Source organism: Ramlibacter sp. MMS24-I3-19 (genome assembly GCF_050320135.1).
Lineage (GTDB): Bacteria > Pseudomonadota > Gammaproteobacteria > Burkholderiales > Burkholderiaceae_C > Ramlibacter.
The window spans coordinates 4,117,798-4,172,135 of sequence record NZ_CP190017.1; the positions used below are offsets into that span (position 1 = coordinate 4,117,798).

Annotated in this window: 54 protein-coding genes and 2 pseudogenes (2 of these 56 only partly in view); 23 read left to right on the forward strand and 33 right to left on the reverse strand. The window is 69.1% G+C overall.

What is annotated here, in order from left to right; translation table 11 throughout:
- Together ACPWT1_RS20460 and ACPWT1_RS20465 are read right to left on the reverse strand one after the other, a co-directional pair.
- Positions 1-966, reverse strand: the 5' portion of a protein-coding gene (locus tag ACPWT1_RS20460) for an ABC transporter substrate-binding protein (protein ID WP_427912965.1). The gene continues 162 nt to the left of window position 1, outside the view; the window shows 966 of its 1,128 coding nt (coding positions 1-966); its start codon is at positions 964-966; its stop codon lies off the left edge, out of view.
- Between the two features lie 532 nt (positions 967-1,498).
- Positions 1,499-2,362: a LysR family transcriptional regulator gene (locus tag ACPWT1_RS20465; RefSeq protein WP_427912966.1), complete on the reverse strand. Its 864-nt coding sequence runs from the start codon at positions 2,360-2,362 to the stop codon at positions 1,499-1,501.
- 99 nt (positions 2,363-2,461) lie between these two features.
- On the opposite strand from ACPWT1_RS20465, the gene ACPWT1_RS20470 reads away from it, so the two are divergent.
- The 4 genes from ACPWT1_RS20470 (at position 2,462) to ACPWT1_RS20485 (ending at position 6,087) form a co-directional block, all read left to right on the forward strand.
- Positions 2,462-3,457, forward strand: a complete 996-nt coding sequence (locus tag ACPWT1_RS20470) for a Bug family tripartite tricarboxylate transporter substrate binding protein (protein ID WP_427912967.1) — start codon at positions 2,462-2,464, stop codon at positions 3,455-3,457.
- A complete protein-coding gene (locus ACPWT1_RS20475) occupies positions 3,415-4,692 on the forward strand; it encodes an alpha-hydroxy acid oxidase (RefSeq protein WP_427912968.1) in 1,278 nt (425 codons plus the stop codon). The genes ACPWT1_RS20470 and ACPWT1_RS20475 overlap by 43 nt, the downstream gene beginning before the upstream one ends.
- Before the next feature lie 61 nt (positions 4,693-4,753).
- Positions 4,754-5,617 carry a dihydrodipicolinate synthase family protein gene (locus ACPWT1_RS20480; RefSeq protein ID WP_427912969.1) on the forward strand — a complete coding sequence of 288 codons (864 nt, stop codon included), beginning with the start codon at positions 4,754-4,756 and terminating at the stop codon, positions 5,615-5,617.
- Positions 5,618-5,649: 32 nt separating this feature from the next.
- The gene (locus tag ACPWT1_RS20485; RefSeq protein WP_427912970.1) at positions 5,650-6,087 is read left to right on the forward strand and encodes a VOC family protein; all 438 of its coding nucleotides are present in this window, start codon (positions 5,650-5,652) and stop codon (positions 6,085-6,087) included.
- Between the two features lies 1 nt (position 6,088).
- Here the strand turns inward: ACPWT1_RS20485 and ACPWT1_RS20490 are convergent, their stop codons facing one another.
- From ACPWT1_RS20490 to ACPWT1_RS20515, 6 genes are read right to left on the reverse strand one after another with little or no spacing between them, the layout of a single operon-like run.
- A complete protein-coding gene (locus ACPWT1_RS20490; RefSeq protein ID WP_427912971.1) occupies positions 6,089-6,883 on the reverse strand; it encodes an enoyl-CoA hydratase in 795 nt (264 codons plus the stop codon).
- Positions 6,883-8,085: a CaiB/BaiF CoA transferase family protein gene (locus ACPWT1_RS20495; protein ID WP_427912972.1), complete on the reverse strand. Its 1,203-nt coding sequence runs from the start codon at positions 8,083-8,085 to the stop codon at positions 6,883-6,885. Before ACPWT1_RS20495 ends, ACPWT1_RS20490 begins: the two co-directional genes overlap by 1 nt.
- An 8-nt stretch (positions 8,086-8,093) precedes the next feature.
- Positions 8,094-8,600, reverse strand: a complete 507-nt coding sequence (locus ACPWT1_RS20500) for a TOBE domain-containing protein (RefSeq protein ID WP_427912973.1) — start codon at positions 8,598-8,600, stop codon at positions 8,094-8,096.
- Entirely contained in the window at positions 8,597-9,163 is a 567-nt protein-coding gene (locus tag ACPWT1_RS20505; protein ID WP_427912974.1) for an ABC transporter ATP-binding protein, read from the reverse strand. Before ACPWT1_RS20505 ends, ACPWT1_RS20500 begins: the two co-directional genes overlap by 4 nt.
- Positions 9,160-10,902 carry an ABC transporter permease gene (locus ACPWT1_RS20510; protein ID WP_427912975.1) on the reverse strand — a complete coding sequence of 581 codons (1,743 nt, stop codon included), beginning with the start codon at positions 10,900-10,902 and terminating at the stop codon, positions 9,160-9,162. The genes ACPWT1_RS20505 and ACPWT1_RS20510 overlap by 4 nt, the downstream gene beginning before the upstream one ends.
- Before the next feature lie 15 nt (positions 10,903-10,917).
- A complete protein-coding gene (locus tag ACPWT1_RS20515; RefSeq protein ID WP_427912976.1) occupies positions 10,918-11,955 on the reverse strand; it encodes an ABC transporter substrate-binding protein in 1,038 nt (345 codons plus the stop codon).
- A gap of 328 nt (positions 11,956-12,283) precedes the next feature.
- On the opposite strand from ACPWT1_RS20515, the gene ACPWT1_RS20520 reads away from it, so the two are divergent.
- A complete protein-coding gene (locus tag ACPWT1_RS20520; RefSeq protein WP_427912977.1) occupies positions 12,284-12,517 on the forward strand; it encodes a hypothetical protein in 234 nt (77 codons plus the stop codon).
- A 90-nt stretch (positions 12,518-12,607) separates the two neighbouring features.
- Here the strand turns inward: ACPWT1_RS20520 and ACPWT1_RS20525 are convergent, their stop codons facing one another.
- The 3 genes from ACPWT1_RS20525 to ACPWT1_RS20535 form a co-directional block, all read right to left on the reverse strand.
- Positions 12,608-13,675 (reverse strand): isocitrate/isopropylmalate dehydrogenase family protein, encoded by a 1,068-nt coding sequence (locus ACPWT1_RS20525; RefSeq protein ID WP_427912978.1) that lies wholly within the window; start codon positions 13,673-13,675, stop codon positions 12,608-12,610.
- Between the two features lie 152 nt (positions 13,676-13,827).
- Positions 13,828-15,198 (reverse strand): MmgE/PrpD family protein, encoded by a 1,371-nt coding sequence (locus ACPWT1_RS20530; RefSeq protein WP_427912979.1) that lies wholly within the window; start codon positions 15,196-15,198, stop codon positions 13,828-13,830.
- Positions 15,199-15,348: 150 nt separating this feature from the next.
- Complete coding sequence (locus ACPWT1_RS20535; RefSeq protein ID WP_427912980.1) at positions 15,349-16,317, reverse strand: Bug family tripartite tricarboxylate transporter substrate binding protein; 969 nt, start codon at positions 16,315-16,317, stop codon at positions 15,349-15,351.
- 115 nt (positions 16,318-16,432) lie between these two features.
- Between ACPWT1_RS20535 and ACPWT1_RS20540 the strand changes: the two genes are divergently transcribed.
- Positions 16,433-17,356: a LysR family transcriptional regulator gene (locus ACPWT1_RS20540; protein WP_427912981.1), complete on the forward strand. Its 924-nt coding sequence runs from the start codon at positions 16,433-16,435 to the stop codon at positions 17,354-17,356.
- 57 nt (positions 17,357-17,413) lie between these two features.
- Here ACPWT1_RS20540 and ACPWT1_RS20545 read toward each other — a convergent pair whose 3' ends face one another.
- From ACPWT1_RS20545 to ACPWT1_RS20570, 6 genes and pseudogenes are all read right to left on the reverse strand, one after another.
- Entirely contained in the window at positions 17,414-17,986 is a 573-nt protein-coding gene (locus ACPWT1_RS20545; RefSeq protein ID WP_427912982.1) for a hypothetical protein, read from the reverse strand.
- A 281-nt stretch (positions 17,987-18,267) separates the two neighbouring features.
- Complete coding sequence (locus ACPWT1_RS20550; protein WP_427912983.1) at positions 18,268-19,236, reverse strand: Bug family tripartite tricarboxylate transporter substrate binding protein; 969 nt, start codon at positions 19,234-19,236, stop codon at positions 18,268-18,270.
- A gap of 32 nt (positions 19,237-19,268) precedes the next feature.
- Positions 19,269-20,252 (reverse strand): zinc-binding dehydrogenase, encoded by a 984-nt coding sequence (locus tag ACPWT1_RS20555; RefSeq protein WP_427912984.1) that lies wholly within the window; start codon positions 20,250-20,252, stop codon positions 19,269-19,271.
- A gap of 12 nt (positions 20,253-20,264) precedes the next feature.
- Positions 20,265-21,074 (reverse strand): enoyl-CoA hydratase, encoded by an 810-nt coding sequence (locus ACPWT1_RS20560; protein WP_427912985.1) that lies wholly within the window; start codon positions 21,072-21,074, stop codon positions 20,265-20,267.
- Positions 21,074-22,264: a CaiB/BaiF CoA transferase family protein gene (locus ACPWT1_RS20565; RefSeq protein ID WP_427912986.1), complete on the reverse strand. Its 1,191-nt coding sequence runs from the start codon at positions 22,262-22,264 to the stop codon at positions 21,074-21,076. The genes ACPWT1_RS20560 and ACPWT1_RS20565 overlap by 1 nt, the downstream gene beginning before the upstream one ends.
- A 314-nt stretch (positions 22,265-22,578) precedes the next feature.
- Positions 22,579-22,755, reverse strand: a pseudogene (locus ACPWT1_RS20570) (DUF2917 domain-containing protein); the annotation flags it as partial.
- A 69-nt stretch (positions 22,756-22,824) separates the two neighbouring features.
- Between ACPWT1_RS20570 and ACPWT1_RS20575 the strand changes: the two are divergent.
- From ACPWT1_RS20575 to ACPWT1_RS20585, 3 genes are all read left to right on the forward strand, one after another.
- Positions 22,825-23,835 carry a LysR substrate-binding domain-containing protein gene (locus ACPWT1_RS20575; RefSeq protein WP_427912987.1) on the forward strand — a complete coding sequence of 337 codons (1,011 nt, stop codon included), beginning with the start codon at positions 22,825-22,827 and terminating at the stop codon, positions 23,833-23,835.
- Complete coding sequence (locus ACPWT1_RS20580; RefSeq protein WP_427912988.1) at positions 23,835-24,236, forward strand: SRPBCC family protein; 402 nt, start codon at positions 23,835-23,837, stop codon at positions 24,234-24,236. The genes ACPWT1_RS20575 and ACPWT1_RS20580 overlap by 1 nt, the downstream gene beginning before the upstream one ends.
- A 159-nt stretch (positions 24,237-24,395) precedes the next feature.
- On the forward strand, positions 24,396-25,421 hold the full coding sequence (locus ACPWT1_RS20585) for a hypothetical protein (RefSeq protein WP_427912989.1): 1,026 nt from the start codon (positions 24,396-24,398) through the stop codon (positions 25,419-25,421).
- Positions 25,422-25,561: 140 nt separating this feature from the next.
- On the opposite strand, the gene ACPWT1_RS20590 is transcribed toward ACPWT1_RS20585, so the two are convergent.
- Positions 25,562-26,536, reverse strand: a complete 975-nt coding sequence (locus tag ACPWT1_RS20590; RefSeq protein WP_427912990.1) for a Bug family tripartite tricarboxylate transporter substrate binding protein — start codon at positions 26,534-26,536, stop codon at positions 25,562-25,564.
- A gap of 154 nt (positions 26,537-26,690) precedes the next feature.
- Between ACPWT1_RS20590 and ACPWT1_RS20595 the strand changes: the two genes are divergently transcribed.
- The 4 genes from ACPWT1_RS20595 (at position 26,691) to ACPWT1_RS20610 (ending at position 32,827) form a co-directional block, all read left to right on the forward strand.
- A complete protein-coding gene (locus tag ACPWT1_RS20595; protein ID WP_427912991.1) occupies positions 26,691-28,436 on the forward strand; it encodes a carboxylesterase/lipase family protein in 1,746 nt (581 codons plus the stop codon).
- A 235-nt stretch (positions 28,437-28,671) separates the two neighbouring features.
- Positions 28,672-29,055 carry a hypothetical protein gene (locus tag ACPWT1_RS20600; protein WP_427912992.1) on the forward strand — a complete coding sequence of 128 codons (384 nt, stop codon included), beginning with the start codon at positions 28,672-28,674 and terminating at the stop codon, positions 29,053-29,055.
- 72 nt (positions 29,056-29,127) lie between these two features.
- Complete coding sequence (locus ACPWT1_RS20605; protein WP_427912993.1) at positions 29,128-31,986, forward strand: PAS domain-containing hybrid sensor histidine kinase/response regulator; 2,859 nt, start codon at positions 29,128-29,130, stop codon at positions 31,984-31,986.
- A 121-nt stretch (positions 31,987-32,107) separates the two neighbouring features.
- Positions 32,108-32,827 (forward strand): response regulator, encoded by a 720-nt coding sequence (locus ACPWT1_RS20610; protein WP_427912994.1) that lies wholly within the window; start codon positions 32,108-32,110, stop codon positions 32,825-32,827.
- Here ACPWT1_RS20610 and ACPWT1_RS20615 read toward each other — a convergent pair.
- Positions 32,820-33,623 carry a fumarylacetoacetate hydrolase family protein gene (locus tag ACPWT1_RS20615; RefSeq protein ID WP_427912995.1) on the reverse strand — a complete coding sequence of 268 codons (804 nt, stop codon included), beginning with the start codon at positions 33,621-33,623 and terminating at the stop codon, positions 32,820-32,822. The genes ACPWT1_RS20610 and ACPWT1_RS20615 overlap by 8 nt on opposite strands.
- Positions 33,620-34,267 carry a fumarylacetoacetate hydrolase family protein gene (locus ACPWT1_RS20620; protein WP_427912996.1) on the reverse strand — a complete coding sequence of 216 codons (648 nt, stop codon included), beginning with the start codon at positions 34,265-34,267 and terminating at the stop codon, positions 33,620-33,622. Before ACPWT1_RS20620 ends, ACPWT1_RS20615 begins: the two co-directional genes overlap by 4 nt.
- A 119-nt stretch (positions 34,268-34,386) precedes the next feature.
- On the opposite strand from ACPWT1_RS20620, the gene ACPWT1_RS20625 reads away from it, so the two are divergent.
- On the forward strand, positions 34,387-35,232 hold the full coding sequence (locus ACPWT1_RS20625; RefSeq protein WP_427912997.1) for an endonuclease/exonuclease/phosphatase family protein: 846 nt from the start codon (positions 34,387-34,389) through the stop codon (positions 35,230-35,232).
- 3 nt (positions 35,233-35,235) lie between these two features.
- Here ACPWT1_RS20625 and ACPWT1_RS20630 read toward each other — a convergent pair whose 3' ends face one another.
- Together ACPWT1_RS20630 and ACPWT1_RS20635 are read right to left on the reverse strand one after the other, a co-directional pair.
- Entirely contained in the window at positions 35,236-36,261 is a 1,026-nt protein-coding gene (locus ACPWT1_RS20630) for a pirin family protein (RefSeq protein ID WP_427912998.1), read from the reverse strand.
- A 186-nt stretch (positions 36,262-36,447) separates the two neighbouring features.
- Positions 36,448-36,762 (reverse strand): BON domain-containing protein, encoded by a 315-nt coding sequence (locus tag ACPWT1_RS20635; protein WP_427912999.1) that lies wholly within the window; start codon positions 36,760-36,762, stop codon positions 36,448-36,450.
- 174 nt (positions 36,763-36,936) lie between these two features.
- Here ACPWT1_RS20635 and ltnD point away from each other — a divergent pair, with 174 nt between their 5' ends.
- The 5 genes from ltnD (at position 36,937) to ACPWT1_RS20660 (ending at position 41,029) form a co-directional block, all read left to right on the forward strand.
- Positions 36,937-37,827 carry an L-threonate dehydrogenase gene (gene ltnD / locus ACPWT1_RS20640; RefSeq protein ID WP_427913000.1) on the forward strand — a complete coding sequence of 297 codons (891 nt, stop codon included), beginning with the start codon at positions 36,937-36,939 and terminating at the stop codon, positions 37,825-37,827.
- On the forward strand, positions 37,827-39,119 hold the full coding sequence (gene otnK, locus ACPWT1_RS20645) for a 3-oxo-tetronate kinase (RefSeq protein ID WP_427913001.1): 1,293 nt from the start codon (positions 37,827-37,829) through the stop codon (positions 39,117-39,119). Before ltnD ends, otnK begins: the two co-directional genes overlap by 1 nt.
- Complete coding sequence (locus ACPWT1_RS20650) at positions 39,120-39,782, forward strand: aldolase (RefSeq protein WP_427913002.1); 663 nt, start codon at positions 39,120-39,122, stop codon at positions 39,780-39,782.
- A gap of 22 nt (positions 39,783-39,804) precedes the next feature.
- Positions 39,805-40,608, forward strand: coding sequence for a 2-oxo-tetronate isomerase (gene otnI / locus ACPWT1_RS20655; RefSeq protein WP_427913003.1), 804 nt, complete (start codon positions 39,805-39,807; stop codon positions 40,606-40,608).
- A gap of 85 nt (positions 40,609-40,693) precedes the next feature.
- Positions 40,694-41,029 (forward strand): hypothetical protein, encoded by a 336-nt coding sequence (locus ACPWT1_RS20660; RefSeq protein WP_427913004.1) that lies wholly within the window; start codon positions 40,694-40,696, stop codon positions 41,027-41,029.
- Between the two features lie 12 nt (positions 41,030-41,041).
- On the opposite strand, the gene ACPWT1_RS20665 is transcribed toward ACPWT1_RS20660, so the two are convergent.
- Positions 41,042-41,959, reverse strand: a complete 918-nt coding sequence (locus ACPWT1_RS20665) for a diacylglycerol/lipid kinase family protein (RefSeq protein ID WP_427913005.1) — start codon at positions 41,957-41,959, stop codon at positions 41,042-41,044.
- On the reverse strand, positions 41,956-42,639 hold the full coding sequence (locus ACPWT1_RS20670) for a phosphatase PAP2 family protein (protein ID WP_427913006.1): 684 nt from the start codon (positions 42,637-42,639) through the stop codon (positions 41,956-41,958). The genes ACPWT1_RS20665 and ACPWT1_RS20670 overlap by 4 nt, the downstream gene beginning before the upstream one ends.
- A 102-nt stretch (positions 42,640-42,741) precedes the next feature.
- Here ACPWT1_RS20670 and xth point away from each other — a divergent pair, with 102 nt between their 5' ends.
- The gene (gene xth / locus ACPWT1_RS20675; protein ID WP_427913007.1) at positions 42,742-43,515 is read left to right on the forward strand and encodes an exodeoxyribonuclease III; all 774 of its coding nucleotides are present in this window, start codon (positions 42,742-42,744) and stop codon (positions 43,513-43,515) included.
- 326 nt (positions 43,516-43,841) lie between these two features.
- Here xth and paaZ read toward each other — a convergent pair whose 3' ends face one another.
- The 7 genes and pseudogenes from paaZ to paaA all read right to left on the reverse strand — a co-directional run bounded on the left by paaZ (position 43,842) and on the right by paaA (position 50,645).
- Positions 43,842-45,893, reverse strand: a complete 2,052-nt coding sequence (gene paaZ, locus ACPWT1_RS20680) for a phenylacetic acid degradation bifunctional protein PaaZ (protein WP_427913008.1) — start codon at positions 45,891-45,893, stop codon at positions 43,842-43,844.
- Positions 45,890-46,531: a TetR/AcrR family transcriptional regulator gene (locus ACPWT1_RS20685; RefSeq protein ID WP_427913009.1), complete on the reverse strand. Its 642-nt coding sequence runs from the start codon at positions 46,529-46,531 to the stop codon at positions 45,890-45,892. The genes paaZ and ACPWT1_RS20685 overlap by 4 nt, the downstream gene beginning before the upstream one ends.
- A 150-nt stretch (positions 46,532-46,681) precedes the next feature.
- Positions 46,682-47,770, reverse strand: coding sequence for a 1,2-phenylacetyl-CoA epoxidase subunit PaaE (paaE, locus tag ACPWT1_RS20690; protein WP_427913010.1), 1,089 nt, complete (start codon positions 47,768-47,770; stop codon positions 46,682-46,684).
- 145 nt (positions 47,771-47,915) lie between these two features.
- Complete coding sequence (paaD, locus tag ACPWT1_RS20695; protein WP_427913011.1) at positions 47,916-48,413, reverse strand: 1,2-phenylacetyl-CoA epoxidase subunit PaaD; 498 nt, start codon at positions 48,411-48,413, stop codon at positions 47,916-47,918.
- Positions 48,414-48,418: 5 nt separating this feature from the next.
- Positions 48,419-49,194 (reverse strand): annotated as a pseudogene (gene paaC, locus ACPWT1_RS20700) (1,2-phenylacetyl-CoA epoxidase subunit PaaC).
- A gap of 8 nt (positions 49,195-49,202) precedes the next feature.
- Complete coding sequence (gene paaB, locus ACPWT1_RS20705; protein ID WP_427913012.1) at positions 49,203-49,496, reverse strand: 1,2-phenylacetyl-CoA epoxidase subunit PaaB; 294 nt, start codon at positions 49,494-49,496, stop codon at positions 49,203-49,205.
- 144 nt (positions 49,497-49,640) lie between these two features.
- Entirely contained in the window at positions 49,641-50,645 is a 1,005-nt protein-coding gene (paaA, locus tag ACPWT1_RS20710) for a 1,2-phenylacetyl-CoA epoxidase subunit PaaA (protein WP_427913013.1), read from the reverse strand.
- A 133-nt stretch (positions 50,646-50,778) separates the two neighbouring features.
- Here paaA and ACPWT1_RS20715 point away from each other — a divergent pair, with 133 nt between their 5' ends.
- The gene (locus ACPWT1_RS20715) at positions 50,779-51,300 is read left to right on the forward strand and encodes a GNAT family N-acetyltransferase (protein WP_427915607.1); all 522 of its coding nucleotides are present in this window, start codon (positions 50,779-50,781) and stop codon (positions 51,298-51,300) included.
- Positions 51,301-51,450: 150 nt separating this feature from the next.
- Here the strand turns inward: ACPWT1_RS20715 and ACPWT1_RS20720 are convergent, their stop codons facing one another.
- Together ACPWT1_RS20720 and ACPWT1_RS20725 are read right to left on the reverse strand one after the other, a co-directional pair.
- Positions 51,451-52,182: an anti-sigma factor gene (locus ACPWT1_RS20720; RefSeq protein ID WP_427913014.1), complete on the reverse strand. Its 732-nt coding sequence runs from the start codon at positions 52,180-52,182 to the stop codon at positions 51,451-51,453.
- Positions 52,183-52,192: 10 nt separating this feature from the next.
- Complete coding sequence (locus ACPWT1_RS20725) at positions 52,193-52,792, reverse strand: RNA polymerase sigma factor (protein ID WP_427913015.1); 600 nt, start codon at positions 52,790-52,792, stop codon at positions 52,193-52,195.
- Between the two features lie 249 nt (positions 52,793-53,041).
- Between ACPWT1_RS20725 and ACPWT1_RS20730 the strand changes: the two genes are divergently transcribed.
- Both ACPWT1_RS20730 and ACPWT1_RS20735 read left to right on the forward strand, forming a co-directional pair.
- Positions 53,042-53,560: a fasciclin domain-containing protein gene (locus tag ACPWT1_RS20730; protein ID WP_427915608.1), complete on the forward strand. Its 519-nt coding sequence runs from the start codon at positions 53,042-53,044 to the stop codon at positions 53,558-53,560.
- A gap of 137 nt (positions 53,561-53,697) precedes the next feature.
- Positions 53,698-54,338, forward strand: partial view of a DUF4886 domain-containing protein gene (locus ACPWT1_RS20735; protein WP_427913016.1) — the 5' portion only. Its footprint extends 175 nt past the window's final position; only the first 641 of its 816 coding nucleotides appear in the window; the start codon lies at positions 53,698-53,700; its stop codon lies off the right edge, out of view.

Genomic DNA, 54,338 nt, shown 5'->3' on the forward strand with positions numbered 1-54,338 from the left:
TCGCCGCACGGCCTCGACGATCACCTTGCCGGCGATGAAGCCCTCCATCATGGCGTAGCTGATCGGGACTTCCAGGTTGCTGTCCTTGGCGTTGGCGAGGTCGGTGAACTCCTTCACCAGCCGGCTCGAGATCCTGTAGGGATTGGGAGTCACCTGCGCGATGGCCACGCCCTGCATCTGTTCCTCGGAGAGGCGCTTGGCCAGTTGCTCCAGGTCGGCGCCCGAGTCCGCGAAGAGCTGCGCCGTTCCGCCGGCGCTGCGGTACTGCTCGATGAAGCCTGCCGCGGCGCCGCCGGTCGCCACCATCATGATGGCTTGCGGCTGCTCCTTCAGGAAGCTGGCGACAGCGGTACTGACGCGAGCGGTGCCGGCGGGATACGAAGCCTTCAGGACGAGATTGACCCTGGCCTTGGCCGAAATCTCGTCGGCGGCTTTCACGAGGGCATCGGCGCCGGGGCCGTCCTCGTAGAACAGCCCCATGCGGGTGATTCCGATGATGGACAGGTGCTCGCAGACCTTCTGCAGCTCGTCGGCCAGCGAGGCGCGCACGTTGTACAGCAGGGGGGCTTCGATGCGCACCTGCTTCGTGCGATAGCCCACCAGCGCGATCTTCTCCTGCTGCAGCAGGCCGCTGGCCAACAGGTCGGCGACGTTCCGGTTGCCGAGGAATCCGGCCAGCAGCATGGGCTTGTCTTCCGCGAGCAAGGCCTTGGTGGCGGCCAGCGTCTTTTCGGGGCGGCCCTCGTCATCCCGCGTCACGAGGCGGAAGGTATGGCCGTTGGCGCTCCCCGCGCGATTGGCGGCATTGAAGGCGAGTTGCAGGCCCGCGGCATACGCCCGGCCCTGGTTGGCGTCGAAGCCACTGAGCGGCGCGACCTCGCCGACCACGATTGGCGCGGCCAGGGCATCGTGCGAAGACGCGAAAGCCACGCCCAGCATTCCGATCACCACGGCGATCTGCCGCAACGTGCGCCCGGCCCCTCCTGCAACATGCCGTGCACGAAGGTGAGTCGAATGGGGCCTGGAATTCAAAAACGCCCTGAACACGCGTCGGTCTCCTTTTGATGATTGTCTGGAATCGCGAGCAGCTCTCGCAGGCGCCGCAGCGCAGTCGACGATCAGATCGGGCTGCGCCTCGCTCTCGGAGCAGTGCTCCCGGCCGCAACGGTCAGCAGTTGCCCTTCTTCGCCTGCCCAGGCGGGCAGAAGCCGCCGCCGCGTTGCTGCGAAGCAGAACGGGCGCCCGGGTCGACGACCACCGCGCCCTGGGGCGTGTACACGGCGCAGGCGGTCTACATGGCAAGCAGGGCAACGCTGCACACGATGCGTGGGATTCTTTTCAAGACTGGCTCTCTCACGGATCTGCCGCTGGACGGCGAAGAGCGGATTGTGGAAGTCGCGCGCGGGGACTTCGAATCGGTGGAGAGATCACGACGCGCGGCGCCCCGCCGCGCCCGAACGGCGGCATCCCCGACAGGTCCTGTTGCCGGATTGCCGCGCTATGTCGAAGGCAGTTCGCTCGCGAGCAGGTCGACGAAGGTGGTGTGGGCCGACCCGGCTGGCCACGCAAAGCCGACCGCGCGCTTCGGTGCGTCACCCGGAAGCTGCAGGGCGACCAGGTTCTCGGGCAGTGGCGAGGCGCGCGCCCAGTCGGGCACGAGGGACACGCCCATTCCCAGGCCGACCAGCAGCTCCAGCGCCTGCAGCTCGTCCAGTTCGACGCGCTCGCGCGGCTGGATGCGCTGCGCCTGCAGGTACTGGTCCGCGAGCGAGCCGCCCCAGTTCTGCCGGTCGTAGCGGATCAGGGGTTCGGTCGCCAGCAGCTCGAGCGGCCTGGCGTTCGCGAAACGCCTGTGCGCCAGCACGATCAGGCGCTCCTCGCGCACCGTGCGCCAGTTCAGCGACTTCGGCAGCTCGAACGGCGGCGCGACGATCAGGGCGACGTCCAGCCGGTCATGCAGCAGCGCGTGATACAGGTCGCGCGAGACGCCCGCCTCGATGTGGATGTCCACGTCGGGATGGCGGCTCACCATCGCCTCGAGCCGGCGCGGCAGCCAGCCCGCCAGGGCGGTGCTGATCGAGCCGAGCCGCAATTCGACCGGCACGTCGTTGCCGAGGACGCTGCCGCGCAGTTCGCGCACCGCCCGCTGCAGATTCCGCGCGCCGCCCGCCAGGCGCAGCCCGCCTTCGGTCGGACGCACCGTGCGCCCGGAGCGCACGACCAGCGCACAGCCGAACTCGGCCTCGAGCGCCGCGATGCGTTGCGCCAGAGCGGTCGGCGTGATGTTCAGGCGTCGTGCTGCCTCGGCCACCGAACCGCATTCCACGACGGTGACGAAACTGTCGATGAAGTCTGTCTGCAAGGAGAAACCAGTTTTGGTTCAGTTTAAAGGAAGCGGTGGCAGGGAAATGTCGACGTCCAACCCGACAGAATCGCCGCGGGATTTTCCACAGGAGACACCGTGAACGAATTTCGAGTCACGCGCCGCGCGGGGATGCGCGTCGCCCTCGCCGGGGCCACTGCCCTCATGACCGGCCTTCCCGCGTGGGCCGCCGAGACCTGGCCCAGCAAGCCGATCAAGCTGGAAGTGGGCTTCACCGCCGGCGGTGCCGTCGACAACGTCGCGCGCCAGGTGGGCCAGGCGATGGGATCCCGCCTCGGGCAGTCGATCGTGGTCGACAACAAGGCCGGCGCGACCGGCACGCTCGCCGCCGACTACGTCGCCAAGGCCGCGCCGGACGGCTACACGCTGCTGCTCGGGACGCAGTCCACGATGCTGGTGGCGCCTGCCGTGTACCCGAATCTCCCGTTCAAGCCGCTCGAGGACCTGGTGCCGGTGTCGCTGATCGCGTCGGTGCCCCTCATCCTCGCCGTGCATCCCTCGCTGCCGGTGCACAACGTCAAGGAGCTGATCGCGCTGGCGAAGTCCGAGAAGGGACAGCTCGCGTACGCCTCCTCGGGCCAGGGCGGCCCGCAGCACGTCGCCACCGAACTGCTCAAGCAGATGGCCGGCGTGGACATGGTGCACGTGCCCTACAAGGGCGAGTCGATGGCGATCAACGACGCGATGGGCGGCCAGGTGAAGGTGCTGTTCGGCAACCTGCCGACGATGCTGCCGGTCGTGAAGAGCGGCAAGCTGCGCGCCATCGCGGTCAGCAGCCTGCAGCGCGCCGAAGCCGCGCCCGACATCCCGACCATCGCCGAGTCCGGCCTCCCTGGTTTCGAGGCGCTGACGTGGTTCGGCATCTTCGCGCCCAAGGGCACGCCCGCCCCCATCGTCACGCGCCTGTTCAACGAAGCGCGTGCCAGCCTGAAGGACGGCGCGACCGCCGAGCGCCTGAAGGGACAGGGGCTGACGCTGGTGGGCAGCGACCCCGAGCAGTTCCGCAAATACATGAAGGTCGAGAGCGCGAAATGGGCCAAGCTCGTGCAGACGGCCAAGATCAAGCCGGAGTGACCTCGCGCTTCGTGAACGTGGCGCCGACGACGGCGCTGCGCCAGCCACTGCCGCGGCAACTGCGCGCGGTGCGCACGCTCGAGGATTTCGAGGCCGCGGCCCGACGGCACCTGCCCGCGCCGCTGTTCGGCTACATCCATGCGGCCGCGGACGGCATGGCGGCGGCCCGCCGCAACCGCGAAGCGTTCGACGAGCACGAGTGGCTGCCCTCCTACCTGCAGGACGTCTCGAAGCGAACCATGGACGTGCAGCTGCTCGGGCAGGACTGGGCGCTGCCGTTCGGGGTCGCGCCCATGGGGCTCAATGCCATGTCGGCCTACCGTGGCGACCTCGTGCTCGCCCAGGCGGCCGCTGCTGCGGGCATCCCGATGGTCATGAGCGGTTCGTCGCTCATGCGGCTGGAAGACATCGCCGCGGCGAACCCGCGCGCCTGGTTCCAGGCCTACGTGACCGGCGACATGAAGCGCACCTCGGCCCTCGTGGACCGTGTCGCCCGCGCCGGCTACGGCACGCTGGTCGTCACCATCGACGTGCAGGCGCCGCCCAACATCGTCGATGCGTACCGCGCCGGTTTCACGGCGCCACTGCGGCCCAGCATCGGCCTGGCGTGGCAAGGCGTGTCCCACCCGCGCTGGCTGCTGGGCACTTTCGCGCGCACGCTCCTGAAGTACGGCATGCCGCACTTCGAGAACAACGACGCGCACCGTGGCGCACCGGTCCTCTCGCGCTCCGTCCTGCGTGATTTCTCCGACCGCGGCACGTTCACCACCGACCATCTGCGCGCCATCCGCCGGCAATGGACGGGACAGCTCGTCGTCAAGGGCGTGCTCACTGCGCAGGATGCGCGCCGAGTCGCCGATTGCGGGGCCGACGCGATCATCGTGTCCAACCATGGCGGCCGCCAGCTCGCGGGCGCGCGCGCCACGCTGCGTGCATTGCCCGACGTCGTCGCGGCCTGTCCGAACCTGCCCGTCATGCTGGACAGCGGCGTGCGCCGCGGCACCGACGTGCTGCAGGCGCTGGCGCTGGGCGCCCGCATGGTGTTCGTCGGCCGTCCCTTCATCCAGGCGGCAGCCGTCGCGGGCGCGCCTGGCGTGCGGCATGCCATCGAGCTGCTCGCCGGCGAGGTCTCGCGCGGCATGGGCATGCTCGGCGTGACCCGCACCACCCAACTGCATCCCGGCCTGCTTGTGCGCCGGCACTCGACTTCCCATCCAACGATCACTGCACCATGAGCGCTCCTGACCGCCTGAAGGGCATCTTTTCCCCGTCCTCACGCCTTTCGGCCGCGACCGCATGCCCGACGCCGACCGCTTCGTGCGCCACTGCCGCTGGCTGCTCGAGCAGGACGTCGGCCTCGCGGTGTTCGGCACCAACTCGGAGGCGGCGTCGCTGGCGATGAAGGAGAAGCGCTCGCTGCTGGATGCGCTGCTCGACGCCGGGCTGCCGGCCAACCGCATGATGCCGGGCACCGGCGCCTGCGCGCTGCCGGAGGCCATCGAGCTCACGCGCCACGCGGTGCAGGCCGGTTGCGGCGGCGTGTTGATGCTGCCGCCCTTCTACTACAAGGGCGTGAGCGACGAAGGCGTGTACCGCGCGTTCGCCACCGTGATCGATGCCGTCGCCGACGAGCGCCTGCGCGTCTACCTGTACCACATCCCGCCGGTGTCGCAGGTGCCCATCAGCCTGCCCGTGATCGACCGCCTCCTGAAGGCCTATCCCGGCGTGGTCGCGGGCGTGAAGGACAGCTCGGGCGACTGGAAGAACACCGCGGCGATGATCGAGCAGTTCACGCCGCGCGGCTTCGACGTGTTCGCCGGCAGCGAGACCTTCCTGCTGGCCAACATGCGCGCCGGGGGCGCCGGCTGCATCACGGCCACCGGCAACGTGAACCCGGGCGCGATGGTCGACCTGTACCGCACGTGGCGCGAAGAAGGCGCCGATGCCAAGCAGGCGAAGCTGGACGCCACGCGCGCCGTGTTCGCGAAGTTCCCGATGATCCCCGCCATGAAGGCGGCCATCGCGTGGAAGACCGGTCGCGAGGACTGGACGTTCGTGCGCCCGCCGCTGGTGGAACTGGACCAGGTCCAGCGCGACGCGCTCCAGCAAGGCCTCACGACCGTCGGCTTCCAGATGCCCAACGCCGCGAAGCTGGCCTGAGCACTCGCCCTCTCCACCGCGACAATCCACCCATGACCGCCATGCAACCCGCAGCCATGCCCCCGTTCCACCTCGCCTTCCCGGTGCGCGACCTCGCCGAGGCGCGCCGCTTCTATGGCGAGCTCCTGGGCTGCCCCGAAGGGCGCAGCTCGCCCGAGTGGATCGACTTCAACTTCTACGGCCACCAGATCGTGGCCCACCTCGCGCCCGAGGAATGCAATTTCAGCGCCGTGAGCGCGGTGGACGGGCATGGCGTGCCCGTGCGCCACTTCGGTGTCGTGCTGTCGATGGCCCAGTGGCAGGACATGGCCGACAAGCTGCGCGCCGCCGGCACCGAGTTCGTGATCGAGCCCTACGTGCGCTTCAAGGGCCAGGTCGGCGAGCAGGCCACGATGTTCTTCCGCGACCCGTCGAGCAACGCGATCGAGATCAAGGCGTTCGCGAACCTCGATTCGCTGTTCGCCAAGTAACCTACCGCCCCGTGAAGCGGGGCGCGCGCTTCTGCATGAAGGCCGCGCGTCCCTCGCGGTAATCCTCGCTGGCGAAACAGCGGTCCACGACGTCCTGGCACAGGCGCGCATCCCGCTCGGATTCGTCCTTGAGCGCCTGCGCAACGAGCGTCTTGATGGATGCGACGGTCAGCGGCGCGTTCGCTGCGATCCTGGCTGCCTCGTCCTGCACATAGGCCTCCAGCCGGTCCAAAGGCAGCACGCGATTGACGAGGCCCATGGACAGCGCCTGCTGCGCATCGAACCGGCGGGCCGTGTAGAAGATCTCGCGCGCGTAGGCGGGCCCGACGAGGTCGACGAGCTTGCGGACCCCCTCGAATTCGTACCCCAGGCCCAGCTTCGCGGCCGGGATGGCGAAGCTCGCGTCGTCGCTTGCCATCCGCATGTCGCACGACAGGGCCAGCGACACGCCACCTCCGACACAGTAGCCGCGGATCATGGCGATCGTCGGCTTGGCCAGGTCGCGCAGTGCCACGCTCGCCCGCTGCGAAATGTCGTGGTAGGCGCGCACCGTGTCGGGCGTCGAGCGCTTCTCCTCGAACTCGGAGATGTCGGCCCCGGACACGAATGCCTTCCCGCCGGCGCCCCGCAGCACCACGACACGGATGGCGTCGTCACCGGCGTAGTCCTCGACGATCTCGTGCAGCGCCTCCCACATCGCCAGCGACACCGCGTTGTGCCGCGCCGGGTTGTTGAAGGTGATCCAGCCGATCGCGCCATCCTTGTGCGCGGTCATCTTCTCGGTCTTGAGTTGCATCATCCGACCCTCGTTTCACGCACCACGCCCGCTTGGATGAGACCGTCCGCATCGCCCTCGGAGTAGCCGAGGTCAAGCAGGATCTCGCGCGAATGCTGTCCGAGCAGTGGCGCGGGCTTGCGGATGCTGGTCAGTTCGCCGCTGGACTTCAGCGGCAGGCCCAGGGTCTTCATCGCGCCGATCACCGGATGCTCCAGCTCGTGCACCATCTTGCGATGCCGCACCTGCGGGTCGTCCAGGGCCTGGTCGTAGGTGTAGACGGGACCGCCCGGAACGCCGGCCGCATCGAGCTTCTCGACCCAGTCGGCGGTGGGCCGCGTGGCCAGCACGTGTTCGACCAGTTCCTGCAGAGCCTCGGCATTGCGCACGCGGAGCGGGTTCGTCGCGAAGCGCGGATCGTCCAGCCATTGCGGCTGCTCCATGACCCGGGTGACGAAGGCCCGCCACAGCTTCTCTCCGTTCGCACCGACGGTGACGTAGCCGTCGCGCGTCCTGAATGCCTGGTACGGTGCCGAACGGCGGTGGCGCGTGCCGGTCGCCGCCGGCAGTTCCCCGCCGCCCATGTAGGCGCTGAATTCCCAGATGGTCCAGGCCAGCCCCGCCTCCAGCAGCGAGGTCTCGAGGAACTGGCCCTGGCCGTGGCGCAGCTTGCCGATATACGCGCCGAGCAGCCCGTACAAGGTGGTCACGCCACACGCGACGTCGTGCATGGCAATGCCCACCTTCGCCGGTCGCCCACCGGGATAGCCCGTCATCATCATCAGGCCCGACATCCCCTGCGCAACGATGTCGAGCCCACCTTTGCGTCCGTACGGGCCGGTCTGGCCGAAGCCCGACATCGAGGCGTAGATGATCGACGGATTCACCTGCCTCACGCTGTCGTAGTCCAGCCCGAGCTTCTTCACGACGCCCGGGCGGAAGTTCTCCAGCATGATGTCGCTGCGCGCGGCCAGCCGAAGCAGGATCTCCTTGCCGCGCGGGTCCCTCGCATCCGCCGAGATGCTCTTCTTGTTGCGGTTCAGGACCGCGAAACAATACGACTCGTCGTTGACCTTGGGTTCGAGCTTGCGCGTGCTGTCGCCCTCCGGGCTTTCGAGCTTGATGACTTCCGCCCCGAGATCGCCGAGCACCATGCTGCAGTAGGGGCCGGCCATCACGTTGGTGAGGTCGAGAACGCGGACGCCTTCGAGCGGTAGCGGCATGGCGGCTCCTACTGGACCAGCGTGACCTGCGACGCATCGATCTCGGCGTGGACCCGCTGCCCCACTTCGAAGACCTCGCACGGACGGGCGCTTACGCGCACCGACTCCGGCATGGAGCCGAGGCTGACGTGGTAATCCCAGGATTCGCCCAGGTACGAGCGGCGCTCGATCGTGGCATCCAGGCTCACGTGCTGGTCACGCTGCGGCGGCCTCTCTCTCGACAGCTGGATGGATTGCGGGCGGATCGAGACATGCACTTCGGCCGGCAATTCGCCCGCCGCGGCAAGCGCATGCAGCGGCAACCGGAAGGGTCCGAAGTCCAGGTCGGGGCCGCGCAGGCACCCCGTGAGCAGGTTGGTGCGGCCTATGAAGCCCGCGACGAACCGCGTCCTGGGCCGCCGGTACAGCTCGTACGGCACGTCGATCTGTTCGACCCGGCCCTTGTTCATGACGGCGATGCGGTCCGAGGTCACCATCGCCTCCGACTGGTCGTGCGTCACATAGACCATCGTCATTCCGAACTCGTCGTGCAGCCGCCGGATCTCGAAGCGCATCTCCTCGCGCAGGTTCGCGTCGAGGTTGGACAGGGGTTCGTCCAGCAGCAGGACCGAGGGATTGACGACGATGGCCGCGCCAGCGCCACCCGCTGCTGCTGGCCTCCGCTGAGCTCGGACGGGAAGCGGTCCGCGAGCGCGCGCAGCCTGACGACGTCCAGGATCTGGTCGACCCGGCGCTTCACCTCCGGTGCGGGCAACTTCTGGAGCTTCAGGCCGAAGGCGACGTTCTCCTGCACCGTCATGTTCGGCCAGATCGCGTAGCTCTGGAAGATCATGGACATCTTCCGCTTCTCGGGCGGCAGGCTGGACCCCGGCGAAGAGATCACCTGGCCGTTGACTTCGATCGTGCCCGCCGTGGGGGCGATGAATCCCGCGATCATGCGCAGCGTCGTGGTCTTGCCGCAGCCCGATGGCCCGAGCAGGGAGACCAGTTCGCCTTCGCGCAGCGTCATGTTCAGGCCATCGACGGCCGTGAACCCGCCGAAGGTTCGCGAGACGTTCCTCAAGACCAGCTGGCTCATCCCACGGTCCTCCTCAACATGAAGTCGCGCCCCATCAGGCGGAAGCCGGCCAGGATGATCGTGACCGTGATCACGACGAGCACGAGGCCGATGGAGGCGAGCACCTCGAAGTTGCCTTCGTCGCTCTTGTCGAACAGCAGCACCGAGAGCACCTGCGTGTTGATGGAGTAGAGGAAGATCGCCGTGCTCAGCTCGCGCGTGGCGGGGATGAATACCAGGATGAAGGCGCCCGCCAGGCTGCGCTTCAGGACGGGCAGCACCACGGCACGGATCGCGGTGAGCCGCGTGCCACCGAGCGTGCGCACCGCTTCCTCCAGTTCCGGGTTGATGCTGCGGATGGCGGCGCTGCTGTTCACGTACGCGATCGGCAGGAACCGCGTCGTGAACGCCAGGACCAGGATCCAGGCCGTTCCGTAGAGGACCAGCGGCGGCCGCGTGTAGGCCGCATAGAAGCCGATCGCCAGCACGATGCCCGGCACGACGAAGGGGGCCATGGTGAGGAAGGCCAGCGCGCTGCCCACCTTCGGGCGCACCAGCTCCCGGTTGATCACATAGGCGATGCACACGGCCAGCGCCACCGCCAGCAGCGAAGCGGCGCCCGCATACAGGAAGGTGTGCAGGGCCGCCGCGCGTGTCAGCGCGTTCTCGAACACGATGGCGCGGACGTTGCCCAGCGTGAAGTTGTCCGCGGAGAAGCCGCGCCCCCAGGCTTTCGAGAAAGCGGCCTGGCAGATCACGACGAGGGGCATGAAGAAGGAGAGCGTCGTCACCAGCAGGCAGTACGCCAGCGCCACCCACTTCCATGCGCCGAGGGCGGCGGGGCGCCGCTCGCCCCCCTTCCCTGTCAGCGAGACGTAGCCCTTGCGGCTGATAAGGCGGCGCTGCAGCCAGAAGAGGATCACCGTGATCGCCAGCAGCGGCATCGCGTAAGCGGAGGCGACACCCACCCGCGGCGGAAACTCGAACATCTGCCAGAGCTCCGTGGTGACGACCTGGAACCGGCCCGGGATCGCCAGCAGCGCCGGCGATCCGAACAGCGCGATCGCCTCGAGGAACACCAGGATGAAGGCACCGGCGATGGCCGGAAGGACGAGGGGCAGCGTGATGCTCAGCGTCGTCCGCAGGGTGCCGGCTCCCAGGATGTTCGCCGCGTCCTCCATCTCCGAGGACACCAGGTCGAGAGCCGACTTCGTGAGGACAACGACATAGGGAAAGCTGTAGCACGCCACCACCAGCACGAGGCCGGGCATCGAATAGATGTTGAACGGGTTGCCCGAAGCGCCCAGCGCAACGGCGACCCTGTTGAGCCAGCCTGCATTGGGCCCGGCCAGCAGGATCCACCCGACGGCGCCCAGGTAGGGCGGGATGATGAACGTGCCGAGGATCGCGATCCAGATCAACGTCTTGCCGGGCATGTCGGTGCGCGACAGAGCCCAGGCGAGCGGAACGCCGAACACCAGGCACAGGCAGCCCGAGGAGACGCCGAGCAGGAGCGAATTGGCCAGGGCCTGCAGCTGCCGCATGCGTCCGTACGCAGCGGCGTAATTGGCGAGCGTGAACGCGCCGTTGTCGTCCTGGAAGCTCACCACGAGCAGGCGCAGCAGCGGATTGAGCACCAGCACGAGCAGTGCGACGATCGCCAGCAACCACACCAGGGAAGCCGGATCCCAATGGCGCCAGCGCTGCGCCGGCGCTGCGGCCTCGCCGGTCCCGGCGGGAAGCGTTGTCTGCACGGACATGGAGGCCGGTGCCGCTCAGACGCCGAAGGTATCCCGGAACTGCTCCTTCACCTCCGGAATGCCCTTGGTGATCTCCTCCTCCGTCGGGCGGACGACCTTGATCGATTCCAACGGCTTCGCCCCCGGCGCCGGCGCGACTCCCTTGACCACGGAGATGTTGTGCGACTTCACCTGGACCTCCGCCGCCTCCTTGCTCAGCAGGAACTCCATGTACAGCTTGCCCGCGTTGGGCGACGGTGCATCCTTCGGGATCGCGCTGGGCGACACCATCAGCAGCGAGCCGTCGGTGGGATACACCACCGCGAGCGGATTGCCCTTGTCGCGCGACAGCAGTGTCGTGCCCTCGGGACCGGCAGCCACCACGCGCTCCTTGGAGTTGAGCATCGTCACGGTGTCGTTGACGCTTCGCCCGATCTGCGGCTGGTTCTTCTCCAGCCTGGTGAAGTAGTCCCAGCCATAGAGCTTGCGCATGAGGACCACCCACGTGCCCACATAGCCGCTGTAGGCGGGATGGCCGATCGCGACCTTCCCTTTCCACCTGGGATCGAGCAGGTCGGTCCAGTTCTTCGGCGCCTCGGCTTCCTTGACCTGGCTGCTGTTGTACGTGATGAGCATCAACGCCGCCGCGGTGACCCAGTAATCGCCGTCCTTGTCGTTGTACTGCTTGAGCGAGTCGACCATGCTGGCGGCGTTGTGCGGCGTGTAGCGCATCAGCAGCCCCTTGCCCTTGAGGGCCGGGTAATGACTGACGTCGGTGCTGCTGAACACCGACGCGACCGGCGCGTTGGCCTGCATGTCCTGCTGCAGGCGCTGGTACGCGACCTGGGCCGTGGTGCGCACGAAGTTGCACTTCAGGTTGGCGTACTTCTTCTCGAAGGCCGCACACAGCGCCGCGGCATCGTCGGTGTTGTAGTGCGCCGTGTAGACCGTGAGGGGCTTTTCCTTGAGCGCCGCGTCGTAGAGCGTCTTCTCCCACGGCGCCATCTCGGCGTGCACGGGGGACGCGGCGAATGCGGCGAAGGCGGTCAGCACGAACAGAGGACGCTTCGTCAACCAACGAGACAACATGCCGTTCTCCCTGGGTTTTGCCGTGACAGGATGGCCCACTCTAGGAGCCATGCATCCGCCGCTGCATCAGCACTTTCCTGCATCCCGCTCCAGGCGGAAAGTTCTATCGCACGCCGATGGAAGAGCTGGCATCCCGCGATGTCATTCGGTCCCTGGTCGCTTCTCCTCCACCGATTCCTGTTTGCCGCCCCTGGCGCGTGAGACGAGTACTTTCGCGGCGTGTTGACACTGCGCTGCGGCCGGTCTTACCCTGCCGCGCACACGAACGAGAACAAGCGCGCGAGACGGAAGTTCAGCACTCGGGAGTTCGTTCATGGAAGGTTTCGTGACGCAGGAGGAAGCGCACCTGGTTCGCCGCCTCAGGGCGCTGCTGGCCGAGAGGGATCGTCATGCGAAGGCTGGCCGGCGCGGTGTTCCGGCAAGTTCCGAGACACACGAGAACCGCAGGATGGTCCATGACTGCATCAACAAGCTGCGGCTGGCGCGAGCCGGCGTCCCTTCCGCCTTCATCGGGTTCGGGCAACGGGAAGCGCGGCGCTCGGGCTAGCGCGGTGCGACAAGCATTCCCTGCCAGCGCGAGAGGAGCGGGAGCGCGGCCCCGCTGCCGCCTTGCCGAGACGCCCTTGCGTACCTCCGCTCACCCCAGTGCGCGCAGGATCGCCTCGGTCATCGATGCCGTGTTGCCCTTGCCCTTAATGTCGCCGGTGCGCGCCTTCGCGTCGCGCAGCGCCTGCGTCATCGCCTGCGACATGCTGGCTGCGGCCGCCACGGCCTCGGGCTTCCGGCGACTGTGGCCCAGCCAGTCCAGCAGCATGCGGGTCGATTCGATCATCGCGTAGGGATTGGCGACGCCCTTGCCCGCGATGTCGGGCGCCGAGCCGTGCGTGGCCTGCGCCATCGCGATGTCGCCCTCGCCGATGCACAGGCCGGGTGCCATGCCCAGCCCGCCCACCAGGCCCGCGGCCTCGTCGGACAGGATGTCGCCGAACATGTTGGTGGTGACCACCACGTCGAAGGACTGCGGGTCACGCACCAGCCGCATCGCCATGGTGTCGACGATCACGTCGTCGACGCGCACGTCCGGGTACTCCAGCGCGACCTTCCTGCACTCCTCGACGAACATGCCGCAGCCGAGCTTGAAGACCGTGTCCTTGTGGACATAGGTGAGGTGCTTCTTGCGGTGCCGTGCGAGTTCGAACGCGGCCTTGGCTACGCGGCGGCTGCCGGTGCGCGAGATCACGCGCATCGACAGCGTGACTTCGTCGTTCGGGCGGAACTCGGCGTTACCCACGAGCATGTTGCGATCCGGCTGGAAGCCTTCGTTGTTCTCGCGCACGATCACCAGGTCGATGTCGTCGTACAGGCAACCAATGTCGGGGTACGACCGCGTGGGCCGCACGTTGGCGAACAGGGCGAACTGCTTGCGCAGGATCGGATGCGGGTTGATCGCGTTCGGCCCCTTGGGATACGCACGGTGCCCGATGGGACCCAGGATCCAGCCATCGAGCTTGTGCAGCGCCTCGAGCGTCGACGGCGGCAGCGTGTGGCCGTGCGTGTCGAGCGCGGTGCGGCCGATGGGCAGCGGCTGCCAGTCGATGGCGAGGCCGTGCTTCTCGGCCGCCGCCTTGGCCACCGTGACCGAGGCGGGAACGATCTCGTGCCCGATGTCGTCGCCGTCGAGGATGCCGATCTTGAGAGCTGTCATGGGATGCGGGGAATGGATGCGGGGAGAGAGGAACGCGAAAGACGCGAAATCAACGCAAAAAACGCAAAAACATGCAGAGTCGAAAAATCATGTGGACTTTCCTTTTGCGTCATTCGCGCGCTTTCGCGTCTGTCGCGTTCGGCTGTCCGCCTTCAGGCGGCGCAGAGCTTCACGAGCGCACGCACGTCCGGCGCGGTGCCCAGCTTCCAGCACGCCTGCCCGATCGCCTTCGCGCGTTCGGCGCCGAGCACGGGCTCGACCAGTTGCGTGAACTTGCCATCGAGCTGGGCGTCCGACAGCGGGCGCTGCAGCGAGCCGATGGCGTGGTCCACGCGCACGTGGACGCGGCGGCCGTCGGTGAGGATCGCGGTGACGTCGGCGGCGGCTTCGTCGATGCTGTCGTCCACCGTGGCCTGCACCTTGCGGCGCAACGCCACGACGTCTGGGCGCGTCACGATGGCGTCTTCGAACTCGTCTTCGCCGGCGCGGCCGAACAGGAGGCCCGCCGCGCAGCCGTGGTACACGCTGAACTTGCCCTGCAGGCCGTCCTGCGGCTCCTTCTTGCCGGTGAGTTCCAGCACCAGCGAGTGCACGCGCAGCTCGATGCGCTCGACCTGCTCGGCGCGGATGCCCTGCTCGCGCAGCTGCACGCAGGCATCGATGCTGGGATGGATCACAATGCCGCAGGCGAACGGCTTGTAGGTGTTGAACGAGATCTCGAAGCGCTCGCCGAGTTCGTCCGTCACCTCGTTCCAGGCCCGCTTGTCCGAGACCACCTGCACGAAGCCGCGTGGCGCCTCCAATGCGCGCGGGCTGGACGTGAAGCCGTGCATGGCCAGCAGCGCCGAGGTGAGCCCCGCCCGCGCCGCGCCGCCCGGATGGAACGGCTTGGTCATGGTGCCGAACTGCTCGCGCAGGCCAACCGGCTGCGACGCCGCGATGCCCAGTGCCATCTGCGTCTTCTTCTCGTCCAGCTTCAGCAGCCGCGCGCAGGCGGCGGCCGCGCCCAGCATGCCGGTCGAGCCCGTGATGTGCCAGCCGCGGTCGTAGTGGTCGGGGTACATCGTGTTGCCGATGCGGCAGGCCACGTCGATGCCCAGGACGAGCGCATCGAGCACGTCACGACCCGACGACCCTCGCGTTTCCGCGAGGGCGAGCACGGCCGATGCCACCGGCCCGGCCGGATGGATGATGGTCTTGAGGTGGGTGTCGTCGAAGTCGAACGTGTGCGAGGTGATGCCGTTCACCAGCGCGGCGCTGGCCATGTCCACGCGTTCCTTGCGGCCCAGCACGGTGGCCTGCGGCGCCGGCTGCAGCATTGCGACCGCGGCGAGCGCGGCATCCGCCGCCTCGTGCCGCGCGGCGCCGATGGCGCAGCCCAGCCAGTTGTAGAAGGTGCGATGCGCCTCGTGGTCCACCGCATCGCTCCACCCGCGCGATGGATGGTTGGCGACGAAGCGCGCGAGGATCTGGGTGATGGCAGGCGCCGAGGTGTCGGCGGCCACATGGGTGTTGCGGGCCATGGGATCAGTTGGGAAGTGAAATCAGGAATTCGGACAGCCGAACGCGAAAGGCGCGAAAGAGGGCGAAAGACGCAAATGGAAATTCATGAGGGAGTTCTTTTGCGTCTTTCGCGATGATTTCGCGTCTTTCGCGTTCCTCTCCTGCCTTGACTATTCGTCCAGGTGGATGTTCCGCGCCTGGACCACCTTGGTCCAGCGCGCGATCTCGGACTTGATGTAGTCGCCGAACTCCGTCGGCGTCATCGGCCAGGGCTCCACGGCCTCGCTGGCCAGCTTCTCGCGCAGGTCGGGCGCCTTCAGCACCGCGACCTGCGTTTCGTTCAGGCGCTTGACCACGTCGGCCGGCAGTCCCGCGGGCCCGACCGAGCCATACCACTGCATTGCATCGAAGCCCTTCAGGCCGGCTTCGTCCAGCGTGGGCACGTCCTTGATCTGCGGATTGCGCTGCTTGCCGGTGACGGCCAGCGCGCGCATGCGGCCCGAGCGCAGGTGCGGCAGCGCCGCGGCCAGGCCGGGGAACATCGCCTGCGTCTGCCCGCCCAGCACGTCGTTGATCGCCGGCGCGATGCCGCGGTAGGGCACGTGCGTCATCTCCGTGCCGGTCTCGATCTTGAACAGCTCCATGGTCAGGTGCGTGAGCGAGCCCTGCCCCGCCGAGCCGTAGTTGACCTTGCCAGGGTTCTTCTTCACGTAGTCGACGAACTCGGCCACGGTCTTCACGGGCAGCGAACTGGTGACGGCCAGCACGTTGGGCGTGGCGCCGATCATGCCGATCGGCGTGAAGTCCTTGACCGCGTCGTACGGCACCTTGCGCGTGGCCGGGTTGGTGCCGTGCGTGGCGACGTAGCCCTGCATCAGCGTGTAGCCATCCGGTGCGGAATGGGCCGTGGTCTGGCTGGCCAGCACCCCGCCGCCGCCGCCGAGGTTCTCGATCACGAACGGCTGGCCAAGCGCCGAGCCCCATCGCTCGCCGACGACGCGCGCAATCATGTCGTTGCCGCCGCCCGCCGCGACGGGAACGATGTAGCGGATCGGCTTGGTGGGGAACGACTGCGCGAAGGCGAGTCGCGGCAGGACGATGGCGGCCGAGGCGGCCTGCAGGAGGTGGCGGCGTTGCATGGCTTGTCTCCGGTGTGTTCTTGGCTGGCGAGCGCATCGTGCGCGCGGGGCCGCCTGCTGTAAATTGCAACTTTCTGAGGTTTTGTTGCATGCCCTGCATCAGTGGTCCCCTGCCGTGCTGAAGCCCTCCCTGGCCGACCTGCGCGCCTTCGTCACCGTCGGCGAACTCCAGAGCTTCGCTGGCGCCGCGAAGGCCCTGCACCTGTCGCAACCCGCGTTGTCGCGGCGCATTTCGCACCTCGAGGAGCTGCTGGGCGTGCGTCTCTTCGACCGCACCACGCGCAGCGTCGAGCTCACGCTGCTGGGCCGCCGCTTCCTGGCGCAGGTGCAGGGCCTGGTCGACGATCTCGACCGCTCGGTGCTGAGCCTGCGCGATGCGGCGCTGCTGGAAGCCGGCGACGTCACCATCGGCTGCGTGTTCTCGGCCGTGCACCACTTCCTGCCGCCGGTGATCCGCTCGTTCCGCCAGCAGCATCCGCACGTGCTGGTGCGCATCATCGAGGAAGGGGCCGACGAGGTGCTGGCCAGCGTGAAGGAAGGCGAGGCCGACTTCGCGCTCAACTACATCGGCATGCAGGACACCGACGTGGAGTTCGCGCCGCTGCTGAAGGAACCGTACGTGCTCGCGTGCGCCGCCGACCATCCGCTCGCGCGGCGTCGCTCGGTGCGGTGGGCGGAACTGGCCGCGCATCCGCTGGCGCGCGTCTCCCATGCGAGCCGCAACCGCCTGTTCATCGACCAGGCGCTGATCGACCTGCCGCCCCTGCCCCGCCCCGTGTGCGAGGTGCGCCATGTGTCGACGCTGATCGGCATGGTGGAGAACGGCCTGGGCCTGGCGGTCGTGCCGCAGCTCACGCTGCCGCGTGACACCTCCAGCGTGGTGGGCGTGCGACTGGACGACCCGCCGGTGACGCGCACGATCGGCCTGATCCGACGCACGGGCCGCAGCCTTTCGCCTGCGGCCGAAGCCTTCGTCGCATTGCTGATGCGGGCCAGCCAGGACAGCGCCGCTCCGGCGCGACGCAAGCGGCGCGCGTGAGGCGTCGCCGCGCGGTGAGCGCAGCTTCGGCGGTTCAGTCCCCGATCCGCAGGTCCATCACGTCAGGCCCAGGCCCGCAAACGAGCTGAGGTGCCCGCTGCCCTTGAGAGGTGGCGGGGTGACTGCAATGGCGGCGATGTCGTCTCCTTCATACTCGGTCTGCAGCATGCAGGCAGCGAGGATCCGGGAGACGCCGCCCAATGCCTGGAAGGTCGACGGTGACATGCGGAAGGTTCCGGCGGGGGCCAGGTCGCACGCGGAGATCGCCTGTTCGACGACGTCGCCGGCGAGGATGTTCATCATGCGGCCGGAGCACTGGACACGGGCCATCGCGCACGCTCCCGTCGCCATTCCCACGTGCAGGCGAACGCCAGCGGAGAGTTCCCGCAATTCCATGGCGAGCATGAACGCGTCATCGGGTTCGTGGACGAGGACGAGAACCTCGGTGGCTGGGCAGACATCGACATGCCCGCCCAGCGAGCGAGCCAGGAAAGTCACGTCGGCCTGCAGATTCGGGTACTGGCCCCAGGACGGACACTGGATGCACAGCGCCGTGCCCTCGAGCCTCTCCACGTGAGGAGGCTCGTTGCAGGCTTGCGCCATGATCTCCCGCCAGTCCGACATCGTCATGTGACGGAGGACTCGTGCGGAGAGGAGCTCCAGGAGCTCGGCTTGGGGGTGCCCGTGGAATCCGGTGTCTTGCATGCTCACATCCGTCTTGTGGCCTGGTTGCCGGACTTTAGAAGCTCGGCAATCGTCAGGACAGATGCTCTTGCGTGTAGACCGGTGCGGGCGTCTTCTTAATCGCGGACGGAATGCCTTAAGCCATTGGACTGACTACTGCAACCTCGGTCGTCATTCCCGCGAAGGCGGGAATCCAGGCTTCCGCTTTCACCGCCCCTCCTGGCCCCTCACTCCACCTTCACCTTCGCGGACTTCACCAGGTTCACCCAGAACTTGCCGTCCTCGACCAGGAATTCGGCGAACTTCTCCGGCGACGCCGACAGCGACACCTCGGTGCCTTCGCGCGCCAGCGCCGCCTTCACGTTCGGTGACTGCATCGCCGCCGTCGCGGCCTCGAACAGCTTCTTCACGATCCCGGGCGGCGTGCCCGCCGGCACGAACACGCCGTACCAGAACTCCAGGTTGTAGTCGGGCACGCCGGCCTCGCGCATGCCGGGCACGTCGGGCACCAGCGGCGAGCGCTCGCGCGTGCTCACGGCCAGCACGCGCAGGCGGCCGCCGTTGGCCATCGGCAGCACCGTCGGCGAGGTGCCGAACGTCACCTGCGTGTCGCCGGCCATCACGGACTGGATCGCCAGCGAGCCGCCCTTGTACGGCACGTGCGTCATCTGCGCGCCGGTCAGCTGCGTGAACAGCGCCGCGCCCAGGTGCGGCGCCGAGCCGTTGCCCGAGGTCGAGTAGTTCAGCTTCTCCGGGTCCTTCTTCGCCGCCGCGATCAGCTCCTTCACCGACGTGATGCCGGTGTTGGGATTGACCGCCAGCACCAGCGGCGACGTCGTGATCTTCGTGACGGGCAGCAGGTCCCTGGGCGAATAGCCGATCTTCGGGTTCAGTGCCGGGTTGACCGAGATGCTGCTCGGGCTGGCGATCAGCACCGTGTAGCCGTCCGGCGCCGCCTTGGCGACGATGTCGGCCGCGATGCTGGAGCCGTTGCCCGGCTTGTTGTCGACGACCACCGGCTGGCCGAGCGCCTTGCCGAACGGCTCGCTCATGGCGCGAGCCACGGAATCGGCGGCCCCGCCAGGCGCGAAGCCGATCACCAGCCGGATCGGCTTGCTCGGGTAGGCCTGCGCGGCGGCGAGGCTGCAAGTGCCAGCCAACATGGCCGCGAGGGCGAAGTGCGCGATCGTCTTCATGCGTTGTCTCCTTGTGGGTCGTCGGTCCGCTCTCAGGCGGACTGCGGGATGCGCAGGATGATCTTGCCGACATGGCTGCCGGCCTCCATGCGGGCCTTGGCCTGCGGCAACTCGGCGAGCTCCATCACGCGGTCGACCTGCGTGCGGATGCGGCCCGCCGCGATGTGCGGCATGACCTCGGCGACGAACCGCGGCACCGCGGCCGAGCGTTGCTGCTTCGTGCGCAGCTTGTTCGACACGCCGAACAGCGTCAGCCGCCTGGCATGCTGCGTCTCGAGGTCCAGGTCCGCATGCAGCACGCCGTCGACATAGCCGACCGTGGCCATGCGGCCCTCGAACGCCATGCAGCGGATGTTCTCGGCGAACACGGAGCCGCCGACGGCGTTGATCACCAGGTCGGCGCCTTTGCCGCCAGTGGCTTCCAGCACGCGTGCCGCAAAATCCGGCTCGCGCGTCGCGATGCCGACATCCAGCCCGAGCGGCTTCAATGCATCGAGCTTCTCCTGCGACCCCGAGGTGCCGATCACCTTCGCGCCCAGCGCCTTGCCCAGCTGCAGCGCGGCCACGCCGACGCCGGAGGAGACCGCATTCACCAGCAGCCACTCGCCGGCCTTCAGCCGCCCCTGCAGCACCAGCATGTCGAAGCCGACCAGGAAGGTCATCGGGATGCCGGCCGCCTCTTCCCAGGCAAGTCCATCCGGGACGTGCATCGATTCGGCCTGGTCGACGAGTGCGTATTGCGAGAACGCGCCGGGGCAGCGCCCCATCACGCGATCACCGGCCTTGAAGCCCGACACGTCCGGCCATGCGGCCTCGACGATCCCAGCGCCTTCACCACCGGCGGCCTTCCACGCGCCGGCCTTGGTCAGGCCATGGCCCGGGACGAACTCCCCGCGATTCAAGGCCGCTGCCTGCATCCGCACCAGCAGCTGCCCGGGACCGGGCGCCGGCACCGGCACATCGCGCAGCTCCAGCGTGGTGCCGGCGTCGTCCATGCGCATGAACCAGGACTGCATCGCCCTCCCCTTTCAGCGGCCCGTGAACACGGGCTTGCGCTTCTGCATGAAGGCCGTGCGGCCCTCGGTGTAGTCGGCGCTCTCGAAGCAGCCGCGGATCAGGCGCTGGCACAGGTCGCGATCGAGATCCGGCGACGGCTTGAGGATCTCGCGCGTGATCGCCTTGCCGGTCTGGATGGTCAGCGGCGCGTTGTCGGCCATGGCGGCCGTGTATTCGCCCAGCAGCGCCTGCAGCCCTTCGGGCGGAGCGAAGCGCGAGATCAGGCCGATGGCCTTGGCTTCGGCGGCGTCGATGCGGCGCGCGGTGAAGAACAGGTCCTTGGCCATGCCGGGGCCGACCAGGTCCACCAGGTTCTTCATCGCCGAATAGCGGTAGCCCAGGCCCAGGCGCGCGGCGGGAATCGCGAACACCGAATCGCTGCTGGCGATGCGGATGTCGCAGCTGATCGCCACGTTGACGCCGCCGCCGATGCAGTAGCCCTGGATGCACGAGAGCGTGGGCTTGGGAAAGTCGTGGATGCCCATGAGCGTGGTCTCGGCCATCTGCTCGTAGTGGGCGACCGCCGCCCTGGCGGCACGCATGTCCTCGAACTGCGAGATGTCGGCGCCGGAGACGAACGACTTGCCGCCCTCGCCGGAGAACACCACCAGCCGCACGCGATCGTCGGCCTCCGCGAGCTTGAGCAGCGGCGGAACCGCTTCCCACATGTCGACCGACAGCGCGTTGTGCTTCGCCGGATTGTTGAAGCGGATGTGGAGGGTCGCGCCCTCGAGCCACGTCTTCACGCGCTCGCTGGTCGACACGTAGTCGGGATGTGCCATCAATAGACTCCGTTGGCTTTCATGCGGGCCAGGTCGCCGGGCGCGTAGCCCAGTTCGGCCAGGATTTCCTCGGTGTGCTCGCCGCGGCGCGGCGTCGAGCGGGCGATGGTGCTGGGCGTGCGGGTCAGCTGCATCGGCTGGCCCACCAGCTTCTGCAGCCCGTGGTGCGGCGACACCACCTCCTTGAGCATGCCCAGGTGCTGCACCTGCGGCTCCTCGAACACGCCGGGCATGTCGTTGATCAGGCCGCAGGCGACGCCGCCTTCGTTGAACTCGCGCACCCAGTGCGCGCGGTCGTGCGTGGCCAGGCGCTTGTTGATCTCGGCATTGAGCGCGTCGCGGTTCACCGAGCGCGAGGCCTTGTCGTGGTAACGCTGGTCGGTGATCCACTCGGGCGCGCCGAGGATCTGGCAGAAGCGCTCCCAGATCTTGGAGCCGAACACCGCGATGTTCATGTAGCCGTCGCGCGCCTTGTAGACGCCGGTCGGGATGCTGGTCGGGTGGAAGTTGCCGGCCTGCTTCGGGATCTCGCCGTCGATGGTCCAGCGCGCGGTCTGGAAATCCATCATGTAGACCATCGCCTCCAGCAGCGAGGTGTGCACCCATTGCCCGCGGCCCGACGCGTCGCGCTCCAGAAGCGCGACCAGGATGCCCTGCGCCGCGAAGATGCCCGCGCACAGGTCGGCGATGGCGATGCCGACGCGCGTGGGGCCGTGCTCGGGCTGGCCGGTCACCGACATCAGCCCGCCCATGCCCTGCGCGATCTGGTCGAAGCCGGGACGCTGCGCGTACGGGCCGGTCTGGCCGTAGCCGGAGATGCTGGCGAACACGAGCCGCGGGTTGTCCTTCGCCAGCGTCTCGTAGTCGATGCCCAGGCGGAACTTCACGTCGGGCCGGAAGTTCTCGACGACGACGTCGGCGCTGCCGATCAGCCGCTTGAGCGTCGCGATGCCTTCGGCTTCCTTCAGGTTCAGCGTGATCGAGCGCTTGTTGCGGTGCGTGTACTGGTAGTCGGAGCCGTCCTGCCCGCCCAGCGTGTCGTCGCCACGCATGTGCTCGGGCATCTGCACCTGCACCACGTCGGCGCCCCAGTCGGCCAGCTGGCGGCAGCAGGTCGGGCCGGCACGCACCTGCGTGAGGTCGATGACACGGAAGCGCTGCAGGGCAGCCGAGGCGGGCATGTGGGGCATGGGCGGGTGGTGCAGGAGGTGTCGATGCGGAGCCACGTCGTTGGCCAGCGGCCGCGCTCCGACAGGGCCGCCGCATCGTGCAGCAAGCCGCGATGGATGTGAATTGCGACTTTCACAGCCACTGATGCACCTCGTGCATCAGTGGCCGGCGCGGCCAGGCCGCGATTCCCGCCCAAGCCGACGCGAGCTCCTGCTGGAGCCTCAGGCGAATGCCGTCTCCGCCCGTCCGCGCATCGGCGCCGGCTTGCGCTCGCGGCCGGCGCCGGGCTGAGCTCGAGCACCGAGTCGTCGAACGCATAGGCCAGCACACGGCGGCCGGCCTCCAGCCGCACGCGCTCGCCCTGCCCGAGCACCAGGTCTCGGGGGTCGTTGTCAAGCGTCAGCCAGAGCGTGCCGGCGCCGCACGCGACGTCGAGCGGGCGGTCGGGCGGCAGCTCCAGCAGGCTGTGCCGCAGCATCGCGAAGCGGCCGGTGTGCGTGAGGGCGGTCATGGCGTTCTCCTATGCAGGACGCGAATGACTATAGTGAGGGCTCCTGTAGCTGACGAATGGTGAATGCGCATGGCACGCATGCAGCAGGCGAATGCGAAACCGGCGCCCCCTGCAGGTTCGCCGGGTGCGAAACTGGCTTCCGATGAAGCGCGGCTGCCTCGCTCGCGCCAGCTGCGGCTGGACCTGCTGCACACGTTCGAGGCGGCTGCGCGCCACCTGAGCTTCACGTCCGCGGGTGCCGAGCTCGCGTTGTCGCAACCCGCCGTCAGCCGCCAGATCCAGCAGCTCGAAAGCTCGCTCGGCGCATCGCTCTTCGAGCGGCAGCACCGCGCGCTGGTGCTCACCGAAGCCGGGCGGGTGATGCAACGGGCCGTCGACGACAGCCTCGAGCGCCTGCGCGATGCGGCCGCACGCGTGCGCCACACGGCGGCGGCGCGGCAGGTGGCCATCACCTGCACGCCCGGCTTCGCGGCGTTCTGGCTGATCCCGCGCCTGCCCCGCTTCACCACGGAACATCCGCAGGTGGACGTGCGCATCTCCGCCACCCTGGCGCTCGTCGATCTCGAGCGCGGCAACGTCGACCTGGCCGTCCGCTTCGTGCCGGTGGCCGACGGCGTCGGCCCGCAGCTGTTCGAGGAAGCGGTGCAGCCGATGTGCGCGCCTTCGCTGCTGCGCGACAAGGCGCGGCCGCTCGCGTCGCCGGCCGACCTGGCGCACCACCGCCTGCTCACGGTGGACATGCACGGCGAACCCTCCACCGTCGACTGGGAACCGTGGCTGCGCCTCATGGGCCTGGACGCGGTGCGCATGGCGCACACCATGCGCTTCACCCAGTACGGCGAAGCGGTGGCCGCCGCGGTGGCGGGCCAGGGCGTCGTCATCGGCCGCCTGCCGCTGCTGGCCGACCTGGTGCGCACGCGCAAGCTCGTCGCGCCGTTCCGCAGTCCGGCCGCGTCGCAACGCGGCTACTTCCTCACCCTGGCGCCACAGGCGCAGCACAACCCGGACGCGCAGGCGTTCGTGCGCTGGCTGCAGTCGGAAGCCGAGCAGGCACTCGGCACTCACCCAAGGAGAACGTGATGGCCACCTTGCGCAAGCAGATCGATGTCGCGGCATCGCCGGCCGCCGCATGGGACACAGTGCGGGATTTCGGCGCGCTGCACACCCGGCTGGTGCCGGGCTTCGTGAAGGCGTGCGTGGTCGACCAGGACGGCGCCGTCCGCCTGGTCACCTTCGCCAACGGGCTGCAGGTGCGCGAGCGCCTCGTGACCTGCGACGACGCCGCCCGGCGCTTCGTCTACACCACCGAGGGCGGCCGCACGACGCACTACAACGGCGTGGTCGAAGTCGTGGCAGGCACGGGCGGCGGCAGCCGGCTGGTGTGGACCGTGGACCTGCTGCCCGACACGCTCGCGCCGGCGGTCGACGGCATGATGGAGGCCGGCGCGAAGGCGATGGCCGCGGCTCTGCGCGCAGGGTGATGGCGCAGTGAGCCTGCCCGTCGGCGGCTCCCGCTCAGTCGCCGGTCAGGCCGGGCGCTCTGGGCGCTCGCACTCGATGTCGCCTTCGGCTGACAGCGGCGGCCCGCCTGGCCGGGCACCTTGCGAGGCGGCAGTTCCGCCACCTCCACCTCGCCCGACATGCTCGCCCGCTCGCTCGAATGGGTGCTCGGATTCGTCCTCGCCTGGCTCACGTTGCGCGACGTGTTCGACACCGTGGTCGTCCCCGGGCGCGTGCGCGGCCTGCTGAAGCTGTCGCGCCGGCTGGTGTTCCTCTTCCTGCCCGTGTGGAAGCGGCTGCGCCGCGGCAGCATCGGCCTGACTTTCGCGCCGGCGGTGCTGGTGGGCGCTTTCGCGCTCTGGATGCTGCTGCTCACCACGGGGTTCGCGCTGATGATGCATGCGATGCGCGGCCACTTCACGCCGCAGCTCGCCGGCTTCGGCACCGCGCTCTACGTGGCGGGCAGCGCGCTGGCCACCATCGGGCTCGGCAATTCGGAAGCGCACGGCGCGGGCGCGGTGGTCGTGGTTGCCGCGGGCTTCTGCGGCCTGGCCGTGGTGACGATGGGCGTGACGTACCTGCTGGAGGTGCAGGGCAACGTCGGCCAGCGCGACGTTGGCGTGCTCAAGATCACGACCACCGCCGGCCAGCCGCCCTCGGCCATCGTGCTGTGCGAGCGCTATGCCGCGCTCGGCTGCCACGAGGAACTCGGCACGCTGCTGCGCGAGGGGCGGCACTGGTGCGCCGCCATCCTCCAGAGCCACGCGACGCATCCCTCGCTGATCTACTTCCGCAGCGCCGGCACGGCCGCGGGCTGGCCTTCGGCGCTGGGCACGCTGATGGACCTGGCGCTCATCGCCGAGATGCTGCTGGACCTGCCCGCGTTGCGAGGTGCCGCGGTCCTGGCGCGAGAGGAGGCGGACCGCCTCGGGCGCAACATGACCGGACTGCTGGCGTTGCCCTCCTCGCCGGGCGAGGTCGACGCCGGCGAACTCGAGGCGCTGCGTTCGCGCCTGGTCGCTGCGGGCTACCAGCTGCGCGCCGATGCGGACTGGGGACGGTTCGCAGCGGCACGGCGCGACAACGTCGCCGCCATCGACGCACTGGCGGAGCACCTGGGCACGGCGAAGGTTCCGCTGGCACGGGAAGTGTCATCCCAGGCTTGACCCGGGGTGGCCCCGGGTGTCATCCCGGGCTTGACCCGGGATCCAGTGACAGTGCCCGTTCAAGCGCCCGGCTGGATTGCGGGTCGAGCCCGCAATGACACCAGAGAACGCGCCGCCTGCCGCTCGCCCCGGTCACCCCATCAATCCTGCTTGATGTTCGCCGTCCTGATCACGCGCGCCCACTTCTCGACTTCGCTCTTCTGGAACGCCGCCAGCTCCGACGGCGTCATGCCCGAAGGCTCGACGCCCTGCGCGACCAGCTTGTCGCGCACGTCCGGATCCTTGATGGCCTTGATCAATTCGGCCGACAGCCTGTCGACCACGGGGCGCGGCACGCCGGCCGGCGCGAAGATCGCCTGCCACGACACGATGCTGAAGCCCGGCAGGCTCTCGGCCAGCGCGGGCACTTCGGGCAGCAGCGAGGCGCGCTGCTCGGACGTGACCCCCAATGCCCGCAGCTTGCCGGCCCTGATGTGCGGCAGCGCGGGCGCGAGGTTCTCGAACACGAGGTCGGCGCCCTGCCCCGAGAGCAGCGCGTTGATCGATTCCGCGCTGCTCTTGTACGGCACGTGCACCATCTTCCCGCCGGTCATCTGCTCGAAGAACACGGCCGAGAGATGCTGCGAGGTGCCGGTGCCCGACGACGCATAGTTGATCGTGCCCGGCTTGCCCTTGGCCGCATTCACCACGTCCTGCACCGAGCGATAAGGACTGTCGGCCCGCACCACCAGCACGTTGGGCATGGAGCCGATCATCGTGATCGGCTGGAAGTTGCGGATCGGGTCGTAGGGCAGCTTGCTGTAAAGGCTGGCGTTGATCGCGTGCGAGCTGATCGTCCCGCCCTGGATGGTGTAGCCGTCCGGCGGCGACTTGGCCGTGAGGTCCGACCCGTTGGAGCCGCCTGCTCCCGGCTTGTTCTCGATGATGAAGGTGGCGCCCAGCCCGGGGCCGGCCTTCTGCGTCACCAGGCGCGCCAGGATGTCGGTGGTGCCACCCGCGCCGAACGGCACGATGTACGTGATGGGCTTGGACGGATACCTGTCCTGCGCCTGCACGGAAGCGCTGGCGACGGCCGACGCGAGCAACGCGACGGCAAGGACGATGCGACGGTTCATGGGCTGTCTCCTTGTGGCCGGCATCTTGTCGTCGCCCGCGGCGCCCGCAAACCGGGTTGACCCGTGGTCCCTGCCAGGGGTCGCGGGTTTCTCCGAAGGCGCGCGGCGCGGCCCGCCCGTACCGTCCGACACCTCGCCACCTGGAGACAAGAACATGGTCCCTATCCTTCGCCTGGCGGCCTGCCTGGCCTTGTCAGTTCCCCTGCTCGCGGCGGCCGGGCCGCAGGACGCCAAGACCGAACGGCAGACGCAGTTCGGCCCCATCGTCGGCAGCGACGAGACCAGCACCAACGGCACGTACTCGTGGAAGGGCGTGCCGTTCGCCGCGCCGCCCGTCGGCAACCTGCGGTGGGCGCCGCCCGTGGACCCGGTCGCCTGGACCACGACGAAGGAAACGAAGACGTTCGGCAATGCCTGCGTGCAGTACGGCCGCATCTACGGCCCCGGCGCCAACAACCGCTTCGACGCGACGATCGGCACCACGCTGAACCAGGCCGTCGGCAACGAGGACTGCCTCTACCTCAACATCTGGCGTCCCTCGAACCAGCGCACGGAACTGCCCGTGATCGTGTTCGTGCACGGCGGCAGCAACGTCTCCGGCTACACGGCCGATCCGGTGTACGACGGCGCGGCACTGGCCAAGACGGCGCAGGCCGTGGTCGTCACGGTGAACTACCGCCTGGGCATCTTCGGCTTCCTGAACCAGCCGTTCCTCAAGACCGGCGATCCCGCCAACGACTCCGGCAACTTCGCGCTGCTGGACATCATCAAGGGCCTGGAGTTCGTGCAGCAGAACGCCAGGGAGTTCGGCGGCAATCCGAACAGCGTGACGCTCATGGGGCAGTCGGCCGGCGCAATCAACGTGTGGGCGCTGATCGCGTCGCCACTGGTGCAGCAGCACCAGCCGCAGCTGTTCCACCGGCTCGCGCCCATGAGCGGCGGCATGTCGATGGCCACCGACCTGCCCGCCGGCAGCATCCCCACGCTGAGTCCCGAGAGCACCTATGCGCTGCAAGGCAACGCGCTCCTGCAGCAGCAGCTGATCGCGGCCGGCAAGGCCACCGACGTCGCATCCGCGAACACCTGGATCGCGGCCAACGGCGCCGCGCAGGCGGCCACCTTCCTTCGCAGCCAGACGCCATCCAGCCTGCTGAACACGCTGCTGTTCCGCCTCGCGGCGCTCGGCCTGGCCGGCTCCGGCCCGATCCCCGACGGCTACGTGCTTTCCTCCGGGCCGGTCAACGCGATCAAGGCCGGCAACTACCTGCACGTGCCCGTCCTCGCGAGCAACACGCGCGACGAAGGCAAGCTGTTCCCCTCGTTCCTGCCGCTGGTGGGAGGCTCCGGCAACGCGCGCAAGGTCACCGACGCGCAGCTGTTCGACATCCAGTTCCACACCGATCCCGAGCATGCGCAGACCACCACGCTGCAGGACTGGATCACGGCCAGCTACCTGCCCGTGGATGCGCCCGTCACCGGCTTCACCGCGCGGGCCGACCTGCTGAACCGCGTGTTCTTCCTGCGCAGCCGCGACAACATCATGGACGCGCTGAAGACCCGCCAGCAGGACGTCTGGTACTACCGTTTCGACTGGGACGAGGAGCCGGCGCCCTGGAACGACATCTACGGCGCCGCGCACCTCTATGACCTGCCGTTCATCTTCGGCACCTTCGGTCCTTCGGTGTTCGGCAACGTGAGCTTCGACAAGGCCAACGCGCCGGGCCGCATCGAGCTGTCGAAGGCGATGATGCGCAGCCTGTCCGCCTTCGCGCGCAACGGCGACCCGAATGCGCCGGACGCCCTGGGCGTGAACTGGCCCACCTGGCCCGGCGCCCTGGTCTACGACGCGACCAGGACGGAAAAGGCCATCAGCACCCGGCCGAACATCAAGCTCGAGTAGGCGGGGCGGAGCGTGGAACGGCCGCCGGCACGCGGGTGCCGGCGGCCGTTTCCTTTCCTGCACGCGTTGCACGGCCGGGCTCTCGTCCGGCGACAACCGCGATACAAACCCGCGCCGCACTGAAACAGCGCGAATACCTCCGCCGCCCAGACTGCCTCCATCCACACGGGGCAGGCGGCGCCAAGAGCGAAGGCCGCAGGCCCACGAACTCCACCTTCGCTCACCGGAGATTCGCATGACCTCTCGTTTCGCCTCCAATCTCGCCTTCGCAGGGACCGTCCTGGCCGCCTCCTTCGCTTCCGCCCTGATGGCCGGCGGCGTGCGAGCCGAGACGTACCCGACGGAGATCCGCGATTTCGCCGGCACGCGCAGCCGCGCCGAGGTCCAGGCCGAGGTCACGGGGGACCGCAGCCTGCAGGCGGCGTCGAACGAACTGTCGACCCAGGGCCAGGTCCAGCCGATGCAGTCGGGCTACACCCGCGCCGAGGCCCGCGCCGGCTACATCGCTTCGCGTGACGAGGTCCGGGCCCTCAACGGCGAGGACAGCGGCTCGGCCTGGATGGCCCATGCGCCGATGAGCCACCGGGCCACGCAGATGGCGGCGGCGCAGCAGCAGTGAGGGCCGGGCACCACCGCCTCGCAGTTCACCACGTCGAGCCACATGGGCGCGCACGCTCCTAGACTGGCCGCCATGAGCAGCCTGCCGGCGCGGCGTCGTCCGGTGCCCAGGGACGGCACCGACGACACGCTGCGCGCCGTCGCGCTGGCGGTCTCGGCCTCGCGCGGCGGGTCCGCCTTCGACGACCTGGTGCGCCTGCTCGCCACCATCCTGCGCGTCGACGTCGCGTTCATCGCGCGCCGCGACGACGCAGCACCGGATCGCATGCGCATGCTGGCCATGTGCTGCGACGGCCACGTGATGCAGGACATCCCGTATCCGCTGGCGGGCTCGCCCTGCGAGACGGTCATCGGCCAGCGGTTCCGGCTCTATGCCTCCGGCGTGCGCGAGCAGTTCCCGGACGACCGCGAGATCCGCGATCTCGGCGTCGAGAGCTATGCCGGGCATCCGCTGGTGGATGCGCAGGGCGCGGCGATCGGCATCGTGGCGGTCGCCTCCCGCGGGCCGCTCGCGCAGGTCGGCCGGGTCAAGGCCACGCTGAAGATCTTCGCGGTGCGTGCCTCCGCCGAACTGGAACGGCTGCAGGCCAGCGAAACCCAGAACCGGGCGCTGGAGGACCTGCGCCAGCGCGAGGAGCAGTACCGCGCCATCTTCGAGAGCGCCGTCGACGGCCTGTACCTCTGGGACGAACACCTGCGCATCGTCGACGTCAATCCGGCGGGACTGGCGCTGTACGGCTATGCACGCGACGAGATCATCGGCCAGACCTACCCCGACACCATGCCGTCCGGGTACGTGCGTGAGCGGCGCGAGATGCTGCTCGGCGCGCTGGCGGGCCACACCACGCACATGGAAACCACGGTGCTGCGACCGAACGGCACCAGCTTCGACGCCGACCTGCGCGTGCTGCCCTTCATGCATCGCGGTCGCCCGCATGCGCTGGCGGTGCTGCGCGACATCGGCGAGCGCCGCGAGCGCGAGCGCGACCTGCAGCGCAGCGAGGCGCAGTACCGCGCCATCTTCAACGCCTCGCTCGATTCGCTGGTGCTGCGCGACGCCGCGTTCCGCATCGTGGACGTCAACGCCACGTACGAGGCGATGACGGGCTACACGCGCGCGGAAGTGCTGGGCCTGGACCGCGTGATGGCCAATCCACCCGAGGTCAGCGCCACCATCCGTTCACTCCACGAACAGGCGCTCGCCGGCGCGACCGTGCACCTGGAAACCCAGCTGGTGCGCCGCGACGGGCAGCGCTTCGAGCTCGAGCTGCGCGGCGTGCCGATCCTCCACCGCGGCCAGCCGCACGTGCTGTACGTCGGGCGGGACATCACCGAGTCGCGGCGGGCCGAGCGCGCGCTGCGCGACACCGAGGAGCAGTACCGCGCAATCTTCAATGCCTCGGCCGATGCGCTCGTGCTGCGCGATGCCGACTACCGCGCGGTCGAGGTGAATCCGGCCTACACGCTGCAAAGCGGCTACACGCGCGAGGAGGTGCTGGCCGCCGGCCACGTGCTCACGCAGGCCGATCCCGGGCTGCGGGCCAGGCACCGGCTGGAGCACGAGCGCGCGCTGCGCGGCCGCGAGCTGCGGTTCGAGGCCACGGCCACGCGCAAGGACGGCTCGCGGCGCCAGGTCGAGGTGCGCGGCACGCCGATGACATACCGCGGGCGGCCGCACGTGCTGTACGCCGTGCGCGACATCACCGAGCGCACGGCGGCCGAGCAGCGCCGCGCCGAGCTCGAACGGCAGCTGCGCCAGGCGCAGAAGATGGAAGCGATCGGCCAGCTCACCGGCGGGCTCGCGCACGACTTCAACAACATCCTCACCAGCGTGCTCGGCTACATCGGGATGGCGCAGGAAGGTCCGTCCGCCACGGCGGATCCGGTGCTCGCCCGCCAGCTGGCGCAGGCCCGGCTCGCGGCCGACCGTGCGCGCGAGCACGTCGCGCAGCTGCTGGCGTTCTCGCGGCCGCACCGTGGCGAGCGGCGGCTGCTGGCCCCGCCGACGGTGGCAGCGGACGTGCTCGCGCTGCTGCGGCCCAACCTGCCGTCGTCCATTGCCGTGGACTGGGAGCCCGATGCGGACCAGCTGCAGGCCGTGCCGCCCGTGCTGGCCGATCCGGTGCAGTTCGAGCAGGTGCTGCTGAACCTGTGCCTGAACGCGCGCGATGCGATCGCCGAGCACGGCACCATCCGCCTGCGCGTCGCCCAGGGCGTGGCGGTCGGGCACTGCGCGTCGTGCAGCGCCTGGCTGCAGGGCCACCGCTGGGTCGGGTTCGAAGTGGCCGACGACGGCCGCGGCATGGGGCCCGACATCCTCGACCGCATGTTCGAGCCGTTCTTCACCACCAAGGACGTGGGACACGGCACCGGCATGGGCCTGGCGATGGTGCACGGCATCGTGCACGACCACGGCGGCCACATCCAGGTCAGCTCCACGCCGGGGAAGGGATCGTCGTTCCGCGTGCTCCTGCCGCCGGCGGCCCACGACCACCCGCCGGTGAGCGAAGGCGACGCCGCCGCGGCGGCAGTGCGCCCACCTCCGCTGGCCGGCCGCGTGCTGCTGGTCGAGGACGAGGCCATCGTGAGCAACTTCATGCACGACCTGCTGCGCACCTGGGGGCTGCAGGTGGTGCTCGAGCGCGATCCGACGTCGGCCGCGCACCGGCTGGCGCAACCGGCGCAGCCGTTCGACCTGCTGCTGACCGACCAGACCATGCCCGGCATGACCGGCCTGGCACTTGCGCGCCATGCAACGCAGCATCGGCCGGGCCTCCCGGTGCTGCTGTACACCGGCAATGCCGCCGAGATCAGCGCCGAGGACCTGTCGGCGTGCGGTGTCACCGCGCTGCTGCGCAAGCCGATCGAGGGCGCGGCGCTGCGGCCGCTGCTGGCCGAGTTGCTCGGGCGCCATGCCAGCGCTGCGGCCTGAGGCGGTTTCGCTCACCGACGCTCACGAAAGAAATGCAAGCGGTGGCACGGCCGGCTGCAGCAACCGCGTGCGGCACGTGGACTCGCACCACCGCAGGACCTGCGGCGACAGAATGCCTCGCATGAACGCGCACCCCCGCATCCTGGTGGTCGACGACGATCCGTCGGTGCGGTCCATGCTGCGCGAGTACCTGCAAGGCCATGGCTTCGACATCGCCGAGGCCGGCAACGGCGCGCAGATGCGCGAGGAGATCGGGCGCCAGCCGCCGGCGGCCGTGCTGCTGGACATCCGGCTGCCCGGCGAGGATGGCCTGGTGCTGGCGCGCTACCTGCGCGAGCACCACGACGTGGCCGTGATCATGGTGACGGCGTCCGGGGACGTCGTCGATCGCATCGTCGGCCTGGAGCTGGGCGCCGACGACTACATCGCCAAGCCGTTCGACCTGCGCGAACTGCTGGCGCGCCTCAGGAGCGTGCTGCGGCGGCACCAGGGCCCCGCGCCGCAAGCTGGTGCCAGCGCGCCGACGTCGACCCGCAAGCCGTTCGGACGCTGCGAGGTGGACCTCGATGCGCGCCGCATGTTCGACGCGGGCGGCGCCGAAGTGGCGCTGACGGCGATGGAATACGAGCTGCTCGCCGCCTTCCTGGCCAACCCGAACCGCGTGCTCACGCGCGACCAGCTGCTGCTGAAGACGCGCAACCGCGAGTGGGAGCCGTTCGACCGCTCGATCGACATCCGCATCGGCCGCCTGCGCCGCAAGATCGAGCCCGAGCCCGACGGCGACCCCCGCTGCATCCGCACCGTGCGCAACGCGGGCTACATGTTCGTGCCGCTCAAGTAGCGTCGCGCGGCGCGGGGGTCCAGTCGTCGATGATCGTGTTCACCAGCCGCCCGACGCCCTCGACCTCGCACACCACCTCGTCGCCCGGCCGCACGTCGACCGATCCCTTGGGCGTGCCGGTGAGGATCACGTCGCCGGGGCTGATGGTCATGAGGCCGCTCAGGTATTCGATGAGCGACGCGACGTCGTGGACCATGTCGGCCGTCGTGCCTTCCTGCACGAGCTTGCCGTTGACGTGCGTGGTGAGGCGCAGCCGTTGCGGATCGGCGATGGCCGATGCCGGCACGAGCCACGGCCCGAGCGCGGTGCCGCCATCGCGGTTCTTCACCCGCAGGTTGGGCCGGTAGTACGGCTCGAGGAAGTTGCGGATCGCGTAGTCGTTGGCCACCGTGTAGCCCAGCACGTACTGCAGTGCCTGGTCGCGCGGGACGTTGCGGCCCTCGCGGCCGATCACCACGGCCAGCTCGCACTCGTAGTGCATGAACTCGGCGTCGTGCGGACGGCGCGTGAGCCCGCGATGCCCGACCACCGCATTCGCCGCCTTGAGGAACACCACCGGCTCGCTGCGCTGCGCGGTGAGGAACGCGGCCTGGTCTTTCGACGACTTGGCCGCCAGCTCGCTCGCATGGTCCGCGTAGTTCAGCGCCAGCGTGAAGATGGTGCGCGGCTCGAAGGGCGACAGCCACTGCACCTCGGTCTCGGCGACCACGCGGCCGTCGGCGAGCCGCACGCGGCCATCGACGGATGGCGTGCAGCCATGCACCGCGCCGCCGAACACGACACGTCCCTGCTTCATGCCGATGCTCCTTCCGCGCGCACGGTGTTCTCCAGGCGGCCCACGCCCTCGATCTCGACCGAGACGCGATCGCCGGCACGCGCCAGCGGCATGTCCTCGGGCACGCCCACCAGCAGGATGTCGCCCGGCTCCAGCGTCATGAACTCGGTCACCTCGGCCAGCAGTCGCGACACCGGGCGAATCAGCTCGCGCGTGTTGCGCGTGGCCTTCAGCTCGCCGTTGACGTAGGCACGGATCTCCAGCGCGCCGGGGTCGCGAACGCGAGCCGCTTCCACCTGCTCGCCGATCGGGCAGAACGAGTCGCGGCACTTCTGCCTGATCGGCGGCCGCAGCACCTTGCTGTGCGGCACCGTCACGTCGTTCACCGGCACGTAGCCGGCGACGAAGCGCAGCGCCTCCGCTTCGGTGAGGCGCGAGGCGGGCGCGCCAATCACGACCCCGAGCGTCGCACCGACCTCGACCTCGCTCACGCCAGCCGGCAGGACGATGGCGTCACCGGGGCCGCGGAAGGTGTTCACCGGCTTGAGGTACAGCACCGCATGCCGCGGCGGCCTGAAATGCGGGTCCTGGTGCATGGCCGGCTCCATCGCCTTCCAGGCGCCCTGGAAGTTGAGCAGGCAACCGACGACGGTCCTGGGTCTCATGAATGGTCTGGTGTCCGAACGACAGTCGCCGATTGTCGCGCGAGCGGGAACGGCGGCTTCCTACAGCAGGCGCGGCGGGTGGTCTCCTACAGTCAATCCTTGCTCGCGGGAGATGTGCCATGCGCCTGCTGACCTGGAACACGCAGTGGTGCTGCGGGCTCGACGGCGAGGTGAGTCCGCTGCGCATCGTGAGCGTCGCGCGCGAACTGGCCGACTTCGACGTGCTGTGCCTGCAGGAGATCGCGATCAACTACCCAGGGTTGCGCGGCAACGCCGGCCATGACCAGCCCGAACTCTTCGCCGACCTGCTGCACGGCTACGACGTCGTGTTCGGCCCGGCGGTGGACGAGTGGGATGCGCAGGGCGCACGCAGCCAGTTCGGCAACCTCATCGCTACGCGGCTGCCGATCCTGCAGGTGCGTCACCTCAGCCTGCCCTACCCCGCCGATCCCGGCGTCGAGAGCATGCCGCGCCTGTGCACCGCGGTCACCGTGCGCGATCCGGTGCTCGGGCCGGTGCGCGTGATGACGACGCACCTGGAGTTCTATTCACGCCGCCAGCGGCTGGCGCAGGCCCAGGCGCTGCGCGAGCTGCACCAGGAGGCCTGCGCACACGCGGCCGGGCCGCCCAAGCCGCTGCACGATGGCTCGGCGTTCGGGCCCAAGCCGCACACGGCGCAGGCTGTGCTGTGCGGCGACTTCAACCTGGCACCGGACACGCCCGAGTACGCAGAGATCACGCGAGCGGGCGAGCATGGCCGCTGGTGGGACAGCTGGCGTCTGCTGCGCGGCGACGCGCCGCATCCGCCGACCTTCGCGCTGTTCGATCGCACCTACGAGCCGAAGCCGCTGAGCTTCGATTTCGTCTTCGTGAGCGATGCGCTCAAGGACAAGGTGCGCAGCATCGCGGTGGATGGCACGACGAAGGCGTCGGACCACCAGCCGGTGGCCGTGGAGATCGGCTAGCGCTCAGCCGCGCTCTTCGACGCGCCCGTCCGGATAGCGGGCGAACCGCTTCGGCTGGTCACCATGAACCGGTGCCGCGTCGGCGAACTGCCAGCCACCGAATTCGGTCTGCCGGTAGTCCTGCATGGCCTGCATGATCTCCTGCTGCGTGTTCATCACGAACGGGCCGTACTGCGCCACGGGCTCGGCGATCGGGCGGCCCTGCAGCAGCAGGAACTCGCACACCGTCTCGCCGGCCGCGATGGCCACGTCGGCATCGGCCCGCACGCGGACCGCGGCCGGACCCTGCACCCGCTCGCCGCCGACCAGCGCGGCGTCGCCCTTGAACAGGTACAGCGTGCGCTGGGTGCCCTGGCCGTGCGCGCGCGGCAGCGTCCAGGCGGCGCCCGGCGCCATCCGCACGGTCCAGATCGCGACGTCGGCCTCGGCCTGGGCGGCCCACGAGTCGGGCGGCGGCGCCAGCGGTGCGATGTCGCCGAGCGCGCCGGCGATCACCGCGACGGCGACTTCGCGGCCTTCCGCGTCCTTCAGCACGCGCCGGGGCAGCTGCTCGTTCCAGAACATCGTGAAGTGCGGCTCGACCATCTTGCTGCGCCGGGGGAGGTTGAGCCAGATCTGGAACAGCTCCAGCGGGTTGTCGGCCTCCGACTTCAGCAGCGGGAACATCTCGGAATGCACGATGCCGCGTCCGGCCGTGACCCACTGCACGTCGCCGGCGCCGAAGCGCGCGGTGGCGCCGAGCGAGTCGCTGTGGTCGATGAGGCCCTGGCGGACGATGGTCACCGTCTCGAAGCCGCGGTGCGGATGCGCGGGGAAGCCCGGCACCGTCTCGCCGTGGTACATGCTCCAGCCGTCCTTGCGGCTGAAGTCCTGGCCGATCGCGCGGCCGGACAGCGACGCCTCCGGGCCCATGCGGCCGTTGCCGCGCGGGTAGGCGTCGTCGTGGTAGGCGCAGAACAGGAACGGGTCGGACGTTTCCCAGGGAAAGCCGAGCGGGCGGACGGAGAGGACGGGCGAGGACGTGGACATGCGGGCTTCCGAAAGAAGGAAGATGCTGCCACGCACGCCGCTTTCAAGCGACCCAAACGCTGTGTCGTCCCGCGGAGGCGGGAACCCACGGCTTCCTGCTGGCCTCGGGGCCGGGGATGGACGCCTTGGATTCCCGCCCCCGCCTGCGCGGGGGCAGGCTCTTCGCGGGAATGACAAACCTCTTCCTCAGCCGGTGACGACCAGGTTGTTGTCGACCGACTTCACGCCTTCGATCTTGCGGGCCATGGCCTCGACCTTCTGGCGCAGCGACAGGCTCTTGACCTCGCCGCGCAGGCGCACGTTGCCCTGCGTCGTGTCGACGTTGATCTTCAGCGCGCTCAGTTCGGGATCGGCCGCGATGGCGGCCTTCAGCTTGGTGCCGATCGTGGCGTCGTCGACGGCCTGGCCCGCGGTGCGCGTCGGGCCGCCGGGGGCGCCCGGCATGTTGGAGCAGGCGGCCAGCGCGGCGGCGGTCATCAGGGCGAAGAGCAGCTTGGTCATCGGGATCTCCTTGTTCATTGAGAACGTTCGTGGTCATTCGAGTCTAGAAGGGCCTTCGTTGCTCGGCTGTAGGAATCGTGCGCGTGGCCTGCATGAGTTCGGCGGGGTTAACCTGAGGGCGCGCGGCACGGCGGCTGCCCCAGAATCCGGCGTCATCACCAGGAAGGGACACTCATGACCACTGTCGGCCTGATCGGGCTCGGCGCGATGGGCTCGGGCATGGCCGGCTCGCTGCGGCGCGCCGGCCACCAGGTGCGTGTCTGCGATGCACGGCCCGGCGTCGCGGAAGCGTTCGCGGCGGAAGGCGGCGTCGCCTGCGCCACGCCGGCGGAGCTTGCGCGCCAATGCGACGTGGTGGTCTCGGTGGTGGTGAATGCACAGCAGACCGAAGCGGTGCTGCATGGCGAGCACGGCGCGGCCGCCGCGATGAAGCCCGGCAGCGTCTTCGTGATGTGCTCCACCGTCGACCCCAACTGGTCGGTGGCGCAGGAAGCCCGACTGGAGGCCATGGGCCTGCTGTACCTGGACGCACCGATCTCGGGCGGTGCAGCCAAGGCTGCGTCGGGCCAGATGACGATGATGACCGCCGGCAAGCCCGCCGCCTACGAGCGCTGCGGTGCGCTGCTCGACGCGATGGCCGCCAAGGTGTACCGGCTGGGCGACCGCGCGGGCAACGGCAGCAAGGTGAAGATCATCAACCAGCTGCTGGCCGGCGTGCACATCGCGGCCGCCGCCGAAGCGATGGCGCTGGGCCTGCGCGAAGGGGTCGATGCGAACGCGCTGTACGAGGTGATCACGCACAGCGCCGGCAACAGCTGGATGTTCGAGAACCGCATGGCCCACGTGCTGGCCGCCGACTACACGCCGCTATCCGCGGTGGACATCTTCGTCAAGGACCTCGGCCTGGTGCTCGACACCGCACGCGCCAGCAAATTCCCGCTTCCGCTGGCGAGCACCGCGCACCAGATGTTCATGCAGGCCTCGACTGCAGGCCACGGCCGCGAGGACGATGCCGCGGTGATCAAGATCTTCCCCGGCATCACGCTGCCGTCCAGGGACGCGTGATGGCCAAGCCGCTCCTGGGCTGCATCGCCGACGACTTCACCGGCGCCACCGACCTGGCCAACAACCTGGTGCGCGCCGGCATGCGCGCCGTGCAGACCATCGGCATTCCCGAGGGTCCGCTGGACACCGACGCCGACGCCGACGCCATCGTGGTGGCGCTCAAGTCCCGCACCATTCCCGCCGCGGACGCCGTGGCGCAATCGCTGGACGCATTGGCGTGGCTGCAGCGGCAGGGCGTGGAGCAGGTCTATTTCAAGTACTGCTCCACGTTCGATTCCACGCCGCAGGGCAACATCGGACCGGTGACCGACGCGCTGCTCGACCAGCTGCAAGGCGCCGGCCAGGGCTTCACCATCGCCTGCCCCGCCTTCCCCGAGAACAAGCGCACCGTCTTCAAGGGCTACCTGTTCGCGGGCGACGTGCTGCTGAACGAGAGCGGCATGCAGAACCATCCGCTCACGCCGATGACGGACCCGAACCTCGTGCGCGTGCTGCAGGCGCAGACGCGGCGCAAGGTGGGCCTGGTGGCGTACGACGTGGTCTCTCGCGGACCGGCCGCGATCCGCGAGCGCTTTGCGCAACTGCAGGCCGAAGGCGTCGGCGTCGCCGTGCTCGATGCGGTGTCCAACGACGACCTGCTGCGCATCGGTCCCGCGCTCCAGGGCATGCCGCTCGTGACGGCGGGGTCGGGCATCGCGATCGGGCTGCCGCAGAACTGGCAAGGCAGCGGCCGGCTGCAGAAGGGACAATTGGCCGATGCGCTGCCGCCCTTCGAGGGCTGTGGCGCCGTGGTCTCGGGCAGTTGCTCGACGGCCACCAACGCGCAGGTACAGCAGTTCCGCCAGGCCGGGCGGCCGGCGTTCGCGGTCGATCCGCTGGCGATTGCCGCGGGAGAAGACGTTGCAGCCGCGGCGCTGCGCTGGGCCGAGCCGCTGCTCGCACGCGGACCGGTGCTGGTGCACGCGACGGCCGAACCGGCAGCGGTGAAGGCCGTGCAGGCGCGACTGGGCGTGTCGCAGGCCGGCGAGATGGTCGAGCACTGCCTGGCTGCGGTCGCTCGCGGGCTGGTCGAGCGCGGCGTGCGCCAGCTGGTCGTCGCGGGCGGCGAAACATCGGGCGCCGTGGTGCAGGCCCTGGGCGTGCGCCAGCTGCGCATCGGTCCGCAGATCGATCCCGGCGTGCCCTGGACCTGGGCCAACACCGCGCTCGGCGTGCCCGTGCACCTGGCGCTCAAGTCCGGCAACTTCGGCACGCCCGACTTCTTCCTCAAGACCTTCGCGGGAGCGGTGTAGATGGACGCCATCGCGCAGGAGGTCTGCCGCATCGGCCGCTCGCTGTTCGAGCGTGGCTACGTGCATGCGACCGCCGGCAACATCAGCGTGCGGCTCGACAACACCGAAGGCGGCGGCTGGCTGATCACGCCCACCGACGCCTGCCTGGGCACGCTGGAGCCGCGGCGGCTGGCGCACATCGGGGCCGACGGCCAGCAGCGCTCGGGCGACCGCGCGTCCAAGACGCTGGCGCTGCATCGGCGCATCTATGCGGCCGACCCGCAGGCACGCTGCGTGATCCACACGCATGCCACGCACCTGGTGGCCCTCACGCTCGCGGGCGTCTGGCAGCCGCAGGACATCCTGCCGCCGATCACGCCGTACTACGTGATGAAGGTCGGCCACGTGCCGCTGGCGCCCTACCACCGTCCCGGCGATCCGGCGGCGGCCGAGTGGGTGGCGCAGGCGATCACGGCCTCGCACGAGCGGCAACTGCCGCTGCGTGCCGTGATGCTCGACCGCCTGGGCCCGGTGGTGTGGCATCGCAGCCTGGGCGAGGCGTCGGCCACGCTCGAGGAACTGGAAGAGACCGCGCGCCTGTGGCTGCTCGTGCAACGCCGTGCCGAGCCGCTGGACGCCGACCGCATCGATGACCTGCGCCGCAACTTCGGCGCGCTGTGGTGACCCCCCTGGAGCTGAACCGACCATGCCCCGCTTCGCCGCCAACCTGAGCATGATGTACGCGGAACACCCGTTCCCCGAGCGCTTCGCCGCCGCCGCGCGCGATGGCTTCACCGCCGTCGAATACCTGTTTCCCTACGACTACCCGGCGCGTGAACTCGCCCAGAGGCTGCAGGACAACGGACTGCAGCAGGTGCTGTTCAACGCACCACCCGGTGACTGGAACGCGGGCGAGCGCGGCCTCGCCAGCCTGCCTGGCCGCGAAGCCGAATTCCGCAGCGGCGTGCAGCGCGCGCTCGAGTACGCCGCCGAACTGAAGTGCCCGCGCATCCACCTGATGGCCGGGCTGGTGCCAGCAGCTGCCGACCGTGCGGTGCTGGGCCGCACGTATCTCGGCAACCTGGGCTGGGCCGCGCAGCAGGCCGCGAAGCAAGGCGTCGACGTGCTGCTGGAGCCGATCAACACGCGCGACATCCCGGGCTTCTTCCTGAACCGGCAGGACGAGGCGCATGCCATCGTCACCGAGGTCGGCGCGCCCAACCTCAAGGTGCAGATGGACCTGTACCACTGCCAGATCGTCGAGGGCGATGTCAGCATGAAGCTGCGCCAGTACCTGCCGACGGGCCGCGTGGGCCACCTGCAGATCGCCGGCGTGCCGCAGCGCCACGAGCCCGACGTCGGCGAGCTGAACTATCCGTTCCTGTTCGACGTCATCGACGAACTCGGCTTCACCGGCTGGATCGGCTGTGAATACCGGCCGCGCGCGGGCACCAGCGCAGGGTTGGGCTGGCTGCACGCGCAGCAGGCAAGGCACGCGCCCGCTGCCTGACAACAATCACGCGGCTCGGCTGCGGTTCGCCTTGCATCGAGGGGGCCGCTCACTAGACTGCCCCGGTCATACGCAGGAGGCCGCCATGTGCCATCTCGTCCGTGAACCGAAGGCCTTCACCGGTGAAGACGCCGGTGCTTCCGTCCCGCCCCGCCCGCAAGGGCTGCGTCCGCGCTGGGCCGGCGCGATCGCCGCGGTATTCCTCGGCGGCGTCGCACTGGCCGCCTGGGTCTCGCCGCCCTCGGCGACGTCGACGCCACCAAGTCCCGAAGTGAAACCCACCGTCGCTGCCGTGCCGGCAGGCAACTTCGTTGCCACGCCGACCGCCAAGGACGTCGAGCACGGCGTGCTGCCGGTCGACGACGATGTGCCCACCGCGGGCGTCAAGGCCACCAGCGGCGGCTGCCACCACGCGATGTAGCGGCGCGCTGGCTCAGGCCGGCGCTTGCGAGGGCGCCCGCACCCGCAACGCGCCGGGACGCACCCGGTACTGCAGCGGCGTCTGCATCACCAGCACCTCGCCGTCGGCGGCGACGCGGATCCTGCGTCGCGCCGGACGGATCACCAGTTCGGCTGCTTCCAGCATCTCGAAATCGTCGGCCTGCCGCAGGCGCTGCAGCAGGGCCAGCAACGCGAGCCGCAACAGGCCGAAGCGGCCGCCGTGGTGGGCCATGTAGAGGCTGAGCCGCCCGGTATCGAGGGCGGTGCGGCTGCCGATGGCGAAGCCTTCCACTTCGTAGCGGTTGTTGCCGATGAAGACGAACGGGCTGCGCCGCAGCAGCCGCTCGCCCTCGACCTGCAGTTCCACGTACATCGACGGATGGCGCCGCAGCACGTTGAGGCACGCCACCGCCAAGGCAGGCCACTTGCCGCGGCCCAGCCGCCTGCGCTGGCGCTCGCGGTCGAGCACGATGTCCGGATAGATGCCGATGCTGGAGTTGTTGATGAACACGCGGCCGTTGACCTCGCCGACGTCGACGGCAACGGTGCGGCCGCCCGCCAGCACGTCGAGCGCGGCATCCAGGTCCATCGGCAGCCCGAGGTCCTTGGCGAAGTGGTTCAGCGTTCCCATCGGCAGGACGCCCAGCACGGTGGCGGTGCCTGCCAGCTGCGAGGCCACGGCACTGACCGTCCCGTCGCCGCCGGCCGCGATCACCAGCGGCACGCCGTCGCTGCTGGCGCGCGCCGCGGCGGCCAGCAGTTCGCTGCCGTCCTGGAACAGCACCACCTGGGCCACGAGGCCACGCTGCGCCAACTTGTCCTGCAGGCTGGCCACCATCTCCGGCGGGCAGCCCTGCCCCGACTTCGCATTGAGCAGCACGACGGCCGAACGGGCAGTGGGTTCCTTCACGCCATGGCTCCCGCGCCGTGGTGCGCCACGACCTGCGCACCGGAGAAGCAGGCCAGCAGCCAGAACGTGCCTTCGACGATGCCGGCCAGAACGTCGCTGGGATAGTGCGCGCCGAGGTAGACACGCGACAGCGCGGTGATCCCCACCAGGGCAACTGCAACGATCGCACCGGCGGTGCGCGCTGCAGCGCTGCGCTCGCGGGTGCACCAGAGCGCCAGCACGAAGCCCCACCACACAGTCGCGCCCGCGGCATGGCCGCTGGGAAAGCTGTAGGTGGTGAGATGCACCAGCGGATGGTCGAAGGCGGGCCGCGCGCGCTCGAAGCCCAGCTTGACCACCGCGTTGAGCACGAGGCCGCCGGGCACGGCCGCCAGCAGCAGCGGCACCCAATGCCGCTGGCGGGCGGACAACAGGCCGATCGCCAGCAGCGCGGCCACGATGCAGATCGCGACGGTCTGGTGCATCGCGCTCACCGCGAGCATCAGCTGCGTCGTCGATGGGCGCAGGTGGTTGCCGAACCAGGCACTGATCGGCGCGTCGAGTCGCGTGATGGGTCCATGCAGCACCAGGTCGGCGGCCAGCATGCCGAACAGCAGCACCAGGGCCACCATCCACGCGACCGCGACGGCGGGCCGCAGGTGCGGCAGCGGCAGGGGTCGGTGCACGGCGGGCTCGGCCATCGCGTTGCATCCTAGCGTCGGGCCCGCGCGCCGTGCGGCGCCTGCCTCATCTCTGGATGCCTGCCTACAACCGGGCGCAGCGTTGCTTGATGAGATCGCCACATGCGGATCGCCACCTTCAACGTCAAAGGCGTCAGCGGCCGGCTGCCGCGGTTGCTGGAGTGGTTGCAGGAGACCCGCCCCGACGTCGCCTGCCTGCAGGAGATCAAGACCAGCGATCCACGGTTTCCGATCGAGGCGCTGCGCGAGGCGGGCTACGACGGCGCGTGGCATGGGCAACCGCGGCACCACGGCGTCGCGGTGCTCGCGCGTGGCGCCGCGCCGGTCGAAGTGCGCCGCGGCTTGCCCAGCGATGGCGACGACGGGCAGGCGCGTTACCTCGAGACCCGCGTGGGAGGCTTGCGGATCGCCTCGGTGTACCTGCCCAACGGCAACCCGCAGCCGGGTCCCAAGTTCGACCACAAGCTGGACTGGTTCCGCCGCTTCAACGAGCATGCCGCGCAGTTGCTGGCCGACGGCGAACCCACCGTGCTGGCCGGCGACTTCAACGTCGTGCCGACGGACTTCGACATCTACAACGCGTGGCTGTGGCAGTGGGACGCGGTGATGCAGCCGGAGACCCGGCGCCTGTACGACGACCTGCTCGCCCAGGGCTGGAGCGACGCCACGCGGCACCTGCATCCGCGCGAGCGCATCTACACGTTCTGGGTGAACACGGCCGCGTTCCACCGGAATGCTGGGTTCCGGATGGATTTCCTGCTGGTGAGTCCCTCATTACGCGCCCGCTTGCGGGCGACGGGTGTCGACGCGGAGCATCGAGGGCGGGAGAAGCCGAGCGACCATGCGCCAGTTTGGGTGGAGCTGACCGACGCGTAGCGGGCGGGGCATCGGGGGCGCGCGGCAGCGCGCTTGATCCACGCGCCATCCGGCCGCTCTGCTCTTCTCTGAAGTCGCGTCATTCCCGCGAACGCGGGAATCAAAGGCGCCCACATGCTTGGTCGTGGGTCAAGCCAGATGACACCCTCGCGGCACTGAGGGCCCCTCTCCGAACACGCACCGTGCCGGCACGCGGCAGGCGGCATCTGGCAGGGCCGATTTGGGTGACGGAAGCGCGCGCAGCGGAGCGACTCTCACCGTATGAGGCCCTGCCAGATGCCGCCTGCCGCGCGGCCCCCATGCCGCAACGAATCACGCGCCCGGCTTCAACCCCGCTTGGCCACCAACGTCAGGATGTCGTAGCTAGCCACAAGCTCCCCGTGCTGGTTCGTCACCTCGACATCCCAAGCAACGACCCCCTGCCCCACACCCTTCGCATCCTTGCGATTCCGGTCGATCTTGCGCTTGGCCGTCAGCCGCGCCTGGATCGTGTCGCCGATGCCCACCGGCTTCACGAAGCGCAAGGTATCCAGCCCGTAGTTCGCCAGCACCGGCCCAGGCGCCGGCGAGACGAACAGCCCGGCCGCAGCGGACAGCACGAAATAGCCGTGCGCGATGCGCTTGCCGAACGGACTGTCCTTGGCCGCGACCTCGTCGAAGTGCATGTAGAAGTAGTCGCCCGAGATGCCGCCGAAGTTGACGATGTCGGCCTCGCCCACGGTGCGGCGGTGCGTGAGAAGCGAATCGCCGACCTGCAGATCCTCGAAGTGGCGGCGGAACGGATGCACCTCGCTCTCGCGCACTTTGGCGCCGCGCACGTGCTCGCCCGTGACCGCGGCCAGCATCGTCGGCGAGCCCTGCACCGCGGCGCGCTGGAGGTAGTGCCTGACGGCACGCAGGCCACCCAGCTCCTCGCCGCCGCCCGCGCGGCCCGGGCCGCCGTGCTTCAGCTGCGGCAACGGTGAGCCGTGGCCGGTGGACTCCTTGGCCGCCTCGCGATCCAGCACCAGGATGCGGCCGTGCGTGGCCGCGGCTGCTGGGACGAAGCCCGCTGCAATGGCAGGATCCTTCGTGACCAGCGTGCCGACGAGGCTGCCTTTCCCCTTGGCCGCGAGGACCAGCGCATCGTCGAGCCCGTCGTACGCCATCAGCGTGCTCACCGGACCGAAGGCCTCGATGTCGTGGACCGCATCGTCGGCCAGCGGGTTCTTCGCCAGCAGCAGCGTGGGCGCGAAGAACCCGCCTTCCGCCACGCCGTCGCCGCGCGGCGCGAAGCCGTCGCGCTCGCCGTGCACCAGCTCGGCTTTCTCCAGCAGCGCCTTCACGCGCGCGGCCACGTCCTGCTTCTGGTCGAGCGAGGCCAGCGCGCCCATGCGCACGTCCTCCAGCGCGGGATCGCCGACGACGGTCTTCGCGAGGCGCGCCTTGATGCGCCTCGCCACTTCATCGACGTATTGGCGCGGCACGATGGCGCGCCGGATGGCGGTGCACTTCTGGCCCGCCTTGACGGTCATCTCGCGCGCGACCTCCTTGGCGAACAGGTCGAACTCCTCGTCCTCCGGCGTCACGTCGGGGGCGAGCACGGCCATGTTCAGCGAGTCGGCCTCGGCGTTGAACGGGATCGCATGCCGCACGAGATTCGGGTGCACGCGCAGCTTCGCGGCGGTGTCGGCGGAGCCGGTGAACGTGACCACGTCGCTGCCATCGAGCTGGTCGAGCAGGTCGCCGGTGCTGCCGATCACCAGCTGCAGGCTGCCCTCGGGCAGCAGGCCCGACTCCACCATCAGCCGCACCGCCGCTTCGGTGAGATAGCTGGTGCTGGTGGCGGGCTTGCCGATGCAGGGCATGCCGGCCAGGAAACTGGGAGCGAACTTCTCGAGCAGGCCCCACACGGGAAAGTTGAACGCGTTGATGTGCACCGCGACGCCGCCGCGCGGCACCAGGATGTGCGTGCCGGCGAAGGCGCCGGTCTTGCCGAGCGGAATCGCCGGGCCTTCGTGCAGCACGTTGCCCGAGGGCAGGTCGTTGCCACCCACGCCCGCATACGCGAACAGCGTGCCGCTGCCGCCCTCGATGTCGATCCAGCTGTCGGTGCGCGTCGCGCCGGTGTGGGCCGAGATCGCGTACAGCGTCTCCTTGCGCTCGGCCAGGTACTTGGCCAATGCCTTCAGGCGTTCGGCCCGCTGCTGGAAATCGAGCTTCAGCAGGTTGGGCACGCCGACCTTCCGCGCGTGCCGCACGGCCTCGGCGAAATCGAGCTTGTCTGCATGCGTGCTCGCGACCGGCTTGCCGTTGACGGCGCTGCGCAGTTGCTGCGCGGCTTCGCGGCCGACCCAGCGACCGGCGACGTAGCTCTGGAGGACGGGGGTGGCGGTCATGCTTGTCTCCTTGTCTTGGCGGCGTGCGCCGGTGCGGCGGGCGGAACCTGCACGGCGCCCAGGCCGCCGAGGAACAGGTCGGTGACGATAGGCGCCATCGCGTCGTGGTCGAGCGCGCCACCAGGCTTCATCCACGTGAACATCCAGTTGACCATGCCGAACAGCAGCATGGTGAGCGGCTTGCTCAGCGCGGCCTCCTTGAGGTCGGGACGCAGGTCGCCGACGACCTGCGCGAACGCAGCGACGAGGGCGCGCTCGCGATCGAGCACGCGGCGGCGGTCCGCAGGCTCGAGGAAGCGCACCTCGCTGGTCAGCACCCAGTGCGCGTCCTGCGCATCCGCGTATTCCTCGACGAGCCGCTTGATCAATGCCTGCATCCGGGTCCGCGGCTCCCGCGTGCCGCTCAGCGCGTCATGCACGATGCCCTGCAGGCGCTCGACGTGCGTGTCGGCGATGGAGAACAGCAGCGCGTACTTGTCGCGGTAGTAGTGGTACAGCGTGGCCTTCGACAGGCCGCACGCCTCGGCCACCTCGTTCATCGAGGTCGCCGAATAGCCGCGGGTGGCGAACAGGTGCGCCGCCTGCGCGAGGATGGTCTCGCGCTGGTCGTCGTAGCCGGCGTGGCGTCCGCGGCCCATGTCAGGGCCGGCCTCCGGCCGGGGAGCGGACAGCCGAACGCAAAAGACGCGAAATCACGCGAAAGACGCGAAAGGATTTCATCGAGTCTTCTTTCGCGTCTTTCGCGCCTGTTTCGCGTTTTTTGCGTTCGTCTTCGTGTTCGTCTTCATTCAGCGTTCATCGAACGACAGCACCACGCGCTCGGTCACCGGATGCGCCTGGCAGGTGAGCACGAAGCCGGCGGCGACCTCGGCCTTGTCGAGCGCGAAGTTGCGCTCCATCCGCACCTCGCCCTCCACCAGCTTGGCGCGGCACGTGCCGCACACGCCGGACGTGCACGAGAACGGCACCTCCAGTCCGGCCGCGGACGCGCAGTCCAGGATGCTGGGCTGGTCCTTGGTGAAGGTGATCTCGCGCTGCAGGCCGTCGCGCACGATCACCACCTTCGCGATCTCGGCGTCGCCCGGCTGGGCCTCGTGCACCACCGCGCCGACGCTGCCAGCCGCGGGAAGCGGCACGCCGAAACGTTCGATGTGGATGCGGTCCTCGGGCACGCCCGCGGCCAGCAGCGCCGCCTCGGCCTCGTCGTTCATCTGGAACGGCCCGCAGACGTACGCATGGTCGATACGGCCCGCCGGCACCACGGTGCGCAGGAACTCGCCGATCTTGTCGCGGTTCATCACGCCCATGTTCAGCGGCGCGTCGGTGTGCTCGTCGGAGAACACGTGGTGCAGCACCAGCCGCGTCATGTACCGGTCCTTCAGGTCCTCGATCTCCTCCTTGAACATCGTGGACTTGAGGCTGCGGTTGCCGTAGACCAGCGTGAACCGGCTCGCGGGTTCGCGGGCGAGCACCGTCTTCATGATCGACAGGATGGGCGTGATGCCACTGCCGCCGGCGATGCCGACATGGTGGCGCCTGGCCTGCGGCTCGATGGGCACGAAGAAGCGCCCCTGCGGCGCCATGACGTTGATGGTGTCGCCGGGACGCAGCTGCTCGTTGATCCAGTTGGAGAACACGCCGCCACGCACCTTGCGCACCCCGACGCGCAGCTCGCCGTCGTCGACGCCGGCGCAGATCGAATACGAGCGCCGCAGATCCTGGCCGTCGATCTCCTTGCGCAGCGTGAGGTACTGGCCTTGCGTGAAGCCGAACACGGGCTGCAGCTCGGGAGGCACGTCGAACGCGACGACGACGGCTTCCTGCGTGTCGGGCTGGATGGAGCGGACCTTGAGCGGGTGGAAGAGGGGCGTAGTCATGGGTCAGAGCTGAATGCGGACAGCCGAACGCGAAAGACGCAAAAGGGCGCGAAAGCCGCGAAAGAAGACCTTGAACCGATTCATTCGACGGACTCTTTTGCGTCTTTCGCGTGATTCCGCGTCTTTTGCGTTCGGCAGTCCGCCTTCACAGCGGCTTGAAATACTCGAACGGCTCGCGGCAGTCCAGGCAGCGGTACATCGCCTTGCACGCGGTGGATCCGAACGCGGACAGGCGCTCCGTGTGGGTGCTGCCGCAGCGGGGGCACGCGATCGATGGCTCGCGGCGAACGATGCGGATCGGCGCGGCTCCATCGGGCAGCGCGGGCCGCGGGGGCGCGATGCCGTAGTCGTGCAGCTTGCGGCGGCCTTCGTCGCTGATCCAGTCGGTGGTCCACGCGGGCGCGCGGCGCAGCGTGGCGCGCGCCGGGCCCAGGCCCTCGGCCCGCAGCGCGTCGAGCACGCTCTGCTCGATCACTTCGGTGGCCGGGCAGCCGGAGTACGTCGGGGTGAGCACGACCTCCAGCTCGGCGCCGTGGTCGATGACGTCGCGCACGATGCCCAGGTCGCACACGGAGAGCGCCGGCACCTCGGGGTCGAGCACGGTGCCCAGCACCTGCCACGCCTTGCCGATGCGATCGGGCATGGTGCTCACCACACGCCGCCCGGGAAGCTGCGCTGCAGGTGCTGCATCTCGGCGAGGATGAAGCCCATGTGCTCGCTGTGCACGCCACGCTTGCCGGTCGAGACATACGGCGTGGACTTCGGCGCCTCCAGGCCCGCATCGGCCAGCAGCGCGTCCATCTCGGCCTCCCAGGCTTCGCCCAGGTCGCCCCAGCGCGGACCCAGCCCCGTCGCGGCCGCATGCTCGTCGACCGCATCGTCGGCGAACAACTCGGCGCCGTAGCGCCACAGCTGGTCGAGCGCGGCCCGCAGGCGGCGCAATGACTCGTCGGTGCCCTGCCCCAGGCGCACCACCCAGTCGGCCGAATGCTGCTGGTGGTAGCGCGCCTCCTTCACGGCCTTGCCTGCGATGGCGGCCAGCTCGGCGTCGCCCGATTCGCGCAGCCGCTCCCAGAGCAGCCGGAAGAACGTGGCCATCATCGCGTTGCGCAGCACCGTGACCGCGAAGTCGCCGCGCGGCAGTTCCACCATGGTCACGTTGCGGTAGTCGCGCTCCTCGCGCAGGAACGCGAGCTGGTCCTCGTCGTGGCCCTGGCCTTCCAGCGCGCCGGCGTGCGTGAGCACCGCGCGGGCCTGGCGTCGACCAGGTCGAGCGCGATGTTGGCGAGGGCGATGTCCTCCTCCAGCACCGGCGCATGACCCGTCCACTCGCCGAGGCGCTGCGCGAGGATGAGCGCCGTGTCGCCGATGCGCAGCAGGTACTGCACCGACGGGTCGTCCTTGATGGCGATCGAGCCTTGCATCGCCGCGCTCACATGTGGTCCACGGAGTCGGGGAGCTTGTAGAAGGTCGGGTGCCGGTACACCTTGTCCTCCATCGGATCGAAGTTCATCGCCTTGTCCCCGGGATCGCTGGCGACGATGTGGTCGGAGCGCACCACCCACACGCTGGTGCCTTCCTGCCGGCGCGTGTAGACGTCGCGCGCCATCTGGATGGCCATCTTCGGATCGACCGCATGCAGGCTGCCGCAATGCTTGTGGTCCAGGCCACTCTTGCTGCGCACGAACACTTCCCACAGGGGCCACTCTTGACTTGCTTCGCTCATGTCAACTCCTTGGAAGGCGGACAGCCGAACGCAAAAGTCGCGAAATCACGCAAAAGACGCGAAAGGAATTCATCTCAGTGTTCTCTTCTTTCGCGCCTTTTGCGCCCTTTTGCGTCTTTTGCGTTCGGCTGTCCGCTTCCGACTTCACGCCGCCAGTTGCTCCGGCGCGGCCTTCTTCGCGGCATATGCGAGCGCGGCTTCGCGCACCCACGCGCCGTCGTCCCACGCCTTCACGCGTGCGGCCAGCCGTTCCTTGTTGCAGGGGCCGTTGCCGTTGACGACGTTCCAGAACTCGTCCCAGTCGATCTTCCCGAAGTCGTGGTGCTGCCGTTCCTCGTTCCACTTCAGCTCGGGGTCGGGCAGCGTCACGCCCAGCACCTTCGCCTGCTCCACGGTGGCGTCGATGAACCGCTGGCGCAGTTCGTCGTTCGACACGCGCTTGATGCCCCAGCGCATCGACTGCGCGGAGTTGGGCGACTGGTCGTCGGGCGGGCCGAACATCATGATCGACGGCCACCACCAGCGGTTCACCGCGTCCTGCACCACGTCCTTCTGCGCCTGCGTGCCCTTCTGCATCATGGTGAGCAGCGACTCGAAGCCCTGGCGCTGGTGGAAGCTCTCCTCGCGGCAGATGCGGATCATGGCCCGCGCATACGGGCCGTACGAGCAGCGGCAGATCGGCACCTGGTTCATGATGGCCGCGCCGTCGACCAGCCAGCCGATCACGCCCACGTCGGCCCAGGTCAGCGTCGGGTAGTTGAAGATCGAGCTGTACTTGGCCTTGCCGGTGTGCAGCGCCTCGAACATCTGGTCGCGCGAGGTGCCCAGCGTCTCGGCCGCGGAATACAGGTACAGGCCGTGCCCGCCCTCGTCCTGCACCTTGGCCAGCAGGATCGCCTTGCGCTTGAGCGTCGGCGCGCGCGAGATCCAGTTGCCCTCGGGCAGCATGCCCACGATCTCCGAGTGCGCGTGCTGGCTGATCTGCCGCACCAGCGTCTTGCGGTAGTGGTCCGGCATCCAGTCCTTGCCCTCGATGAACTCGCCGGCGTCGATGCGCGCATCGAACCGCTCCTGCAGCCGCATCTCGTCGGCGGACCGCACGGCCTTGCCGGCCTCGGCCTTCATCGTGTCCATGGCTTGCGTGTACATGCGCTCTCCTGCGTGTCGACATTATTTCCGACCGCGTGGTCGATCATAGGACAGGAGCCGGCAGCCATCAACCTCGACCGTGGAACGAAGCGACGGCATGAAGCTGATCCGCTAGATTGACGGCATGAACCGCATGCCCGCGCCCATTCGCGTGCTGACCGCCGAAGAGGCAGCAGCGCGCAGCGACGAACTCGCCGACGTGCTGCTGGACTGCGTGGCAGGCGGTGCGTCGGTGGGCTTCATGGCTTCGCTGCCGCGCGAGCAGGCACTGGCGTTCTGGCGCCGCGTGGCGGAGGGCGTGGGTCGTGGCGAGCGCGTGCTGCTGGTGGCCGAGGACGAGGAAGGCCGCGCGGTGGGCACCGTGCAGCTGGTCGTCGCGATGCCGGACAACCAGCCGCACCGCGCCGACGTGGCCAAGATGCTGGTGCACCGGCGTGCGCGCCGGCAAGGCATTGCGCAGCGCCTTCTGGTGGCGATCGATGCGCAGGCGCGGGCCGCGGGGAAGACGGTGCTGGTGCTGGACACCGTCACCGGCGGCGACGCCGAGCGGCTGTATGCGCGTTGTGGCTGGGAGGCCGTGGGGTCGATCCCGAACTACGCGCTGATGCCGGACGGGGCTTTCTGCGCCACGACGGTGTTCCACAAGCAGCTCTAAAGCTTGGATTCCCGCCCCCGCCTGCGCGGGGGCAGAGCCTTCGATCGCGAGAATGACCCCGGGGTGGATTCCGGCCTTCGCGGGAATGACAGGTCCGCCCCGGGCAGACGGAACGGTGTCGTCCCCGCGAAGGCGGGGACCCAAGGCTTCCTACAGCGTCGTTTGCAGCAGCGGACCCTTGAACAGCACGGGCCCGGTCGGCTTGCCTCCCGGGGCGCCGCCCTTGGGCTCCAGCGTGATGGCCAGCGCCGGCGCCGTGGTCACGTCGCGCGATCCGGCCGTCAGCCGCACCACGGGCTGGCCCTGCACCACGCCAAGCGATTTCGGCGCCTGGCCCGGCGGCAGCGCCCACAGCTCCAGGGAGCGATCCGCCGCTTCCTGGAAGCCGCCCACCCGCTTGAGCGTCAGCGTCCTCTTCCCCGGGTCGAACGTCACCAGCATCGACGCGTTCTGCGCCTGGTCCTGCAGCACGGCCACGTACTGGATCTCGGGCTTGTCCATCATGTGCATGGCCATGGCCAGCGAGGCGACCGCGGCCACGGTGGTGGCGGCGGTGATGCCGCGCCACACCAGCAGCCGGCGGCGAAGGCTGTCGAGCATGGGCGTCTCCCTGGCTCGCGCCGGCGCAGCAACGGCTGCTGCCGGTGCATCGGCCGCGATCGCGTCGGCGATGCGTTTCCAGGCATTCGCACTCGGCTGCACGGAAGGCTGCAGTTCCGCCAGCGCGGCAAAGTGTTCCTGCCAGACGATCACGCGGGCGCGTGCCGCGGGGTTCTGCCGGGCGATGGCCGCGAAGCGGCGACGGGCGCCACCGCGCAGCGTGCCGAGCGCATAGCCCGCGGCCAGCCGGTCCAGGAGTTCGGGATGGGCGAGGATGTCCATGGCGCGGTCCTCAGGCGAATCGGCCCATGCAGCTGCGCAGCTGCTCGAGGCCGCGGCGCACCCAGGTCTTGACCGTGCCCAGCGGCAGCTTCAGCTGCTGCGCCAGTTCGCCGTGGCTCAGGTCGCGGAAGTAGGCCAGGCTCACCACTTCGCGCTGCTTCGGTTCGAGCTTGCGCAGGCACTCGTGCAAGGCCCACGCGTGTTCGCTCGCCACCTGCGTGTCCAGCGGATCGGCCGACTCGCCGGCCAAGGTGTCGGCCAGCACGTCGTCGAGTTCCAAGGCGGCATCGGCGCGCTCGCTCGCGCGGCGCCGCAGGAAGTCCAGCGCCCGGCTGCGCGCGATCAGCCCCAGCCAGGCCAGCGGCGGGCTGAGCGTCTGCCGGTAGTCGTGCGCCGTGCGCCAGACCTGCAGGAAGGTGTCCTGCAGCACGTCCTCGGCCCATTGCGGATTGCCCAGCACGCGCATCGCCACGCCGTAGATGCGGCCGCCCACCTGGTCGTACAGCTCGCGCAGCGCGGCCTCCGCGTCGCTGCGGCGGGCCGGGGTCACGTCGTGGTGGGCGATGCGCTCGAGCAGCGCGATCACCTGGTCCTGGGCGAGATCGTTCATGGCTGGGATTGTCGGGGTACGCAGCCGTTCGCGGATCGGATGTCCGGCGGTCGGCTGAATCCAGTCGGAAAGAGCCCGCGTATCCAGTCCGGGATGCACATGGAACGTGTCCCGCATCAACCCAACCGGAGATCCACGATGAAGAAATTCGCACTGACCGCGGCATGCGCCGCTTCCCTCCTGGCCGCCTGCAGCGGCATGCCCAGCCAGGACATGGCCTATGCCTCCCGCAACGGTGGCACCGGTCCGATGACCACGACCGGAACGGCCATGGGCGCGATGGAGCAGACCAAGATGGTCGGCGGCGCGCCCATGTACCCCAGCAAGACCATCGTGGCCAACGCGGTGAACTCGAAAGACCACACGACGCTGGTTGCCGCGGTGAAGGCCGCCGGCCTGGTCGACACGCTGCAGGGCCCCGGTCCCTTCACGGTGTTCGCGCCCACCAACATGGCGTTCGACGCCCTGCCCGCGGGCACGGTGCCGACGCTGCTCAAGCCGGAGAACAAGGCGACGCTGACGAAGGTGCTCACCTACCACGTGGTGCCGGGACGCCTGGATGCCGATGCGCTCGCGAGCCAGATCCGCGCGGGCGGCGGCAAGGCCATGCTGAAGACCGTCGAAGGCGAGCCGCTGGTGGCCACCATGCAAGGCAGCGGAATCGTCGTGACCGACGCCAAGGGCGGCATGGCCCACGTGACCACGAGTGACGTCTACCAGTCCAACGGCGTGATCCACGTGGTCGACAAGGTGCTGCTGCCTGGCTGATCCAAACCCGGGACGCCTTGGGTCCCCGCCTTCGCGGGGACGACACACCACCGTCATTCCCGCGCAGGCGGGAATCCACGGCTTCCGACTGCCTCATGAAAGGCTAAGCTGTCTCGACCACAACCAGGAGACACGCCATGCCCCGCATCCTGCGCCACCTGCTCGCTGCCCTGCCGCTGCTCGCGGCGGCAGCGCTGCCCCTCAGTGCCGCCGCCCAGATCGCGCCCAAGCGCACGGACCCGGGCGCGCGGCCCGAAGCCATGATGTGGGTGGGCAACAGCTTCTTCTACTACAACAACTCGATGCACAACCACTTCGGCCAGCTGGTGTCGTCGCTGGGCGAGAAGCCGGGGGTGCGCGGCACCTCGGTCACCATCAGCGGCTCGGGCCTGGACTGGCACGACATGGAATCGCTGGTGCGGCCCAACGGCATCGGGCGCTACTCGTTCGTCGGCGACAACGAGATCCGCTTCAACCCGCCGGGCAAGCAGTACGACACCGTGGTGATGATGGACTGCAGCCAGTGCCCGGTGCATCCGCAGCTGCAGCAGGCCTTCCACGACACGGTGAAGAAGGACGCCGAGATCCTGCGCAAGCAGGGCATCCGGCCGGTGCTGTTCATGTCGTGGGCCTACAAGGACAAGCCCGAGATGACGCAACAGCTGGCCGAGCAGTACACCAAGGCCGGCAATGCGAATGACGCGATGGTGATCCCGGCGGGACTGGCATTCGCCAAGGCCATCTCGCGGCAGCCGGGGCTGGAGCTGTACCAGCCGGA

Bases quoted from the DNA above. Each gene is read 5' to 3' on its own strand.
- ACPWT1_RS20475 (WP_427912968.1), top strand. From the start codon at position 3,415: ATGGGCCAAGCTCGTGCAGACGGCCAAGATCAAGCCGGAGTGACCTCG.
- ACPWT1_RS20480 (WP_427912969.1), top strand. From the start codon at position 4,754: ATGCCCGACGCCGACCGCTTCGTGCGCCACTGCCGCTGGCTGCTCGAG.
- ACPWT1_RS20485 (WP_427912970.1), top strand. From the start codon at position 5,650: ATGACCGCCATGCAACCCGCAGCCATGCCCCCGTTCCACCTCGCCTTC.
- ACPWT1_RS20490 (WP_427912971.1), bottom strand. From the start codon at position 6,883: ATGCAACTCAAGACCGAGAAGATGACCGCGCACAAGGATGGCGCGATC.
- ACPWT1_RS20495 (WP_427912972.1), bottom strand. From the start codon at position 8,085: ATGCCGCTACCGCTCGAAGGCGTCCGCGTTCTCGACCTCACCAACGTG.
- ACPWT1_RS20500 (WP_427912973.1), bottom strand. From the start codon at position 8,600: ATGACGATGGTCTATGTGACGCACGACCAGTCGGAGGCGATGGTGACC.
- ACPWT1_RS20505 (WP_427912974.1), bottom strand. From the start codon at position 9,163: ATGAGCCAGCTGGTCTTGAGGAACGTCTCGCGAACCTTCGGCGGGTTC.
- ACPWT1_RS20510 (WP_427912975.1), bottom strand. From the start codon at position 10,902: ATGTCCGTGCAGACAACGCTTCCCGCCGGGACCGGCGAGGCCGCAGCG.
- ACPWT1_RS20520 (WP_427912977.1), top strand. From the start codon at position 12,284: ATGGAAGGTTTCGTGACGCAGGAGGAAGCGCACCTGGTTCGCCGCCTC.
- ACPWT1_RS20525 (WP_427912978.1), bottom strand. From the start codon at position 13,675: ATGACAGCTCTCAAGATCGGCATCCTCGACGGCGACGACATCGGGCAC.
- ACPWT1_RS20530 (WP_427912979.1), bottom strand. From the start codon at position 15,198: ATGGCCCGCAACACCCATGTGGCCGCCGACACCTCGGCGCCTGCCATC.
- ACPWT1_RS20535 (WP_427912980.1), bottom strand. From the start codon at position 16,317: ATGCAACGCCGCCACCTCCTGCAGGCCGCCTCGGCCGCCATCGTCCTG.
- ACPWT1_RS20545 (WP_427912982.1), bottom strand. From the start codon at position 17,986: ATGACGATGTCGGACTGGCGGGAGATCATGGCGCAAGCCTGCAACGAG.
- ACPWT1_RS20550 (WP_427912983.1), bottom strand. From the start codon at position 19,236: ATGAAGACGATCGCGCACTTCGCCCTCGCGGCCATGTTGGCTGGCACT.
- ACPWT1_RS20555 (WP_427912984.1), bottom strand. From the start codon at position 20,252: ATGCAGTCCTGGTTCATGCGCATGGACGACGCCGGCACCACGCTGGAG.
- ACPWT1_RS20560 (WP_427912985.1), bottom strand. From the start codon at position 21,074: ATGGCACATCCCGACTACGTGTCGACCAGCGAGCGCGTGAAGACGTGG.
- ACPWT1_RS20565 (WP_427912986.1), bottom strand. From the start codon at position 22,264: ATGCCCCACATGCCCGCCTCGGCTGCCCTGCAGCGCTTCCGTGTCATC.
- ACPWT1_RS20575 (WP_427912987.1), top strand. From the start codon at position 22,825: ATGGCACGCATGCAGCAGGCGAATGCGAAACCGGCGCCCCCTGCAGGT.
- ACPWT1_RS20580 (WP_427912988.1), top strand. From the start codon at position 23,835: ATGGCCACCTTGCGCAAGCAGATCGATGTCGCGGCATCGCCGGCCGCC.
- ACPWT1_RS20585 (WP_427912989.1), top strand. From the start codon at position 24,396: ATGCTCGCCCGCTCGCTCGAATGGGTGCTCGGATTCGTCCTCGCCTGG.
- ACPWT1_RS20590 (WP_427912990.1), bottom strand. From the start codon at position 26,536: ATGAACCGTCGCATCGTCCTTGCCGTCGCGTTGCTCGCGTCGGCCGTC.
- ACPWT1_RS20595 (WP_427912991.1), top strand. From the start codon at position 26,691: ATGGTCCCTATCCTTCGCCTGGCGGCCTGCCTGGCCTTGTCAGTTCCC.
- ACPWT1_RS20600 (WP_427912992.1), top strand. From the start codon at position 28,672: ATGACCTCTCGTTTCGCCTCCAATCTCGCCTTCGCAGGGACCGTCCTG.
- ACPWT1_RS20605 (WP_427912993.1), top strand. From the start codon at position 29,128: ATGAGCAGCCTGCCGGCGCGGCGTCGTCCGGTGCCCAGGGACGGCACC.
- ACPWT1_RS20610 (WP_427912994.1), top strand. From the start codon at position 32,108: ATGAACGCGCACCCCCGCATCCTGGTGGTCGACGACGATCCGTCGGTG.
- ACPWT1_RS20615 (WP_427912995.1), bottom strand. From the start codon at position 33,623: ATGAAGCAGGGACGTGTCGTGTTCGGCGGCGCGGTGCATGGCTGCACG.
- ACPWT1_RS20620 (WP_427912996.1), bottom strand. From the start codon at position 34,267: ATGAGACCCAGGACCGTCGTCGGTTGCCTGCTCAACTTCCAGGGCGCC.
- ACPWT1_RS20625 (WP_427912997.1), top strand. From the start codon at position 34,387: ATGCGCCTGCTGACCTGGAACACGCAGTGGTGCTGCGGGCTCGACGGC.
- ACPWT1_RS20630 (WP_427912998.1), bottom strand. From the start codon at position 36,261: ATGTCCACGTCCTCGCCCGTCCTCTCCGTCCGCCCGCTCGGCTTTCCC.
- ACPWT1_RS20635 (WP_427912999.1), bottom strand. From the start codon at position 36,762: ATGACCAAGCTGCTCTTCGCCCTGATGACCGCCGCCGCGCTGGCCGCC.
- ltnD (WP_427913000.1), top strand. From the start codon at position 36,937: ATGACCACTGTCGGCCTGATCGGGCTCGGCGCGATGGGCTCGGGCATG.
- otnK (WP_427913001.1), top strand. From the start codon at position 37,827: ATGGCCAAGCCGCTCCTGGGCTGCATCGCCGACGACTTCACCGGCGCC.
- ACPWT1_RS20650 (WP_427913002.1), top strand. From the start codon at position 39,120: ATGGACGCCATCGCGCAGGAGGTCTGCCGCATCGGCCGCTCGCTGTTC.
- otnI (WP_427913003.1), top strand. From the start codon at position 39,805: ATGCCCCGCTTCGCCGCCAACCTGAGCATGATGTACGCGGAACACCCG.
- ACPWT1_RS20660 (WP_427913004.1), top strand. From the start codon at position 40,694: ATGTGCCATCTCGTCCGTGAACCGAAGGCCTTCACCGGTGAAGACGCC.
- ACPWT1_RS20670 (WP_427913006.1), bottom strand. From the start codon at position 42,639: ATGGCCGAGCCCGCCGTGCACCGACCCCTGCCGCTGCCGCACCTGCGG.
- xth (WP_427913007.1), top strand. From the start codon at position 42,742: ATGCGGATCGCCACCTTCAACGTCAAAGGCGTCAGCGGCCGGCTGCCG.
- paaZ (WP_427913008.1), bottom strand. From the start codon at position 45,893: ATGACCGCCACCCCCGTCCTCCAGAGCTACGTCGCCGGTCGCTGGGTC.
- ACPWT1_RS20685 (WP_427913009.1), bottom strand. From the start codon at position 46,531: ATGGGCCGCGGACGCCACGCCGGCTACGACGACCAGCGCGAGACCATC.
- paaE (WP_427913010.1), bottom strand. From the start codon at position 47,770: ATGACTACGCCCCTCTTCCACCCGCTCAAGGTCCGCTCCATCCAGCCC.
- paaD (WP_427913011.1), bottom strand. From the start codon at position 48,413: ATGCCCGATCGCATCGGCAAGGCGTGGCAGGTGCTGGGCACCGTGCTC.
- paaB (WP_427913012.1), bottom strand. From the start codon at position 49,496: ATGAGCGAAGCAAGTCAAGAGTGGCCCCTGTGGGAAGTGTTCGTGCGC.
- paaA (WP_427913013.1), bottom strand. From the start codon at position 50,645: ATGTACACGCAAGCCATGGACACGATGAAGGCCGAGGCCGGCAAGGCC.
- ACPWT1_RS20715 (WP_427915607.1), top strand. From the start codon at position 50,779: ATGCCCGCGCCCATTCGCGTGCTGACCGCCGAAGAGGCAGCAGCGCGC.
- ACPWT1_RS20720 (WP_427913014.1), bottom strand. From the start codon at position 52,182: ATGGACATCCTCGCCCATCCCGAACTCCTGGACCGGCTGGCCGCGGGC.
- ACPWT1_RS20725 (WP_427913015.1), bottom strand. From the start codon at position 52,792: ATGAACGATCTCGCCCAGGACCAGGTGATCGCGCTGCTCGAGCGCATC.
- ACPWT1_RS20730 (WP_427915608.1), top strand. From the start codon at position 53,042: ATGACCACGACCGGAACGGCCATGGGCGCGATGGAGCAGACCAAGATG.